This window comes from Streptomyces sp. NPDC055189 (assembly GCF_053606765.1).
Map to the genome: position 1 here is coordinate 1 of NZ_JBSGSG010000070.1, position 53,386 is coordinate 53,386.

General features: G+C 72.1%; 32 protein-coding genes. 17 read left to right on the forward strand and 15 right to left on the reverse strand.

The window, feature by feature from the left end; all coding sequences use genetic code 11:
* Window positions 1–295 precede the first annotated feature (295 nt).
* Window positions 296–1,531 carry a serine/threonine-protein kinase gene (locus ACWFR3_RS34605; RefSeq protein ID WP_453738646.1) on the reverse strand — a complete coding sequence of 412 codons (1,236 nt, stop codon included), beginning with the start codon at window positions 1,529–1,531 and terminating at the stop codon, window positions 296–298.
* 142 nt (window positions 1,532–1,673) lie between these two features.
* Window positions 1,674–3,326 (reverse strand): serine/threonine-protein kinase, encoded by a 1,653-nt coding sequence (locus ACWFR3_RS34610; RefSeq protein WP_453738647.1) that lies wholly within the window; start codon window positions 3,324–3,326, stop codon window positions 1,674–1,676.
* A 447-nt stretch (window positions 3,327–3,773) separates the two neighbouring features.
* Here ACWFR3_RS34610 and ACWFR3_RS34615 point away from each other — a divergent pair, with 447 nt between their 5' ends.
* The 6 genes from ACWFR3_RS34615 to ACWFR3_RS34640 all read left to right on the forward strand — a co-directional run bounded on the left by ACWFR3_RS34615 (window position 3,774) and on the right by ACWFR3_RS34640 (window position 14,332).
* Complete coding sequence (locus ACWFR3_RS34615; RefSeq protein ID WP_453738648.1) at window positions 3,774–6,998, forward strand: FHA domain-containing protein; 3,225 nt, start codon at window positions 3,774–3,776, stop codon at window positions 6,996–6,998.
* Window positions 6,999–7,323: 325 nt separating this feature from the next.
* Window positions 7,324–8,718, forward strand: a complete 1,395-nt coding sequence (locus ACWFR3_RS34620; protein ID WP_453738649.1) for an ABC transporter substrate-binding protein — start codon at window positions 7,324–7,326, stop codon at window positions 8,716–8,718.
* A gap of 70 nt (window positions 8,719–8,788) precedes the next feature.
* Window positions 8,789–10,069: a carbohydrate ABC transporter permease gene (locus tag ACWFR3_RS34625; protein ID WP_453738676.1), complete on the forward strand. Its 1,281-nt coding sequence runs from the start codon at window positions 8,789–8,791 to the stop codon at window positions 10,067–10,069.
* Entirely contained in the window at window positions 10,066–10,947 is an 882-nt protein-coding gene (locus ACWFR3_RS34630) for a carbohydrate ABC transporter permease (protein WP_453738650.1), read from the forward strand. The genes ACWFR3_RS34625 and ACWFR3_RS34630 overlap by 4 nt, the downstream gene beginning before the upstream one ends.
* 184 nt (window positions 10,948–11,131) lie before the next feature.
* On the forward strand, window positions 11,132–13,381 hold the full coding sequence (locus tag ACWFR3_RS34635) for a bifunctional glycosyltransferase/CDP-glycerol:glycerophosphate glycerophosphotransferase (RefSeq protein ID WP_453738651.1): 2,250 nt from the start codon (window positions 11,132–11,134) through the stop codon (window positions 13,379–13,381).
* Window positions 13,382–13,453: 72 nt separating this feature from the next.
* Window positions 13,454–14,332, forward strand: a complete 879-nt coding sequence (locus ACWFR3_RS34640; protein WP_453738652.1) for a class I SAM-dependent methyltransferase — start codon at window positions 13,454–13,456, stop codon at window positions 14,330–14,332.
* 137 nt (window positions 14,333–14,469) lie between these two features.
* On the opposite strand, the gene ACWFR3_RS34645 is transcribed toward ACWFR3_RS34640, so the two are convergent.
* The 7 genes from ACWFR3_RS34645 to ACWFR3_RS34675 all read right to left on the reverse strand — a co-directional run bounded on the left by ACWFR3_RS34645 (window position 14,470) and on the right by ACWFR3_RS34675 (window position 26,732).
* Window positions 14,470–15,651, reverse strand: coding sequence for a glycosyltransferase (locus ACWFR3_RS34645; RefSeq protein ID WP_453738653.1), 1,182 nt, complete (start codon window positions 15,649–15,651; stop codon window positions 14,470–14,472).
* Complete coding sequence (locus ACWFR3_RS34650) at window positions 15,648–18,461, reverse strand: bifunctional glycosyltransferase/CDP-glycerol:glycerophosphate glycerophosphotransferase (RefSeq protein WP_453738654.1); 2,814 nt, start codon at window positions 18,459–18,461, stop codon at window positions 15,648–15,650. Before ACWFR3_RS34650 ends, ACWFR3_RS34645 begins: the two co-directional genes overlap by 4 nt.
* Entirely contained in the window at window positions 18,458–21,952 is a 3,495-nt protein-coding gene (locus ACWFR3_RS34655) for a bifunctional glycosyltransferase/CDP-glycerol:glycerophosphate glycerophosphotransferase (protein WP_453738655.1), read from the reverse strand. Before ACWFR3_RS34655 ends, ACWFR3_RS34650 begins: the two co-directional genes overlap by 4 nt.
* A 205-nt stretch (window positions 21,953–22,157) precedes the next feature.
* The gene (locus ACWFR3_RS34660; RefSeq protein ID WP_453738656.1) at window positions 22,158–22,982 is read right to left on the reverse strand and encodes a TylF/MycF/NovP-related O-methyltransferase; all 825 of its coding nucleotides are present in this window, start codon (window positions 22,980–22,982) and stop codon (window positions 22,158–22,160) included.
* A 55-nt stretch (window positions 22,983–23,037) separates the two neighbouring features.
* Entirely contained in the window at window positions 23,038–23,781 is a 744-nt protein-coding gene (locus tag ACWFR3_RS34665) for a methyltransferase domain-containing protein (RefSeq protein WP_453738657.1), read from the reverse strand.
* A 51-nt stretch (window positions 23,782–23,832) separates the two neighbouring features.
* A complete protein-coding gene (locus ACWFR3_RS34670) occupies window positions 23,833–24,996 on the reverse strand; it encodes an acyltransferase family protein (protein ID WP_453738658.1) in 1,164 nt (387 codons plus the stop codon).
* A complete protein-coding gene (locus tag ACWFR3_RS34675; RefSeq protein WP_453738659.1) occupies window positions 24,993–26,732 on the reverse strand; it encodes a hypothetical protein in 1,740 nt (579 codons plus the stop codon). Before ACWFR3_RS34675 ends, ACWFR3_RS34670 begins: the two co-directional genes overlap by 4 nt.
* 133 nt (window positions 26,733–26,865) lie before the next feature.
* Here ACWFR3_RS34675 and ACWFR3_RS34680 point away from each other — a divergent pair, with 133 nt between their 5' ends.
* Both ACWFR3_RS34680 and ACWFR3_RS34685 read left to right on the forward strand, forming a co-directional pair.
* Window positions 26,866–27,846 (forward strand): hypothetical protein, encoded by a 981-nt coding sequence (locus ACWFR3_RS34680; protein WP_453738660.1) that lies wholly within the window; start codon window positions 26,866–26,868, stop codon window positions 27,844–27,846.
* Window positions 27,843–30,689, forward strand: coding sequence for a stealth conserved region 3 domain-containing protein (locus tag ACWFR3_RS34685; RefSeq protein ID WP_453738661.1), 2,847 nt, complete (start codon window positions 27,843–27,845; stop codon window positions 30,687–30,689). The genes ACWFR3_RS34680 and ACWFR3_RS34685 overlap by 4 nt, the downstream gene beginning before the upstream one ends.
* A gap of 1 nt (window position 30,690) precedes the next feature.
* On the opposite strand, the gene ACWFR3_RS34690 is transcribed toward ACWFR3_RS34685, so the two are convergent.
* The gene (locus ACWFR3_RS34690) at window positions 30,691–32,775 is read right to left on the reverse strand and encodes a bifunctional glycosyltransferase/CDP-glycerol:glycerophosphate glycerophosphotransferase (protein WP_453738662.1); all 2,085 of its coding nucleotides are present in this window, start codon (window positions 32,773–32,775) and stop codon (window positions 30,691–30,693) included.
* Between the two features lie 163 nt (window positions 32,776–32,938).
* On the opposite strand from ACWFR3_RS34690, the gene ACWFR3_RS34695 reads away from it, so the two are divergent.
* The 6 genes from ACWFR3_RS34695 to ACWFR3_RS34720 all read left to right on the forward strand — a co-directional run bounded on the left by ACWFR3_RS34695 (window position 32,939) and on the right by ACWFR3_RS34720 (window position 44,299).
* On the forward strand, window positions 32,939–36,427 hold the full coding sequence (locus ACWFR3_RS34695; protein ID WP_453738663.1) for a CDP-glycerol glycerophosphotransferase family protein: 3,489 nt from the start codon (window positions 32,939–32,941) through the stop codon (window positions 36,425–36,427).
* Complete coding sequence (locus tag ACWFR3_RS34700; protein WP_453738664.1) at window positions 36,424–37,977, forward strand: hypothetical protein; 1,554 nt, start codon at window positions 36,424–36,426, stop codon at window positions 37,975–37,977. The genes ACWFR3_RS34695 and ACWFR3_RS34700 overlap by 4 nt, the downstream gene beginning before the upstream one ends.
* 50 nt (window positions 37,978–38,027) lie before the next feature.
* On the forward strand, window positions 38,028–39,683 hold the full coding sequence (locus ACWFR3_RS34705; RefSeq protein WP_453738665.1) for a glycosyltransferase family 2 protein: 1,656 nt from the start codon (window positions 38,028–38,030) through the stop codon (window positions 39,681–39,683).
* Window positions 39,684–39,781: 98 nt separating this feature from the next.
* Complete coding sequence (gene galE, locus ACWFR3_RS34710; protein WP_453738666.1) at window positions 39,782–40,765, forward strand: UDP-glucose 4-epimerase GalE; 984 nt, start codon at window positions 39,782–39,784, stop codon at window positions 40,763–40,765.
* 226 nt (window positions 40,766–40,991) lie between these two features.
* Entirely contained in the window at window positions 40,992–41,771 is a 780-nt protein-coding gene (locus ACWFR3_RS34715) for an ABC transporter ATP-binding protein (RefSeq protein WP_453738667.1), read from the forward strand.
* A complete protein-coding gene (locus ACWFR3_RS34720; RefSeq protein ID WP_453738668.1) occupies window positions 41,768–44,299 on the forward strand; it encodes an FtsX-like permease family protein in 2,532 nt (843 codons plus the stop codon). Before ACWFR3_RS34715 ends, ACWFR3_RS34720 begins: the two co-directional genes overlap by 4 nt.
* 152 nt (window positions 44,300–44,451) lie before the next feature.
* On the opposite strand, the gene ACWFR3_RS34725 is transcribed toward ACWFR3_RS34720, so the two are convergent.
* Together ACWFR3_RS34725 and ACWFR3_RS34730 are read right to left on the reverse strand one after the other, a co-directional pair.
* Window positions 44,452–45,096 carry a response regulator transcription factor gene (locus ACWFR3_RS34725; protein WP_453738669.1) on the reverse strand — a complete coding sequence of 215 codons (645 nt, stop codon included), beginning with the start codon at window positions 45,094–45,096 and terminating at the stop codon, window positions 44,452–44,454.
* Window positions 45,084–46,250: a sensor histidine kinase gene (locus tag ACWFR3_RS34730; protein WP_453738677.1), complete on the reverse strand. Its 1,167-nt coding sequence runs from the start codon at window positions 46,248–46,250 to the stop codon at window positions 45,084–45,086. The genes ACWFR3_RS34725 and ACWFR3_RS34730 overlap by 13 nt, the downstream gene beginning before the upstream one ends.
* 191 nt (window positions 46,251–46,441) lie before the next feature.
* On the opposite strand from ACWFR3_RS34730, the gene ACWFR3_RS34735 reads away from it, so the two are divergent.
* Window positions 46,442–46,612: a hypothetical protein gene (locus ACWFR3_RS34735; RefSeq protein WP_453738670.1), complete on the forward strand. Its 171-nt coding sequence runs from the start codon at window positions 46,442–46,444 to the stop codon at window positions 46,610–46,612.
* A gap of 39 nt (window positions 46,613–46,651) precedes the next feature.
* Here the strand turns inward: ACWFR3_RS34735 and ACWFR3_RS34740 are convergent, their stop codons facing one another.
* The gene (locus tag ACWFR3_RS34740) at window positions 46,652–47,284 is read right to left on the reverse strand and encodes a TetR/AcrR family transcriptional regulator (RefSeq protein ID WP_453738671.1); all 633 of its coding nucleotides are present in this window, start codon (window positions 47,282–47,284) and stop codon (window positions 46,652–46,654) included.
* A gap of 129 nt (window positions 47,285–47,413) precedes the next feature.
* Here ACWFR3_RS34740 and ACWFR3_RS34745 point away from each other — a divergent pair, with 129 nt between their 5' ends.
* Both ACWFR3_RS34745 and ACWFR3_RS34750 read left to right on the forward strand, forming a co-directional pair.
* Complete coding sequence (locus tag ACWFR3_RS34745; RefSeq protein ID WP_453738672.1) at window positions 47,414–48,340, forward strand: ABC transporter permease; 927 nt, start codon at window positions 47,414–47,416, stop codon at window positions 48,338–48,340.
* Window positions 48,333–49,163 (forward strand): ABC transporter ATP-binding protein, encoded by an 831-nt coding sequence (locus tag ACWFR3_RS34750; RefSeq protein WP_453738673.1) that lies wholly within the window; start codon window positions 48,333–48,335, stop codon window positions 49,161–49,163. The genes ACWFR3_RS34745 and ACWFR3_RS34750 overlap by 8 nt, the downstream gene beginning before the upstream one ends.
* 25 nt (window positions 49,164–49,188) lie before the next feature.
* On the opposite strand, the gene ACWFR3_RS34755 is transcribed toward ACWFR3_RS34750, so the two are convergent.
* Window positions 49,189–50,373: a glycosyltransferase gene (locus ACWFR3_RS34755; RefSeq protein ID WP_453738674.1), complete on the reverse strand. Its 1,185-nt coding sequence runs from the start codon at window positions 50,371–50,373 to the stop codon at window positions 49,189–49,191.
* Complete coding sequence (locus ACWFR3_RS34760) at window positions 50,370–53,258, reverse strand: bifunctional glycosyltransferase/CDP-glycerol:glycerophosphate glycerophosphotransferase (RefSeq protein WP_453738675.1); 2,889 nt, start codon at window positions 53,256–53,258, stop codon at window positions 50,370–50,372. The genes ACWFR3_RS34755 and ACWFR3_RS34760 overlap by 4 nt, the downstream gene beginning before the upstream one ends.
* Window positions 53,259–53,386: the final 128 nt, after the last annotated feature.

A 53,386-nucleotide genomic window follows, 5' to 3' on the forward strand; every position in this document is an offset into this window, starting at 1 on the left:
CCCGCCCACCCACCCGATTACCCGGAGTATCGGGTGGGTGGGCGGGGAAAATCCGGCGCGAAGCGCCGGGACAGGCGGGCCGCGGCTAGGGACGCGAGCCCCGGACCGCCGAGGCCGCCGGTTAGGGGCGCGAACCCCGGACCGGCGAGGACGCGGGCTAGGGATGTGGGCCCCGGACCGGCGAGGACGCGGGCTAGGGGTGTGGGCCCCGGGCCGGCGGGGCCGGGAGGCCGGGGGCGAGGGGGGTTCGCTCGGGGCGGCGGCGCGTACGGGCAGGGTTCGCTGCGGCCGGAGGCTATGGCGTTGAGGGGGAGGAGTTGTTTGTGTCCTGGGGGCCCGCGTCTGTGTCGTCGCCGCTTGTGGCGGCCCACGTGCCGATGCCCGCCGCGGCGACGAGGACCGCTCCCGCCACGCCGAGCGTGATCCTGCGGCGGCGGGCCGAGGCACGGTGGCGGGCGGAGCCGGGCCGGGCGGCGCCGGACGCGCGGGGGGCCCGGGCCGTGCCACGGGCGCCCCCGGCGAGCTCGTCGGGTCCGGGGACCCGCATGGAGGTGTGGGTGTCGCGGTTCGAGTCGGGGGACGAACCGGGGACGAGGGGGACGGCCCCGCGGCGCGGGGCACCCGGCGTCGGCTCCGGCGCGGGCTCCTCCTCCGCCTCCTCCGCCGGCTGCTCCGCGTCCGGCTCGTCCACGTCGAGCGGCGGCATCCCGGCCACCAGCGGCTGAAGCTCCCGCAGCCGCGCCGCGAGCTCCGAGGCACGCAGCCGGGACGCAGGGGCCTTGGCCAGGCACTGGACCATCAGCTGCCAGAGCTCGTCCGGGATGCCGGGGAGCGGCACAACCGTTTCCGTGACGTGTCGGCGCAGGACCGCTCCGGGGTGGCCGCCCCCGAAGGGCGTGAACCCCGCGAGGAGCTCGTACAGGACGGTCGCGAGGGCGTAGATGTCGACGGCCGCGCGCGGCGGCAGGCCCTCGATGATCTCCGGGGCGAGGTAGTCCGGCGTACCGATGATCTTGGTCGCGCGGGTGCGGCGCGGGGAGTCGATCAGTTTGGCGACGCCGAAGTCCGTGAGGAGCGCCGGGTGCGAGCCGCCGGGGCCCAGCGGGCCCTGCATGTCGAGGAGGACGTTCTCCGGCTTCACGTCACGGTGCACGATCCCCGCCGCGTGCGCCGCCGCGAGGCCGTCCGCGACGTCCGCCACGATCGCCACCGCCGCCTCCGGGGCGAGGCGCCGCTCGCGGTCCAGGCGGGTACGCAGGTCCGTGCCCCGGACCAGGTCCATGACCAGGGCGAGGTCGTTCCCGTCGACCACCAGGTCGTGGACGCCCACCACGCGCGCGTGGTCGAGGCTGAGCAGAGCCGTGCGCTCCTGGACGAAGCGGCCGACGAGTTCCTGGTCGGACGCCAGGTCCTCGCGAAGGAGCTTGATGGCAACAGCTCCCTCAGGCCCCTCGCCGAGCCACACCGTGCCGGCGCTGCCCCGACCAAGGATCTGGTGGGCGGTGTACCGGCTGCCGATCTTGCGTGCCAAGACTGCTCCTACGGATGCGTGTTGGCGACAAAGCTACGCGGCCTCGACGCCAACCTTCACTCCAGGAGCAGAAATCACCCTGCAGGTGTCGACAAATCCCCAGAGTCGGCAGGGGATTCGTCCATCACTGACCGCAGAGCCGCTAATTGCCGTTCAGTTTGCCCATCCAGCCGGCGACCGTGTCGTACCAGTCCGTCAGCTGCTCCCAGTAGCCCTTCGTCGTGCCGATCCACTCCTGGAGCGGGCTCAGCTCCCAGACGAGCCAGCTCGCCACGAAGAGGATGATCAGCGTGAAGAGGCACCCCTTGAGACAGCCGAGACCCGGGATCTTCATCCGGTTCGGGTTCGAGGAGCGCTGCCTGGGCTCGCGCGGCGGCCGTCCGGCGGGTGGCTGCTGGGGCGGCGTCTGCTGCGGCGGGGCGTACTGCTGGGGCTGGTGCTGGGGCTGCTGCTGCGGCGCGTACTGCTGGCGCTGCGAGGGACGCTGCTGCTGCGGCGCGTACTGCTGCTGGCGCTGCTGCGGCTGCTGCGGGCGGGCCACCTGGCGCTGGGGGCGGCGGCGCAGCGGGTCCTGGTTCGGGTCGACGTACGACTGGACCTGCGTCTGTTCGTTGCGGTCGCGGGCCGCCCGCATCTGGTTCTGCCAGGGGTGCGGGTCGTTCGGGTCGCCGCCGGGCTGGTTCGGCGGTACCGGCGGCATGACGGCCGTCGGGTCCGCGTTGCGACCGCCGCTGGGGAGCACCGACGTCGGGTCGGCGTCGCCGTGGCCGCCGGTGTTCTGCATGACGCTCGTCGCCGCGTTCGGGTCGTACGAACCCGCGTTGTTCGGGAGGACCTGGGTGGGGTCGGCGGCGCCGGGCGATCCCGGCACCATGGCGGGATCCGGGTCGGGCATGAGGAGGGCGCCCACGCCCTCCGCCGCGGCGATCTGCGCGCTGGACGCGTGCACGCCCACGCCTTCCGCGACGGCCCGCAGGCCGCGCGCGAGGTTCTCGGCGCTGGGGCGGTGGTCGGGGTTCTTGCTGAGGCAGCGTTCTATGACCGTCCACAGCGGGTCCGGGACCGTCGAGGGGCGGCGCGGTTCGGCGCTCAGGTGCTGGTGGAGCACTTCGAGGGCCGAGCCGCCGCCGAAGGGCGGGCTGCCGGTGACGAGCTCGTAAAGGAGGATGCCCGCGCCGTAGATGTCGACGGCGCTGGTCTGCGGGCGGCCCTCGGCGGACTCGGGCGCCACGTACGCCGGGGTGCCGACGAATTCGTGGGTACGGGTCAGGCCCGGGGAGTCGGCGAGGCGCGCGATGCCGAAGTCGGTGAGCATCGGGTGCATCGAGCCGTCGGCGTCCTGCTTGAGCAGGACGTTCGCGGGCTTCAGGTCGCGGTGCACGACTCCGTCCGCATGGCTCGCGGCGAGGGCGTCGGCGATCTGGGCGGTCATGAGAGCCGCCCCGACCGGCGTGAACGGGCCGTTGTCGCGGAGGTAGCGGTGCAGGTCGGGGCCTTCGACCAGGTCCATGACGAGGGCGAGGAGCTCCCCCTCGACGACCAGGTCACGGGTCCGCACGATGTTCGGGTGCGTGAGCCTGAGCAGGACCGATCGCTCGCGCAGGAAGCGCATCACGATGTCCGCGTCGTTGGCCAGCTCCTCCTTGAGGACCTTGATCGCGACGGTCTCACCGGGCTGGCCGGGGACTGCCGCCTCCGCACCCGCGGTCTCGCGCTGGCGGGCTCGCCAGACGGTGCCCGTGGCGCCGCGCCCGAGCGGCTCCTCGAGCAGGTACTTGCTGCCTACCGGCCGCACGTCATGCTCCCTGCTGATCTGCTGATCTGGCTGGTCTGTCCGGACCCGGCTACCCGCCGGAAGATGTTCCGACCCACTCTAGTGCCGCCGAACGGGGCACCGGCCGGTCTCATTCCGATCTCATTCCGACCCGGTCGCCGGGTGACCGGACAGCTGTTCGGTGGAAAGACGCCCCAGTGTGGCCGTTGGTTGCCGACGGGCGTCGAATTGACCTTCGTCACGATGCACCGACCGGCGATCGCAACGGTCCAAGCAGGCACTTTTCCGAGCAGAGCCGACCAATCAAGATCACTTAATGGTGGCCGCCGGGCGTGTTGTCAGTGGCAGGTGCGAAGATGCCTTCTTGTTACTGGCCGACGTGGCCGTGTGCGGTGGGGGGAATCACAGCGCGAGTACAGCGCGCTTCCCCGCGCCCGGCGGCAAGGGCAGAAGGGACCGCTGACGGCGATGCAGATCCGGCTGACCGTCCTCGGGCCGCGCAGCGGCCAGACCGCCGAGTCCGAAGGCCGCCCTGCCGTGCCCCGCGGCGCCTGCGACGTCCTTGTCACCGCCCCTGCCGGAACCGCGCTCGCCACCGTCGCGTCGGGCCTCGCCGCGGCCGTCGCGGGCGGCGACGGACCCGTCGTCCTGTACGCGGAATCGGAGCGGCTCGACGCCCAGCGCTGCACCGTCGGGGAGCCCCCGCTGATCGACGGAGCGGTGCTCTCGCTCGGCTCCCCCGCCGAGCCCGGCCCCGAACTCGCCTCGGCCGCCGCCCAGTTGCACGTGATCGCGGGACCCGACGCGGGCGGCGTGCACCTCCTGCACGGCGGCCAGATCCGCGTGGGCCGCTCGGCGGACGCGGACGTCCCGCTGGACGACCCGGACGTCTCACGGCTGCACTGCGCGGTGACGCTCACCCCGGACGGCCAGGTCACCGTCACGGACCTGGGCTCCACGAACGGCACCACGGTGGACGGCCGCGACATCACCGACCGCCCGGTGCGCCTGCCCCCCGGCTCCCTGCTGCGGCTCGGCGAGTCCGCGCTGCGGCTCACCACCGGGGACGGGACGGGCGGCGCGCTGCCGACGGCCCCGGACGGCGAGGGGCACGTGCGCGTGCGGGTCACCGCGAGCGGCGACGCCCCCCGGATCACTCCCCCCGAAGAGGGCCACGCACCCTCCGACGGCACGCATCACGCGTTCGGCTCCGCCGCGTTTCCCGGCGCGGGCGAAGGCGGCCGGGGCGGGGTGTACGGAACAGAGGGGGCGCAGGGGGCGTACGGACAGACCTCCCTCACCGATGCTCCGACGGTGCCCCCGCAGGGCGGCGCCCCGGACGCCGAGAGCGCCCGCACCGGCACCCCCGCGCGCGGGACGACCGTCCCCCGCAACCTCCGCAAGCGCGGCGGCCTCTCCGCCTGGGCCCGGCGGCTCACTGGCGCCCGTGACGACGAGTACGGGCAGGGCGACCACGAAGACGATCCGTACGGGACGGGGAGCCACGCCGTGTCCCCGGAACCGGCGGATCCCTCTCCCGAGGACCTCGCGGTGGCCGCCGCCGCGCGAACCCCGGAGTCCTGGCCCGACCCCGCGGCCCTGCTGCTCACGGCGCTCGGTCCCGGCCCCCGGCTCTGGGAGCGCGGGCCCGGCCACCCCGAGGCGCTGGCCGTCCGGCTCGGCACGGTCGACCGCACGGCCCCGGACGAGCGGGGCCTGCTGCCCGCCGTCCCCGTGACGGTCAGCCTGCGCGAGGCGGGCGCGCTCGGCCTCGCGGGACCGCGCGAGAGGCTCACGGGGCTCGCCCGTGCCGTCGTCGCCCAGCTCGCGGCCATGCACTCCCCCGACGCCCTGGAGATCGTGCTGCTGAGCACGGACCGCGCGCGGACGGTGCAGGAACGCACCGCGGAGTGGTCCTGGCTCGGCTGGCTCCCGCATCTGCGGCCCACGCACGGCCAGGACTGCCGCCTCCTCCTCGCCTACGACCGCGAGCAGGCCGCCGCCCGTACGGGAGAGCTGCTGCGGCGCCTGGAGGACTACGCGGCGGACAAGGCGTCCGCCGCGGCGACCGACAGTACTTACAGCGGCTCCCCCGACACTTACGACAGCTCCCCGGACGCCGCTGACATCGGGCCCCGCACTGTCGTCGTGGTGGACGGCGATCCCGGGTCCGCCGGGCTGCGGGACTCCGTGACACGCCTCGCGCGGGAAGGCGCCGCCGCCGGTATCCATGTCGTCTGCCTGGCGGAGACGCCCGCCGCGTCACCCGCGTCGCCGGTCTCCGCCACGTACGAAGCCGCCTGCTCCGTGTCCCCGGCCTTCCGGGCCTGCGGTGCCGTCGCGCTGCTCAGCGGCGATGTGGCCACCGCGCTGCGGCTGCTGCGGACCGTGGACGGGCACCCCGCGGGGCACGGCACCGTCGCCGCGGTGGACGCGGTGTCGCAGGCCTGGGCCGAGCGGTTCGCCCGTGCTCTCGCCCCTTTCCGTACGGACGGGGCGCCCGGCGACGGGCACGCGCGCGTGTCCGCTCCGTTGCCCCAAATGGCCCGGCTTCTCGACGAGTTGGGGCTTGCCCGTGCCACCCCCGCGTCCCTGATGGCGCGGTGGGCGGCTGCCGCCGATGACGCGGAGGCGCTGGGCGGGCGGGCCTGGGCCGTGCTCGGGGCAGGGCCCCGCGGGCCCGTGGTCATGGATCTCGCCGCCGAGGGCCCGCATGTACTGGCCGAGGGCCCTTCCGGGAGCGGTCGTACGGAGCTGTTGCGGTCCATCGCCGCCTCGCTGGCCGCGGCGGAGCGGCCCGACCGGCTCGGCATGGTCCTGATCGACGGGCGGGACAGCACGGGGAGCGGGGGCAGCGGGACGAACGGGGCGAACATACGGCTGGTCGAAGGCCTCGCGGTCTGTATGGACCTGCCGCATGTCACCACGCATCTCGCTGCCAACGACCCCGTCCGGATGCGGGAGTTCGCCCAGTCCCTGACCGCCGAGCTGAAGCGGCGGGCCGAGCTTCTCGGGCGGCTCGGGTTCGCGGAGTGGCATACGCAGGTACCTCAGGCCGGTAGGGGGAGCGGGGTTCTCGGGGGCGGGGGGAGCGGCGCGGGGGATCTTGAGGCGCCGCCGAGTTCCACCATGCGGCTGCGGCCTGTCGCTGCCGCGCGCAAGGGGGTCGAGCCGGGGCCTCCGCTGCCTCGGCTCGTCGTACTCGTCGACGACTTCGACGCGCTGCTCTCGCCTGCGCTCGGGTCGCCGGGGCGGCCTGCCGCGGGGTCTGTCGTGCGGGCGCTTGAGGCTGTGGCCAGGGACGGGGAGCGGCTCGGGGTGCATCTGGTTGCCACCACCGCGCGTAGTGAGCGGACTCCTGAGACTGAGTTGGGGCGGCGGGCGGCTCTGCGGATCGCCCTGGATGCCGTTACTCCCGGGCCGGAGGAGCCTGCCCCCGGGCGGGGGGAGCTTCGTACCGCTGACGGGCGGGTGAGTCTCTTTCAGGCGGGGCGGGTTACTGGGCGGATTCCTCGTACTTCTACGTTGCGGCCTACGGTTGTTCCGTTGGAGTGGGAGCGGATGGGGGATCCGCCGGCGCGGCGGCCCGTCCGTGAACTCGGTAATGGGCCTACCGACTTGGCTCTGCTTGCCAGTGCGTTGGAGCGGGCCGCTCGGTCTGTTGCCGCGGATCAGGTGCCGTCTCTTTTGTAGCTCTGCGCTGCTGTTGGTACTGGGCGCCTCTCTCACTTAGTGCCCGGCACTGCAGTGTTGTGCCCACCCTTCCCCAAGCTCTCGGCTTCGCTCGAGCAGGGGAGGCCCCAATCGCCCTGCGGAACGCCTGCCCACAACAAGGAGCGGTCCTTCCGTCCACAACGGCAGCTGCACGATCACCCATAACTGGGACACCGCAGCTCATGACGGCACGTCACAACGCCATCACGATCAGCCAGTTGTCATGGTTGGCGCTCTTGCCGCTTCTCCCCGGGCGGGCGTAGACAGGCCGCACGGACTCGCCAGGGAAGAGAACGGGGCAGTGATGCGCAGCACTCTTCGTACACGCAGGGCACCGCACCACCGGCGTACCACCGCCAAATTCGCCGCGGCCGTCGTCGCGGGCGCGCTCGCGCTCACCGTCACCGCATGCGGCGGCGACAGCGACGACGACAAGGACGGCGGGGACAAGGGCGGCGGCAAGGAGAGCGCCGCCGCGGTCGAACTGCCCAAGCTGGACGGGCAGACCGTGTCCGTCGCCGCCGTATGGGGCGGCTCGGAACGGAAGGTCTTCCTCAAGGTTCTCGACGAGTTCGAGAAGCGGACCGGGGCCAAGGTCACCTTCGTACCCGCCCAGGACCCGATCATCAGCTTCCTGGAGTCGAAGGTCGCGGGCGGCGCGCCGCCGGACGTCGCGATGCTTCCGCAGGTCGGCGCCATCGAGCAGGCCGTGTCCAACAAGTGGGCCAAGCCCGTCGGACCCGAGGCGCAGAAGCAGCTCGACAAGAACTACGCGAAGGGCTGGCAGGATCTCGGCGCCGTCGACGGCAAGCAGTACGGCGTGTACTTCAAGGCCGCCAACAAGTCACTGGTCTGGTACAACACCCAGGTCTTCGAGAACGCGGGCGCCAAGGAAGCCAAGACCTGGGACGACTTCGTGAAGACGGCCCAGACCGTGTACGACTCCGGCGTACCGCCGATCTCGGTCGCGGGCGCGGACGGCTGGACCCTCACCGACTGGTTCGAGAACATCTACCTCTCGCAGGCGGGCCCGGAGAAGTACGACCAGCTCGCCAAGCACGAGATCAAGTGGACGGACCCCTCCGTAAAGGAGGCGCTGACCACGCTCGGCGAGGTCTTCGGCACGAAGGGCTTCGTCGCGGGCGGCGCCAAGAGCGCGTTGCAGACCGAGTTCCCCGCTTCGGTCAAGCAGACCTTCACCGGCGGCGACCAGCCCAAGGCGGGCATGGTCTTCGAGGGCGACATGGTCTCGCTGCCGATCTCGGAGACGAAGGCCGAGATAGGCACGGACGCCAAGGTGTTCCCGTTCCCCGCGGTCGGCGACGAGTCCCCCGCGGTCGTCGGCGGTGACGCCGCCGTGGCGCTGAAGGACAGCAAGGGCGCCCAGGCGCTTCTGACCTTCCTGGCCTCTCCCGACTCGGCCAAGATCTGGGCGGAGGCGGGCGGTTTCGTCTCGCCGAACAAGAGCCTCGACCTGGCGGCGTACCCGAACGACGTGCAGCGGAACATCGCCAAGGCGCTCATCGCGGCGGGCGACGACATCCGCTACGACATGTCCGACCAGGCCCCGCAGGCCTTCGGCGGCACGCCCGGCAAGGGTGAGTGGAAGGCGCTGCAGGACTTCCTGACGAACCCGAAGGACGTCGCCGGCACGCAGAAGGCGCTGGAGACGTCGGCCGCCGCGGCCTACAAGGACTGACACGGTGGCGTCCGCGAACGCCGGGGGCACGCCCGATGCGGCGCTGCCCCCGGCCCCCCGCCGCAAGAGCGTGACAGGTACACGTAAGAGCATGGCGGTGCTTTTCCTGCTGCCCGCCCTGGTGCTGCTCGGCGCTCTGGTCCTGTACCCCATCGGGTACTCCGTCTTCCGCAGCTTCTTCGACAAGTCGGGCGACTTCACGGCGTTCGGCAACTACAAGACCCTGTTCACGGACGACACCATCCTCACCGCGGTCAAGAACAACGCGATCTGGATCGTCGTCGCCCCGACCCTGGCGACCGGACTCGGCCTGGTCTTCGCCGTGCTCACGGAGCGGATCCGCTGGGGAACGGCGTTCAAGCTGGTCATCTTCATGCCGATGGCGATCTCCATGCTCGCGGCCGGCATCATCTTCCGGCTCGTGTACGAGTCGGACCCCGACCGGGGTGTCGCCAACGCCGTCATGGTGGGGGTGCACGACACGTTCGCCGAGTCGTCCGCCTTCCCGCAGGCGCATCCCAGTACGGAGTCACCGCTGAAGCCGGCGGGCGGCGGCGCCTTCATCACCCGTAAGCCGGTCAGCGCGGGCACTCCGGTGGCGTTGCCGCTGACCGGCGTCGCGCCGGACAACATGCCGGACAGCGCCAAGTCCGCCGCGGCAGCGAAGCCGGACCCCGACAAGGTCACCGGGACGGCCTGGCAGGACTTCACGCGCGGCAAGGGCAGGGGCGAGATCAACGCTCCGGACAAGGCCGAGTTCGGCTATCCCGGCATCAAGGTCGAGGCCGTCAAGGACGGCAAGGTGGTGGCCACCGCCGAGGCGGCGGACGACGGCACCTTCGCCCTCCCCAAGGAGGCGGACGGGGCCCAGCTCCGCTTCCCCGCGTCCAACTTCCGCGAGCCGTACAACGGAGTGGACTGGCTCGGCCCCTCGCTCATCACGCCCGCGGTCATCGGCTCGTACCTGTGGATCTGGGTGGGCTTCGCGATGGTCCTGATCGCGGCGGGCCTCGCGAGCGTGCCGCGTGAACTCCTGGAGGCGGCCCGCGTGGACGGTGCCAACGAGTGGCAGGTGTTCCGCCGGATCACCGTGCCGATCCTGGCGCCGGTGCTCGCGGTGGTGGCGGTCACGCTCATGATCAACGTACTGAAGATCTTCGACCTGATCTTCATCATCCCGCCCAACTCCTCGAAGGACGACGCGAACGTCCTGGCGCTCCAGCTCTACAACTCCGCGTTCCTCGACAAGGATTCGGGCGTGGCGAGCGCGATCGCCGTGCTGCTCTTCCTCCTCGTGATCCCGGTGATGCTCTTTAATGTCCGGCGACTTCGGCGGGAGGCTCGGCGATGACCACCCAAGTCGAAGCGGTGAAGGCCGAGCGGTCGCTCGGCGGGCGGATCGCGTCCGTCCTGAGCGGCACGGCCGTACGCGTCTTCCTCGTCGTCGTCGCGCTGTTCTGGCTGGTGCCGACGGTCGGGCTTCTTCTGGGCTCGTTGCGCACCTCGTCCGACATGGCCGAGAGCGGCTGGTGGAAGGTCTTCAGCACGCCATCCCAGATGACGTTCGAGAACTACTCGAACCTCCTCAAGGACGAGACGATCACCGACTCGATCCTGTCCAGCATCATGATCACGGTCCCCGCGACGCTGCTCGTCGTGATCATCGGGTCCCTCGCCGGATACGCCTTCGCGTGGATGGACTTCCCGGGCCGCGACTGGTGGTTCATCGGTGTCGTCGGACTGCTCGTGGTCCCCGTACAGGTGGCGCTGCTCCCCGTATCGAAGATCTTCGGCACGATCGGGATCTTCGAGACGACGATCGGCGTGGTCGTCTTCCACGTGGCCTTCGGCCTGCCGTTCGCGATCTTCCTCCTGCGGAACTTCTTCGCGGAGATCCCCCGCGAACTCCTGGAGGCGGCACGCCTGGACGGAGCCGGTGAACTGCGGCTGTTCTTCCGGGTCGTGATGCCGCTGGGCGCGCCCGCGATCGCCTCGCTCGGCATCTTCCAGTTCCTCTGGGTCTGGAACGACATGCTGATCGCGCTGATCTTCGCCGACTCCGACAGCCCGCCGATCACGGTCGCGCTCCAGCAGCAGGTGCGGTCCTTCGGCGACAACGTGCAGATCCTGGCGCCCGGCGCGTTCATCTCGATGGTGATCCCGCTGGCCGTGTTCTTCGCGTTCCAGCGGCAGTTCGTGTCCGGCGTGATGGCGGGCGCGGTCAAGTAACGCGGCCGGGAAACAGGCCCGCGACGGCGTCCGCCGCACGGGCTCATGCGTTCGACGGGTGAGGCGGCCTCCGACCGGGGGCCGCCTCACCCGCGTCCGTCCCCCGTATGCCTCGTTCGACGTAACCCGACCGGCCGCCGGGGCGTTTTCGGGCAGTATGCCCGCGTCGACCCATGGATGTGCCTTGCCCCGGTTCAGTGTCATCGTGCCCGTGTACAAGGTGCAGGCATATCTGCACGCATGCCTCGAATCGGTCCTGCGTCAGTCGTTCACGGATCTCGAACTGATCGTGGTCGACGACTGCTCGCCCGACGCGTGCGGTGCCCTCATCGACGAATGCGCGGCCCGCGACACCCGCGTGAAGGCCGTCCACCTCGATGAGAACGTCGGCCTGGGCCGGGCACGCAACGCGGGCATGGAGCACGCCACCGGCGACTACCTGATCTTCCTCGACAGCGACGACACTCTCGTCCCGGACTCCCTGCACGCGATCTCCGACCGCATCAAGGAGACCGACGAGCCGGACGTCCTGATCTACGACTACGCGCGCACGTTCTGGTCGGGCGAAGAGGTCCGCAACCAGTTCGCCGGCCTCCTGAAGGAAGACGGCTGCACCCCCTTCCGGCTGAGCGAGAGACCCGGCCTGCTCAGGCTCCTGATGGTCGCCTGGAACAAGGCCTACCGCCGCGACTTCATCGAGCGCGAGTCCTTCACCTTCCCGCCCGGCCTCTACGAGGACACCCCCTGGACCTACCCGGTCCTGATGAAGGCGGGCACGATCGCCACCCTCGACCGGGTCTGCGTGCACTACCTCCAGCGCCGCCGCGGCAGCATCCTGCGCACCACGACCCGCCGGCACTTCGACATCTTCGACCAGTACGAGCGGGTCTTCGCCTTCCTCGACCAGCACCCGGAGCTCTCGGCGGCCTGGCGCGCCCTGCTCTTCCGGCGGATGGTCGACCACCTCACCACCGTCTTCACCAAACGCGACCGCCTCCCGCGCGGCAGCCGCCCCGCGTTCCTGCGCAAGGCCCGCACCCACTACCGCCGCTACCGCGCCCCCGGCGCCCGCCTGCGCCCCCGCACCCGGCTGCGGCACGGCCTTGTGCGCCTGGGCACGCACCGCACCTACCGCACCCTGTGGACGGCACTGCGGCTGCGGACCAGGGCCGAGCGGTACGCGGCCACCGCCCGGCGCCGCACCAAGGGCGCCGCGCTCCAGCTGCACTACCGCATCCAGCTGCGCCTGCCGGTGCGCGCCGACCGCGCGGTCTTCTCCTCGTACTGGGGGCGCGGCTACGGCTGCAACCCCGGCGCCCTGGAAGCCGCCCTGCGCGAGCACGCCCCGCACATCCGCACCGCCTGGATCGCCGACCCCGTCCACCACCACACCCTGCCGACGGGAACCCGCAGACTCCGCCCCGGCACAGCCGCGTACTGGACGGCCCTCGCACGCTCCAAGTACCTCGTGAACAACGTGAACTTCGACCGCAGGCTCGTCAAACGCCGCGGGCAGGTCATGATCCAGACCCAGCACGGCACCCCCCTGAAGCTGATGGGCCTGGACCTCCAGGACCGCCCGGCCGCCGCCCGCGGCATGGACTTCGCGGCCCTCCTGCGCAACGCCGACAAGTGGGACTACGTCCTGTCCTCCAACCGCCACTCCACCCTCATCTGGGAGCGCGTCTTCCCCGCCTCCTTCACGACCCTGGAGTACGGCTACCCGCGCAACGACATCTACCAGCGGGCCAGCACCGCCGACGTGGCCCGCCTGCGCGAGTCCATCGGCATCCCCCGCGGCACCACCGCCATCCTCTACGCGCCCACCCACCGCGACTACCGCCACACCCAGCTGCGCTCCCTCGACCTGGAGCGACTGCTGTACAACCTCGGACCGCGCTTCGTCGTCCTGACCCGTGCCCATCACTCGTACGGGGCGCCGCTGGCCCCCTCGTCGGACCGCCTGATCGACGTCTCCGACCACCCCAGCGTCGAGTCCCTCTGCCTGGCATCCGACGCCCTGGTCACGGACTACTCGTCGCTCATGTTCGACTACGTCAACCTCGACCGCCCCGTCGTCCTGCACGCCGAGGACTGGCAGGCGTACGAGGCGGCCCGCGGCACCTATTTCGACGTGCGCGAGTTCCCGCCGGGCGCGGTCGCGCGCGACCAGGACGAACTCACCGACATCTTCGTCACCGGGCACTGGCGCGGCTCGCGCTCGGCGCAGCTGCGCGCGGCGTTCCGAGACCGCTTCTGCGTGTACGACGACGGTCGGGCCGCTGAACGGGTTGTGAGGCATGTGGTGCTCGGCGAACCAGGGGGTCTACCGTCGGTGGCGCCACTGGCGGACCGGCACCCGGTGCCGGCGGCGGGGGCGGCCTGCGAGCCGCTGCCGCGGGCCGATGCCTCCCGGCCCGCTCCGCGCCTCTAGCCGCACCGTGATCCCGACGCCCCCCACGCGTCCGCCGCACTGTCCTCCTCCCCCCCATCTCCGGGACCAGATATGCAGAACGCCTCAGCCACCGCGTCCGCGACCGACCAGCTGCCGCGGCCGCGCGGACTCTCCGACGTGAAGGGCTGGTTCCATCCGGTCGACCAGGTGCTCTTCGACTGGATCCTGGCCCGGCAGCTCGACCGCGCGCAGCGGGGTGACCTGCTCGAACTCGGCGCGTATCTGGGCAAGAGCGCCATCTTCATGGGCACGTACCTGCGCGCGGACGAGACCTTCACGGTCTGCGACCTCTTCGACTCGCCCGCCCCCGACGAGGCCAACTCCGCCGAGATGGGCCGCTCGTACGCCACGCTCACGCGCCGCGCCTTCGAGGCCAACTACCGCTCCTTCCACGAAGGACTGCCGCAGATCGTCCAGGAGCCGTCCTCCGGGATCACCAAGCACGTGGTGGCGGACAGCTGCCGCTTCGTGCACATCGACGCCTCGCACCTGTACGAGCACGTCCACGCGGACATCGCCGCCGCCCGTGAGCTGCTCGGCCCTGACGGGATCGTCGTGCTCGACGACTTCCGGGCCGAGCACTGTCCGGGGGTGGCCGCGGCGACGTGGGGCGCCGTGGCGAGCACGGGGCTCAAACCGCTCTGCATCACGGCCACGAAGTTCTACGGCACGTGGGGCGACTACGACGCGATCCACGCCGATCTCGCCGCGTTCCTGAAGGGGCGGGACGACATGTGGCACGGCGCCGAGGAGGTCGCGGGCTTCCCGATGATCCGCATCAGCGGCAAGAAGGCGAAGTCCCCGGAGCAGCCTGTCTCGCGCCACGCGAAGGAACCCGTCCCGCAACTCCCGGACGGGCCCGCTGCCGGGGCGGGAAGCCGGGCAAGGGGCTTGCTGTCATCACTACTGGCACGCTCGGGACGTTCTTGAGCACGATCTCCGACGGGGCCCGCCGGAGACGGGCCCCGTAAGGGGCGCGGGGCTGTGACATTTGCGGCTCCGCCGCGTGGGCGCGACAAGCCCCCACCGGGCCCGCAGACAAATCCCCCGCGCCCCCGCCCCCCTCCTCACCGCTCAAGCAGCTCGAACAACGCCTCCCACCGCTCAAGCACCCGCGCCTCGGAGAACCTCTGCACATTCACCCGGGCCCGCTCCCCCATGGCGTTCCGCAGCCGCGGATTGCCGGTGAGCCGGAGAAGCCGGTCAGCGAGAGCCCCCACGTCACCGGCGGGGGCAAGAAGGCCGTCCTCGCCATGGCGAACGATCTCGCGGACGCCCGGCGCGCAGTCGAACGCCGCACACGGCACCGCACTGGCCATCGCCTCCATCAGGGCCAGCGGAAAACCCTCGCCCCGCGAGGACTGCACGAAGAGAGAGCTCTCGGCAAGGGCCCCCGGCACATCACTCGTACGCCCCCGCCACTCCACGGAACCGTCGAGCCCGAGCCGCGTGCACTGCCGCTTGAGTTCGGCCTCGTCCGCCCCCGCCCCGTAGATCCGCAGCGTCCAGTCGGGCCGCTGCGGGGCCACAAGCGCCCAGGTGTCGACGAGCATGTCGACGCCCTTCTGGTCGGCGAGCCTGCCGATGCTGCAGACCACGTTCGCCTCGCGCCGCGAGGGCACCGCGGGAAGGTGTGCGAGGGCGTTGGGCATCGCGCCCACGTTGTGCATGCCGTCGGCGATCCAGTCGTCGGCATCCTCCTGGGTCAGCGCGAGCCAGCGGTCCACGGCGGGGTAGCTGCGCCTGACCGCGCGGTAGCGGTGGCAGGCGCGGGTGTAGGCGTACGACTCGTGGCTCATGCCGATGATGCGCAGGCCCGCGGTGTCCGCCTCCCTGATCCACTCCATCGGCCAGACCTGCGTGACGACGGCGACCGCGCCGGGGCGTGCGGCGCGGAAGATCTCCGAGAGCCGGTCCACGACGCGGCGCTTGGCGGCGATCCGCGCCGACTCGCGCCGCCATGCCACCACGTTCAGGCGGCCGAGGCCGCGTACCGGGCGCGGGGACTGCGGATGCTCGTCGTAGAGGCTGGTCACGGGATAGCCGCGATCGTCGGGGAGCGCCAGTTTCAGCTCGGCCTCGTGGACGCCGATGACGTGCACCCGGTGGCCGTTGCCCTGGAAGAGCCGGGCCATCTGGTGCGCCCAGGCGGTGACGCCGCCGAGTTCGTCGACGGTGTTCGCGACGAGGAAGACGTCGCGGCTCTTCGTCCCGGTCGCGATCCCCGTGGTGGCGATCGTCGTGGTCATGCGCCGTCCCCCTGCCTCTGCGTGTTCCGGGACCGCTCGCCGAAGAGCGTGTCCACCACTTCGGCCGCGGCCCGCCCCTGGTCGTACGCCCCGAACCGCAGGGCGAACGCCCGCCGTTCCTCCGCCCACGCGCCGTCGGTCTGCTTCAGCGTGGCGAGCACGCGCAGCAGTTCCTCCTGCGTCTCGACCACGGGCCCGCCCGCGTCGTCCCGCAGCGCGAAGTAGCTGCCCCGCTCGGTCTCGTACGCGTCGAGGTCGGGTGCGAAGTGCACCAGCGGCCGGTCCAGGAGGGCGAAGTCGAACATGATCGACGAGTAGTCGGTCACCAGGACGTCGGCGAGGCAGAGCAGCTCGCTCACGTCGTGACGGTCCGAGACGTCGACGACGGTGCCCGGCGGACACACCGGCAGGGCGGCCGCCTCCATGTAGTGGGCGCGCACCAGGAGTACGTGGGTGTCGCCGAAGCGGTCCGCGAACTTGCGCACGTCCAGGGGCAGCCGGACCGGCTTGTTGCTCTTGGGCGGGCCGCCGCGGAACGTCGGCGCGTACAGGACCACCGTCTTGTGGTCCGGGATGCCGAGATCGGCGGCCACGGACGGGCGCGGGAAGCGGCCCGATGCCTCGTCCCTGGCGCGCGCGGCGACCAGGCGGTCGTTGCGCGGGTAGCCGCAGCGCAGCAGCCGCTCGTCGGCGATGCCGTAGGCGCGGGCCAGGGTGTTCACGTCGTGCTCGGAGCGCACCAGGAAGTGGTCGAAGCGGTCGACGGCCTCCTTGAGCCACTGGCGCTGCGGGGCGTTCTGCGTCTTGACGCGCGCCTCGTCGAAGCCCATGCGCTTGTACGCGGAACCGTGCCAGGTCTGCAGATACGTGGTGTGGCGCGGCTTGGCCATGGCGTGCGGGAAGCCCTGGTTGTCGATCCAGAACTCGGCGCGGCCCAGGGCCCACAGGTAGCGCCAGGACCAACGGCGCACCAGGCGGGCCGATTCGGGGAACCCGTCGGTCGAATCGGCGTACGACCAGGTGCAGCGGAGCCTCAAGCCCCGGTCGAGGATCTCCTGGTGGACGGCGCGCGGGCTGTCGCCGTAGCACCTTCCCATGTGGCTCTCGAAGACGACCGAGCCCTTGCTGACGGGCAGCCGCCGCAGCATCCGCCGGTAGACGCGCAGCTTGACCGCCTTGCCGCCAAGCCTGTCGCACCTTCTGCGCAGGGCACGCAGCCGGAGCCGCACCTTGCGGGCGGGGCGGAAGTGCGTGACGTAGTGCAGTGCCGCGCGCAGGATGCGGGCGGCCCGGTGGCGGGGTGCCAGGCGCAGCTCCAGCCTGTTCGCGCCGGTGACGGTGAGCCCTCGGGCGGCGCCCACGGTCTCCTGCTCGGCGACGAGTTCGGTGGTCATGTCATGGCCGCCCGCGGCGAGTCGCAGCCGCGGCTCCCAGACGCGGTCGCGGATGCCGAGGTCCCGCAGCCTCGCGGTGAGGTCGACCGTGGCCCGCCAGACGACCGCGCCGCCGTCGTAGTGCGCCTCCTGCACGGGTGTGCTGAAGCCGCGCCGTGCCGTGCCGCGGGTGCGCACGTCGAGCCGGGCGGTGAGCGGCGGCCGGTCGGGCACCAGGCCGCCCGGCAGCACGACCTGCCCTTCGAGGACCGCCCTGGTGCCTTCGACGCTGCACCTGGTGAGGCGGTTCAGGAGCCGCACGCCGTCCAACAGCCGGTGCTGGTGGCCGAGTTCACTGACGTCGAGCACTTCCCGTACGCGGGGGTCGTCGAGTCCGTCGGCGCGCCAGTAGACCTTGCCCTCCCGCTCGGTCAGCTCCGAGACGACGGTCCCCGGCCGCCCGAGAGCGTAAGCGGCGGCGAGCACGCCTTCCGCGTCGCCCTCCGCGAGCAGCCGCACGCACACCCGCTCGACGGGGGCGAGAGCGCTCAGGGCGCGTGCGTCCACGCGGCCTTCGAGGTGCGGGACGATGCCGGCCGTGGCCCGGCGCCGCTCGTCGGCGGTGAGCTGGGGGAACGTACGGGCGCAGGGCAGCACGTGGTCGCTCAGGAAGGCGCGCTCGCGCCGGTCGCACAGGTCGAGGCGGCCCAGGCTCACCAGGAGACCCGCGACGCGGTCGTTGGCCTCGGCGACGGCGGGGGTCTCGCGTGCGGGGTCGGGTGCCGCGCGGCGGGTGATGATCAGGTTCGGTACGAGGGTGATGCCGCGGGCACCGAGTGCCGCCTCGACACCGAAGAGGATCTCGCTGTGGGCGAGGTCTTCCGCGTACCGCAGACGCGTGCCGTGGACGAAGTCCCTGCGGACGCAGAACCCGGCGACCAGGGAGTCCCTGGTGACGAGTTCGGGGACGTCGGAGAGATGCGCGACGCTCCTGGTCCGCGCGTGCAGCGGGGCCTGCCAGCCGGGGTGTGCCTCCTTCTTGCCGGTGGCCGTGAGCCGCGTCCAGCGCCCGGCCACCAGGTCGGCCCCGGTGGTGCGCGCGGCGTCGAAGAGGTTGCGGCAGGCGTGCCGCTCCAGGAGTTCGCCCTCGCCGAGCACGATGACGTACCGCCCGCGTGCCGCGGCGAGGCCGAGGTTGCGCGACGCGGCAACGGACAGCGGGCTTTCGGCGCGGACCAGGCGCACCCGGTGCGGATGGTCGGCGGCGAGTGCCTGCGCGGCGGCGCGGGCGGGGCCGTCCGCGCCGGGGTCGACGAGTACCGCCTCGACGTTGCCCATGGTCTGGGCGAGCACGGAGTCCACCGACTGCCGCAGCGCGTCGGCGTCCGCGCCCGCGACCACGACACAGCTGACGTCGTGCAGCTCCGGGGTGCTCATGCGCGGCCTCCTTCGAGCATGGCGTCCGCGACACCGGCCGCCGCGCTGCCGTCGTCCAGGTCGCAGAAGACCTCGCGGAATCTGTCGTACGCCTCGGTGTGGGCGGCGGTGGCCGCCCGCGGGTCGCGCAGTGCGGCGATCACCTCGTCGCTGGTGGCGAGCAGCGGTCCCGGCGCCTGCGCCTCGAAGTCGAAGCAGAAGCCGCGCAGGGTGTCGCGGTAGTGGTCCAGGTCGTAGGTGTGGAAGAGCATCGGGCGGCCGGTCTGCGCGAAGTCGAACATCAGGGACGAGTAGTCCGTGACCAGGACGTCGCTGATCAGGAGCAGTTCGCTGACGTCGGGGTGGCGCGTGACGTCGCGCACGAAGTCCGAGCCGGGGACGGTGCCGCCGACGAGGTAGTGCCTGCGGACCAGGAGCACGTGGTCGTCGCCGATGGCGCGTTCGGCGACTTCGAGGTCGAGCCGCAGGTCGAGGGCGTAACGGCCGCTCTGCTTGGGCTGGTTCTCGCGCCAGGTGGGCGCGTACAGGACGACGCGTTTGCCCTCGGGGATGCCGAGGCGCTCGCGCACGGAGGCGGCGACCTTCGCGCGGTCGGCGGCGTGCAGCAGGTCGTTGCGCGGGTAGCCGCGCTCCAGGACCTTGCCGGTGTAGCCGAAGGCGCTGCGCAGGACGGGCGTCGAGAAGCGGTTCGGCGATACGAGCACGCTCCACTGGGCGGCGCGGCCCGGCAGGGTCGCCATGTAGGCGCGGTCGCCGGAGGAGCGGCCCGCGAGGTCGAGGCCGATGCGCTTGAGCGGGGTTCCGTGCCAGGTCTGCACGACGTACTGGCCCTCCGTGCGCTCGAACCATTCGGGCAGCTGGGTGTTGGTGACGATGTAGCGGCAGCGGGCGAGGGCCTCGTGCCACTCGGCGCTCCACAGGGTGATGGGCGTGGCGCTGCCCGGCACCTGGACCTGCTGGTCGCGCACCACCCACAGGTGCTCCAACTCAGCGCCTCTGGACACGAGTTCCTCGTGCACGGCGCGCGGCGAGTCCGAGTACTGGCGCCCGTCGAAGCTGCAGTACAGGACGGCGTCCCGCAGCGGCTCGCCGCGCCGCGCCGCGTACGTCTCGCGCAGGCGGCGCTGGCGCGGGCCGCCCCGGTCGGCCATGGGCAGGGCGGAGCCGGAGCGCAGGTGGAGGCCGTCGTGGGCGTGGCGCTTCAGGGTGATGTCACGGCCGGATCTGGTGCGCACGAGCGGGAGTCCGCGATCCCCGCCGGGCGCCACGCACACCGGGGTGTACTGCTCGGGGTCGCCCTCGCCCGGCTCGCGCAGGAAGAGGTTCCAGCGGCCTTCGGCGAGCGGCAGGGTGCCCGCGGGGCCCGGCAGGGCTTCGGGACGCAGCGCCGCGGTGAACCGGCCGCCCTCGATCCGTACCGGCACCACCGACTCGTCGCCGTGGCCGCCGTGCACGAGGACGAGTTCCGCGGTGCGGGCGGCGGCGTCGGGGTGGCTGCCCTCGACGAGCAGTTCGTCGTCCCAGGTCACGGCGTCGACGAGCGGCCGTACGGTCTGGTCGCGCAGCTCCAGGTTCCCCGACATGTTGGCGAGGACGAGGAGTTCGCGTCCCGGCAGCAGGCCGTACCGCCCGGGCGCCACCTCGGGGCAGGCGGCCAGCGGTGTACGGCCGCCTCCTTCGCGGACGAGCGTGACGCCCCACGGATCGGCCTTGCGCGGCCGGCCTGTCTTCTCGTCCTCACCGGCGTGGAAGAAGGCGAGCGGCACGTCGGCGCTGAAGTCGCGGCCGTTCACCAGGGCGGGGACGTAGTGCGCCTCCTTGGTGTGCCAGTTCTCGATCCGCAGGGCGTCCAGTGCCTGCGACTCCCCCGGCGCGATCCTGCCGTGCAGCCGGACGACGCCCCCGCACCCCTCGTGTGCGACGAGCCGCGCCGCCACCCGCTCCGTGCGCAGCCTCAGCCGCCCCTTGCTGAGGGTGACGGCGACGCGCAGGAACTCCTCCAGGTACCGCACGGGAAGCCGCGGCGCCCCGCTCGTGCGTACCGGGCCCGTGCGCGGCAGGAGGCCGCTGACCACGCCCATCTCCACCTTCCAGGTGGTGCTGCCGCGCTTGGTGACGGTCCTGCGGGGGTCGATGACCGTCTCGAACCCCGACCGGTCGTAGTCGTGCAGCCCCTGCTTGGAGCGGTAGGTCGCCTCGCGCGCCCGCACCGTGCGCAGCTTCAGCACAAGCACGCGCCGCCGCCCGGCCCGCAGCCAGGCGACCCTGGCCCGCGCGCCGACGCGCCCCGCGGGCAGGTTGGGGATGTAGGCGTAGCCCTTGAGCCGCAGCCTGCCCTGCTCGTCCCAGGCGGCCTGCGTGAGCTGCGCGGTGAGCGGCAGGTCGGAACGTTTCAGGGCGACGGTCTCGCGGGGCAGGCTTCCGACGCCGGGGAAGCCGGCCCGGCGCCGGCGCAGGCCGCGGACCCGGAAGGCGCCGGGGTGGGACTTCTCGAACGCCATGAAGGCGAGCAGTTCGGTGATCCTGCGCCCGCGGATGAGCTGCCAGCGCACGCGCAGGGGCAGCGGCAGTGCGGCGAGGACCGCGGGGTCGACGGTGTCGGCGAAGGCGTTGGCCTGCTCCATGAAGGCGTCGTGATACGTGGCGTCGCCGTGCGGCAGGGCCTCCATGAACAGCCACAGATCCCCGGCGAGGACCGTCGCGTCGTAGCGCCGCTTGGCCTTGGCGAAGACCTCTCCCTGCGGCGTGCCCGCCGTGTCCGCGGCCTTCGAGGCGAGGAAGCCGCTGGCCGTGAGGACGGCGGCCGTGCGGTCGCGGACGGCGCGGGGTCTGGCGCGCCCGCTGGTGATGGAGCCGTCGCGGTCGCGCCAGAGGTAGACGGGCTCCTTCAGTACGTCGACGGACCCGGCGAGGAAGTGCGCGGGGATCGTGACGGGGGTGTCCTCGAAGAGGACGCCCTCCGGGAACGCGAGCGCGTGCCGGTCCCAGAAGTCCCTGCGGAACACCTTGTTGCAGGCGATGCGGTCGCCGAGCAGGTCCCAGTCGCGGGTGACGTGCGTGCCGCTGCGGTCGCTCTCCATCATCTTGCGGAACATCGGCGACTGTTCGCTCCGGCCCCCGGAGCGCAGCCGGTGGACGTTGCCGGTGACGAAGTCGGAGCCGGACTTCTCCAGTGCCGCAAGCATCCGCTCGTACGCGTCCCGCGGCACGACGTCGTCACTGTCGACGAACGTCAGGTACGTCCCCCGCGCCTCGCGCACTCCCGCGTTGCGGGCCGCCCCCAGCCCCGCGTTCTCCTGCTCGACGAGCCGGAATCTGCCGTCCCCGGCGGCGAACTCGCGGGCGATGCGCGCGCTCCCGTCGGTGGACCCGTCGTTGACCATGACGACTTCGATGTCCGGCATGCTCTGCCCGGCCAGTGACCGCAGGCAGGGACCGAGGAACTCCTCGACGTTGTAGACGGGGACGACGACGGCAAGTCGGGGTGTCATGCGCTGCGCACATTCCTTCCGGAGTACTGACGGGCACGGCTGCGCGTCCTGCAGGCCCCAGGGGCCACTCGGTTAACAACGACCGCCCTTGTGGGTCACCCGTGCAGAGCCATTCGGGTGATCACGTGAGAGGGCCCTGTGCGCGGCAGCTCGGGGCTGCCGGACACAGGGCCCGCTCACGTGCCGCATCCGGGACGGGCCGGGGTCAGGGCTTCACCGCGATGCGTCCCTCGTCCATGCGCAGGAGCAGCAGGCGTTCGCCCGTCTTGTCCAAGAACTCGTCGACCGCCTTGCGCGATCCCTGCCAGTAGCCGTAGTCGTCGATGAGCAGGATGCCGCCGCTGACCAATCGCGGGTACAGCTCTTCGAGTTCGTGCTTGGTCGATGCGTACCAGTCGGTGTCCAGGCGCAGGACGGAGATCTGCTCGGGCGCCTGACGCGGGACGGTCTCCTCGACCATGCCCTTGACGTAGTGCACGCGCTCCTTGGGGTAGGGCACCTTCTCGAAGCCCGACTTGACGTCGTCGAGGGAGGCGACGGCCCAGATGGGACGGTCCTTGCCCTGGAGCTTGAGCAGTTCCTCGGCGGACTTGCCGTCCAGGCGCAGGTCCTCCTCCGTGGGCGGGGTCATGCCCTCGAAGGTGTCGAAGAGGTACAGGTCGCGCTCGGTCACACCGGCGCCGAGCAGGGCCTTGGCGCAGGCCTGCATCGAACCGCCGCGCCACACGCCGCACTCGACGATGTCGCCGGGGATGTTGTGCCTGATGACGTGCCGGGTCGCCAGGATGAAGGCGTTCAGACGCTCGGGCGATGTCATCGTGTACGGCTTCACCGCACGGATGATGTCCTTCGCCTCGTCGTCGTAGTCGGCGGGGAGGTTCAGGGCCTTCGGCTTCGGCTTCGGCTTCGATGCGGGGGCGGGCTTCGGCGCCGGGGCCGCCGCCGAGCGCGGGGCCGGTACGGGTTTGCGCGTCAGCTGATATCCGGTCAGTTGCTTCAGTGCGCCATTCACAGCGCGTCGCCATGCCATGAAAGCGGACAGTACGCGCAACTCATCCTAGATGTCACGTTTCGTCAACATAGTTTCATGTGACGTCACTTGGTGCGGAAACGGGCTGCTCTTCCACCGAACGCGGGGCCACCACGACCTTCGGCCTGCCGCAGAGAGCGCGGCCCTCGATCGGCTCGGGCAGCGGGATTCCGTCGACGCCGCCGACCTTGTTCGCCCACCAGGTGGTGCCGGCCCGCACGAAGGCCATGGTGAGGCTCGGATAGCGCCGGGGCCGCTGGAAGACGCCCACGGAGTCGCCCCAGTAGGCGTGCTTGGCGTCGATGCCCGCATAGGCGTGCCGGATGCCCTTCATGGGCGGGAAGTCCGTGTAGGCCTCGCGGAGTTCGAGCCTGCTGTACGCGGCCATGGCGCGGAATCCGTCGGGGTAGTAGCGCCAGCAGTCCTGCGCGTCGTGCACGTGGCCGCGCGAGGGCGCCGTCACGAAGGCGATGCCCTCCGGCTTCAGGACGCGGGCGATCTCCAGCATCGTCGCCCAGAAGAAGGGGATGTGCTCGAACGCCTGCCCGGAGATGACGAAGTCGGCGCTGCGGGACTTCACGGGGATGCGGTACGGCTTCGTCATCACCGCGTCGACATTGCGGCCGTCGAGCACGTCGACGCCCACGTACTCCGTGTCACGCCCTTCGAGCAGGGTCTTGTGGGTGCGGGTCTGCCCGTCGGAGACCCGGGCGCCGAGATCGACGACCCGGTGGCGCTTCCCCCTGGGCATGTACTGCTCCACACAGAGTTCCATCTGTTCGTACGCGGACTGGTGCACGTCTCCTCCTGGGCAGGGCCTGGGTAGGCATCTTTCACGCATCAGCGGCATTTAAGGCGTACCGACACAGCGCCTCCACCGGCTCGGAGTGCGCCGCGCGCACCACTTCCGTGCCGGTTCCTCGACGTACGTGAACATCGCCCAGGACAGCGCGACCACGGTGAGCGCGACGCCCAGGAGGGTGAAGACCGCCGAATTGTCCGGCTGCGGGCGGCCCCAGGTGTCGAGGATCAGCCGGTTGACGGTCTGGTGCAGCAGATAGAAGGCGTACGACCAGAGCCCGAGAAGGACCATCGGACGCGAGCACAGCCAGCCGCGATGCCCCGCCAGCTCCCGCTGCACGCAGGCGGCGATGAAGAGCACGGAGAAGACGGCGGCGAACGGCCGCAGGGTCCAGGCGAGATGCTCGGCGGTGTGCGGGCCGAACCAGGTCGCGCGGTGGCAGTAGACGACGGCGTACCCGGCGAGGCAGCCGAGCAGCACCGGCGGGCTGAGGCGGAACCGGTGGCCCCGGCGCAGGGCGAGCGCGAAGGCCATGCCGACGCCGAACTCGGGGAGCCTGCTCACCGGGTTGCGCATGACCCATTCGCTGGCGAAGGGCGAGAGATGGACGGCCGTCCACCACTTGACCAGCCACATCGCGACGAGCCCGCCCCCTGCTAGCAGGCCAAGGGTGCGGGTGCGCAGGCGCAGGGCGCCACGGATCGCGAACGGGAAGAGGAGGTAGAAGAAGGCCTCGACGCTGAGCGTCCAGGCGACGCCGTTGCCGGGGAGCGTCGGCACGACACCGGGGAACCACGTCTGTACGAGGAAGAGCGAGGCGACGAAGCTGAAGTCGTCCGTCGGAACGCCGCCCCAGAGGTAGAAGACCCAGATGACGGGGATGGTCGCCACCAGGTGGGCGGGCAGGATGCGGCCCGCCCGGCGCCAGTAGAAGAGGCGGGCGAGCGTGCCGGGCCGGTATCCCCAGGTGAGCAGGAAGCCGGAGAGCACGAAGAAGAACCCCACACCGTTCGCGCCGAGCGTCGAGTACGGGAAGAGCAGCGGCGCGTGGGCGACGCCGCCGTGCTCGCTGAGGCCGGTGAAGTGGTGCACGAACACCGCGAGGGCGGCGAGGAAGCGCATGCCGGTCAGGGAGTCGACGCGGGGCGCGTCGCCGTCGGTGGCGGGGAGGCCGGGGCGGGGGCGGGTCTGGCGCGGGAGGGCCGTCGTCATGCGGGGAACTCCTTTCCGGCGCGCAGCGTCGGGGCGCAGCCCGCCGGGCGCATCTCGCGGACCATGTCGTCCAGGGCCGGACGCACGCGCTCGCGCACCGCGGCGATACGGGCCGGGTTCCGTACGGCGTCCGCTCTTACGAAGTCGCCGCCGTTGCCCTCGACGTAGAGGGGGACGTAACCCGCTGCCGCGAGGAGGGGCGGGGTCAGGCCCGTTCTGCGGGTCCAGGCGGCGTGCACGTGGAGCAGTTCGGGGCGCACGTCGTTCAGTACGTAGTCGCGCAGGGCGGCCGGGTCGGCGGCGGCGTAAGCGGCGGCCACCCGGCGGTCGGTGAGGCCCGCGATGTCTACGACGCGCAGCCGTGAGGTGAGCAGCGTGCCGCCCAGGTCGGGCATGGCGACGGTGGCGTCACGCAGGCCGAGGTGGGCGGCGTACGCGTTGAAGGTGTCGCCGTAGCGCTCGGCCACGTAGCACATGGACAGGGTCGGGCGGCGGCTGAACCTGCCGTCCTGCGCGGCCTGTCCGGTGACCGAGAGGAGCAGGGCGCCCGCGAGCGCGCAGCCGATGACGGCACGCGCGCGCAGGCTCTCCGTTCGCAAGACCGTGCCCGCGGCCAGGGCGAGCGCCGTCGCGGCGAGCACCCACACCGGGGTCGCGAAGCGGTACAGGGCCATCCAGTCCCGGCCGAGCACGCCGTACGCCAGGAGGGTCAGGGCCAGCGGGACGAGCAGCGCCGCCAGGGCTCTGCGGGCCGGGCCCGGACGGGCGAGCGCGGTGCCGACGCAGGCCGCGCCGATCAGGGCGAGCGCCCAGCCGCCGTACGCCAACAGCTCGCCCGCCGAGCCCAGTTGGGCGAGCTGCGGCGGCTTCTGGGCCTTGGCCACCGCCGTGTTCGGGATCCAGAGCCCGAAGGTCGCGCGGCGCCACAGCAGGAACACCGCGTACGGCAGCGCGAAGGTGCCGCAGCTCAGCGCCACCGCCCGCGCGGCCCGAGCGAGGCTCTCCCGGCGCAGGAACAGCAGCACGGCCAGCGGGTAGGCCGCGGCGAGCACCGCTCCGTCGGGGCGGGTCAGCGCGGCGAGCAGGGCGATGGCCCCCGCGCTCGCGGCGACGCCGGGCCGCAGCAGGGTGCCGCGCACGGCGCCCCGGACGAGCAGCGCCCCGGTCGCGGCGGCGGTCAGCGCGTACAGCGGGTTTTCGAGCCCCGAGAAGGACCACGCCACGTACGACAGGTTCGCGGCGAGGATGGCGCCGGCCAGGAGCGTCACCGCCCAGGAGCGTCCCGGCAGCAGGGCCCGCGCCGTCGCGGCCACGCAGGCGAGCACGCCCGCCGTGCAGAGCAGCGCGAGGGCCTTGGGGTAGAGCACCAGGTCGCTGACGCCGAGGAGCGTGCCGTGGTCGAAGAGGCCGAGCCTGCGGCCGGCGACGAGCAGGGCGAGCCAGGAGGAGTTGGAGTACCCCTCGACGGGGTCGGCGCCCGGTTGCTGCACGGGGCCGAGGCCCTCGTCGATGCTGCGGGCGTAGGCGAAGGTGATGGCCGCGTCGTCGACGATCCACTGGCCGAGGGCGCTCGCCCGCCAGGTGATCAGGAGCGTCGCGAAGGCCACGGCCGCGGGGTCGGCCCAGCGGCGGCAGAGGGCGAGGGCGGCGCCGGTCCCGGGTGCGGGTGCGGGTGCGGGTACTGCGAGAGCGGGTGGTTCCTTACGGCGGTGGAACTGCGCGAGGGAATGGATCATTAAGGGGTCTAACCCCGTAGCGCACTCCGGGACACACTTTCGTGGGCCGGCCGGGTGACCCGGACGCGGTCACACCCCGCATATGAGCTAACAAAGCGCAAAGTGGGGCAATGCACCACTTTGGGTTCACGCCATGACCCCGGCTCGGCCGCCCGTCGTCCGGCGGCTCGGCGCCGCCGCACGGACCACCCGCTTCCGCGCGGAACGCGCCACCGCGGGCCGGAACACAGGCGGGGCAGAAGGCCTCCTGGCGCCCGTGCATCTGTCGATCCGGGACAGCCGGACGCTCAACCTCGCCGTCCCCGTCCACCCCGACGAGCAGATCGAGCGGGCCCACCTGGTCCTCTCGCGCGGCCACCGCAGGTTCCGCATCCCGCTCGCCTTCGAGCGGCACGCCCACGGCGGCCTGCTCCTCGCCGCCACCGCCACGCTGCGCGACGCACGTGACGCCCCCGGCGAGGCGAACGACCCGGCCCGCCCCGGTCTGGGCGAGGGCGTCTGGCGGCTCACGGTCGTCACCACCGATGCCCGCGGACGCGTGCAGCGGCGCGGCATCGGTCCCGACGCGGACGCCGAACTGCCGCCCACGCCCACCCTCGCGCACGCCCCCGATCCCCGCACCGGCACGCTCATCCGCGCCGTCCGCTGCCGCAGCGGGCGCGCGGTGCTGCAGGTGACGCGGTCGCGGCCCCGCGCCGAGCTGCTTCGGTTCGTGCCCGGCAGCGAAGGCATCACCGTGCACGGGCGGCTCGTCAGGACGGGCCCGGGGCGGCGGTGGCGCGCGCAGGCCGTGCGGCGCCGTGACGGGGTCACCGTGCGCGTCGGGGCGATCTGGGAGGGCGCCGAGTTCAGCTTCGCGCTGCCGCTCGCGGAGATGGCGGGGGCGAGCCCCGGCCAGTGGGTGTGGGACTTCACCGTGGAGCCGGAGCCCCGCGGCACTTCGCTCCCCCTCGGCCGTTGGCTCTCCGACGTACGCGATCCCGCTGCCGCCTGTCCCACTCCCTTCCGTGTCTTCGCCCTGCCGGGCGGCGCCCTGGTCCGCGCCCACGCCCACTTCACCAAGTCCGGCGCCTTCGCCCTGACGTGCTGGGACATCTCGAAGGAGACCTCATGAAGATCACGTACCTGCTCGGCTGGGGCGACGAGATGGGCGGCACCGAGCTGGCCACCTACACCCAGGCCCAGCACCTCGCGGACCGGCACGACGTCGAGGTCATCTCCGTCTTCCGGACCCGCCCCGAGCCCTTCTTCCCCGAGGCCCGCAGCCTCCCCGTCCGCTATCTCGTGGACCGCACGGCGACCCCGGAGCGCCCGGTGCGCGCGTCCCGCCTGGACGAGTCCGCCTGCCGCACCCTGGCCGCGCTGCCCAGCGAACTGATCAAGCCCTCCTGGGAGTCCGCCTTCGACCGGCTCTCCGACATCGAGATGACCGCCGCCCTGACCACCCTGGACACCGACGTCCTGGTCACCACGACACCCGCCCTGATGGCCGCCGCCGTCGCGCTCGTCCCGGCCGGGGTCGTCACCGTGCACCAGGAGCACCGCCCCACCCAGCGCCGCGGCCCCTCCGGCGAACCCCTGCTCCTGCACGCCCCGCGCCTGGACGCCCTGGTCACCCTCACCGAGCGCACCCGCGACTGGATCGCGGAGTCCCTCGGCGCCACCGCCCCCGAGCTCGCGGTCATCCCGAACGCCGTGCCGGACGGCTTCCGGCCCCGCGCCGACGGCGAGAGCAAGGTCATCGTCATGGCCGCGCGCCTGACCGGCGAGAAACGCGTCGACCACGCCGTACGGGCCTTCGCCGAACTCGCCGACGCCTACCCGGACTGGACCCTGCGCGTCTTCGGCGGCGGCCACCGAGAGCAGCAGCTGCGCCGCCTGGTCGACGGCTTCGGCCTCCAGGACCGCGTCGAACTCCTCGGCCCCTGCCGGGACATGGCCGCCGAGTGGGCCAAGGCGGGACTCACCCTGATGACGGCGGGGCACAACGAGGCGTTCCCGCTCGTGCTGCTCGAAGCGCTCGCCGCGGGCGTCCCCGTCATCGCGTACGACGTCCTGACCGGGCCCGCCGAGATCGTCAGGCACCGCGTCGACGGACTGCTCGTACCGCCCGGCGAGATCCATGAACTGGCCGCCGCCATGAGCGAGTTGATGGGCGACCCGGAGACCCGCCGCAGCTATGCCCACGCCGCCCGCGAGGGCGTCTACGCCCGCTTCTCCTCCACCGATGTCACCGCGCGCTGGCAGGAGCTGTACTCCCGGCTCGTGGCCCGGCGCGACGCCCCCGAACGGCTCGACGGCCGGGCGGACCGGGTGGCGCTCGGCGTCGCGTCCGGCGGGAGCGGCTTCCGTCCCACCACGCCGTACACCCTGGACGCCGCGCCCGGCGCCGACGAGCGGGCCCGCGAGGACGAGATCATCGCCGCCGACACCAGCGGCCTGCTCATCCGCTCGGTGGGCAGGATCGCCGAGCGGCGCGACGACGTGCTCGCGCCCGACATGACCGACTGGAACCTCCAACTGGCCGCGACCGCGCTGGAGTCCGAGGACATTCCCTATGTCCTGGTCCGCACGTCGGACACCACGCACACCCTCGCCGTTGCCGACGACGAGCGCGACGGCGCGCTCAAGGCGATCGCCGAGTCACTGCACGGCCAGCCCGTCTACGCCGAGCTGATCCGCCCGCGGGACGCCGCGCCCGGAGTCGTGCTCGCCGAGCGCCTCGACGGCATCGGCGAGGTCGCGGGCATCAAGCTCTTCAAGCCGGTGACCACGACGACGCTCTCCCTGCGGCACGGTGCCGGGCAGGCCTGCACGGTGGCGTTCTGGCCGCGGGTCGCCGATGAGGAGGACGGGGCCGGGTCCGGGGGATCCGACACCCGGCGCGCCCCCTTCGGCACCACCCTCGCCGGGTCCGAGCTGCCCTCCCTCTCCCCCACCGCCACCCTCCGCGTCGCTGGCCGCACCTACCCGACCCTCGACGTCTTCGCCCGGCTCCTGATCGGGGACATCGACTTCCCCGTCGACGCCGTCTACACCTGGGTCGACGACTCCGACCCCGAGTGGCGCGCCAGACGTGACGCGGCCCTCGGCGGCCCCGGCGACGGGACGTCGCCGGACCACGGCGCCGTCCGCTTCCGCAACCGCGACGAGCTGCGCTACTCCCTGCGCTCCCTGGCGGCGAACGCGCCGTGGATCCGGCACGTCTACCTCGTCACGGCGGGCCAGGCCCCGGCCTGGCTCGACGCGGACCACCCGGACGTCACGGTCGTCGACCACCGCGACCTGTTCGCCGACCCGGACGCCGCGCTGCCCACCTTCAACTCCCACTCCATCGAGAGCCAGCTGCACCGCATCGAGGGCCTGTCGGAGCACTTCCTCTACCTCAACGACGACATGTTCCTCGGCCGCCCCACCACCCCGCACACCTTCTTCCACAGCTCGGGGCTCTCCAGATTCTTCTGGTCGTCGGCCTCCGTGCCCGCGCTCCCCGTCTCTCCGGACGACGAGGGCTATCTGGCCGCCGCGAAGAACAACCGCGCGCTGCTTGAGGAGGAGTTCGGCAGGACGACGACGCACAGCTTCTTCCACGCGCCCTACGCCCTGCACCGCAGCGTCCTCGCGGAGCTCACCGAGCGGTTCTCCGACGAGCTGGCAGCCACCGCGCGCAGCCGCTTCCGCTCGAACGGCGACATCGCCCTGGTGTCGTCCCTGCACCACCACTACGCCTACCTGACGGGCCGGGCGGTGCCGGCGGGCATCTCGTACGACTTCGTGGACATCGGGAAGCGTGCCGACCACGCGCGCCTGGGCCAGTTGCTCCAGGGCCGCAACAAGACGGCCTTCTGCATCGGCGAGTCCCCGGACAGCGAGCTGGCCGACGAGGAGATGGCGCTCGCCATGCGCTCGTTCCTGGCGGCGTACTTCCCGGTGCGCTCGCCCTACGAGCGGGTCTGACCTACTGCGACAGGAACAGCCGCCGGACCACGCGCTCGGCGGCGCTCCCGTCGTCGTACGGGCAGAACCGCGCCCGGAACGCCGCCCGCAGCTTCGTCGTGCGCACGGTGTCCCAGGCGTCGCCCGCGAAGAGTTCCGCGAGCTCCTGCTCGGTGGTGGCCACGGCCCCCGGCGTCTCGCCCTCTCGCCCCGACAGGAGGTCGAAGTAGGTGCCGCGGGCCAGGCGGTAGGCCTGCCAGTCGGGGGCGTACGTCACGATCGGGCGGTCCAGGCAGGCGTAGTCGAACATCAGCGACGAGTAGTCCGTGACGAGGGCGTCGGCGGCCAGGCAGAGGTCCTCCACGCGCGCGTGCCCGGTGACGTCGACAAGCTGCGGGTGGCCGCGCAGGCCCGCGTCGGCGCCGTAGAAATAGTGGGCGCGCACGAGCACGACGTATGAGGGGCCGAGTGAGCGCACGAAGCGCTCCAGGTCGAGGCCGGGCAGGAAGCCCTTCTGGTAGTCGCGGTGGGTGGGGGCGTAGAGCAGCACCGTCCGCCCGTGCGGGATCCCCAACTCGGCGCGGATACGGGCGATTTCGCTCTCCCCGGCCGTGAAGTAGATGTCGTTGCGCGGATAGCCCGCCTCCAGGGCCTGGTACGCCGTCGAGGGGTAGACCCGCTCCCAGACCTCCGTGGAGTGCGGGTTCGCGGAGAGGCTGAAGTCCCACTGGTCGGTGTGGTCGAGGATCTTCTGGAAGCTGATGCCGTGCGTGCCCGCGGGGTAGCGGCGCTGGTCGAGGCCCATCTTCTTGAGCGGCGTGCCGTGGTGGGTCTGGAGGTAGACCTGTCCGGGGCGTTTGGTGAAGCCGCCGGGGAAGCTGGAGTTGTTGATCAGGTACGACGCCGTGGCCATCGCCTGCCAGTAGCGCCGCGAGCCCTCGATGACGTACTCGACGCCGTCCGGCACGCGGTGCTTGTTCCGGGACGAGACCACCCATACGCCCCTGATGTGCGGGGCGAGTTCGCGGGCCTTGGCGTGGATGGCGGCCGGGTTGCAGGAGACGCCGCGGTTCCAGTAGGCGCCGTAGACCGCGAGGTGGGGGTCGAGGGGGCGGCGCAGGTCGGTGCGGTAGGCCATGCGCATGGCGCGGGCGCGGAGCTTCTTCTTCTGCTCCCTGAGCCTGCGGGTGACGCCCTTCCTGCGGGTGCGGCTCTTGCGCTGCGCTTCGTAGGCGCCGTACGAGGCGGTGGCGAGGGCCTTCACACCCGGCGTGGACGCGGCGTCCGCGGGGCCGTACGTCCGGTAGAGGCGGGCCGCCCCGCGGAAGAAGTCACGGCGGTCGCGCGGCGTGACGCGTCCGGGGTCGTCGAGCACGGCGAGCAGATGCGCCGCCGCGTGCGGGACGAGCCGGGCGCGGTCGGCCGAGTCGGCGGCGGCGAGCAGCTCCTCGTAGCGCCCGATGACCGCGAAGTGCTCCCGGCCCGGCGTCTTGGCGAAGCTGCCGCCGCGCCGCTCGCGCCAGCGGACGCAGGGCTTGTCGAGCACGGCGGTGCGTGCGCCCGCGGCCAGGGTCGCGCGCCGCACCGGCACCACGTCCTCGTACGCCCCGTCGCCGAACGCGAGCCGGCGCTCCTGCCAGAAGCCGCGCCTGAAGACGCGGTTCCAGGCGGCGACGGTGACGGAGAGGGGGTCGCCCGTCAGGTCGTCGCCGCCGGGGCGCACGTTCTCCCACCAGTCGACGCGGTCATGGCCGAAGAGCAGGACGTCCGGGTCGTCCGCCGCGTCCAGGGCTTCGGCGATCGCGTCGAGGGCGCCCGGCAGGAGCAGGTCGTCGCCGTCGAGGAAGAGGAGGTAGTCGCCGGTGGCGCGGTCCGCGCCGATGTTGCGGGCGGGGCCCGGTCCGGCGTGCGCGGGGACGCGGACGAGTTGCGCGCGCGAGTCGCGCTCCGCACACTCCGCGGCGATCGCGGCGGACGCGTCCGGCGACGCGTCGTCCACGACGATCAGCTCCAGATCGGCGCGGCTCTGGTCGAGCACGGAGTCCAGGCATTCCCTCAGGTAGCCCTGGACGCGATGGGCGGGGACGACAACCGAGAAGCGCGACATGAACACCGAAGGTAGTCACACGAACACGCCCTGTCGAAGACCGCTCCTCACTCATTGGGGTGAAGCGAGGCAAAAAAATTGACGAGAACGGGCAAAGGGGATGAATACGCCCGTGCTCCCATGATTACTCCCACGCCCGGGAGCGTACGAAAGGCCGGTCGCCGTGCAGCCCCGTCTCAGCGTCGTCGTGCCCATCTACAACGTCGAGGAGTTTCTGGAGGAGTGCCTGGAATCGATCGCCGGGCAGACCATGGCCGATCTGGAGGCCGTGCTCGTCGACGACGGTTCGACGGACGGCAGCCCCCTGATCGCGCGTGAGTTCGCGGCGAAGGATCCACGGTTCGTCTATGTGCGCCAGCCGAACGCGGGCCTCAGCGCCGCCCGCAACACCGGGGTGCGGCACGCCACGCCGACCGCCGAGTACCTGACGTTCGTCGACAGCGACGACGTCGTGCCGCACGACGCGTACGCCCGGATGACCGCGAGCCTCGACTCGACGGGATCCGACTTCGCGAGCGGCAACGTCTGGCGCCTGAACGAGCGCGGACGCCAGCAGGCCTGGCAGTACAAGTGGCTCACCGAGCCGCGCTCGCGCACGCACATCAGCCGTGACCTGGAGCTGCTCGCCGACCGCGTCGCCTGGAACAAGGTCTTCAGGCGCGCCTTCTGGGACCGGCACGGCTTCACCTTCCCCGAGGGCAAGCTCTACGAGGACACGCCCGTCATGATCCCCGCGCACTTCCTCGCGGGCTCCGTGGACGTGCTCAGCGACCACGTCTACTACTGGCGGGTGCGCGAGGGTTCGATCACCCGGCGGCGCACGGACGTCAAGGGCGTGCGCGACCGGATCGCGGCGTGCGCGCACGTCAGCGCGTTCCTCGCCGAGCACGCGCCCGAGATGCGGGGGACGTACGACACCTCCTGCCTGCGCGACGACTTCGTGTACTTCCTCCAGGGTCTGCCGATGGGCGGGCCCGAGTACCGCGCGACCTTCATGAAGGGCGCGTCGGCGTTCCTGCGCCGCGCGGATCCGGGAGTGATCGCGGGCCTTCCGGTGTCCCTGCGCGTGAAATGGCATCTCGTGCGCGAGGGCCGCACCGACGACCTGATCGATCTGCTCACCTTCGAGCAGCGCAACGGCAACGCGTTCCGGATCCGGGGCGTGGTGCGGCGCAGTGCCGCGTATCCGCGGAGCTCCGGCGGTCACATCAAGGTGCCGCAGGAGCTGGCCCGCCTGAGCCGCGGCGAACTGCCGGTCATCGCCAGGGTCCGGGAGGCCGGCTGGGGCGCGGACGGGCTGCTGCGGATCAGCGGGTACGCGTACGTGCGCAATCTGGAGGCCACGCGCCCCGGCCACTCCGTCAAGGCGGCCGTCCTCAAGTCGGCGCACAGCAGAGCGCAGTTGAGGAAGGTCGCCACCCGGACGGTCGCCGCCCCGCAGGCCACCGAGAACTCCAAGCAGCAGCTGCACTGCTACGACCTCTCCGGGTTCGAGCTCACCATCGACCCCGAACAGCTGAAGACGGGTGGCCGGTGGCGTCCCGGCAACTGGCTGCTCGGAGTGCTCGTCGCGGGCCACGGTGCGGTGCGGCGGGCCGCGGTCCGCCCCCTGGACGGTTCGTCCGCGCAGTCGGTCGTGCGCGAACTGGGCGACGGGCTCCGCCTGGTCCTCGGCTTCAGCAAGGGCCGCCTGGTGCTGCGGATCCAGGACTACGTGGCGCGCGTCGACGCCCATCACAGGGACGGCGACGACATGGTGCTCGGCGGCCACCTGCCGAGCCATCTGCGGCCGACGGCCCTGCGCCTGACGCACAAGCACTCATCGGCGGAGTTCGACTACCCCGTGACGCTGCCGGGCGACGACCGCTTCGACGTCCGGGTGCGCCTCGCGGACCTGGCGGACATCGCGCCCACCCCGCACCTCGCCCCCAAGGAGGTCGAGCCCCCGCACGGCGACCGCTGGCAGGCCAACCTGGTGCTCCCGGACGGCAAGCTGAAGTCCCTGGCGGCCACCCTCGACCTGCCCCCCGGCCGCTACGCCTCCCACGAGGGCGACCGTGAACTCTGCGCGTCGGCGAACGACCAGGGCCAACTCGTCGTCGAACTGACCCGCCAGCCGATCGCCGACCGGGTGGCGTGGAGCGGGGACGGCACCCTGACGATCGAGGGCTCGGTCTCCGACGCGAGCTGGGACGCGGCGGAACTGGTGCTGCGCCACAGCGGCAGGGACGAGGAAGTAACCGTGCCGGTGGAGCGCACGGCGGGCCGCTTCCGGGGAGTGGTGGCGCCGGGGGGCGGGGTGCTGCGGGAGGGGCGCTGGTACGCGTTCCTGCGGGAGGCGGGGGGAGACCGGTCAGGCCCCGCCTCGCCCGGCGTTTCGCAGGACGGCATGCCCGTGCGGCTGCTCGCCTCCGTGTCCGCCGCGCTGCCGCTCCACCAGGAGTTGGCCGGGCGGGAGTTCAGCGTCGACCGGCGGTTCGGGGACCGGCTGCTCGTCGAGGCCGGGTCCGTGCTCGCGCGCGGGGAGCGGGGGGCCTACCGGCGGCACCGGCTGCGCACCGCGCACTATCCGCGGCAGCGCGACCAGCCCCTGCGGGACGCGGTGCTCTACTTCGACGGGGACTCCCCGCGCGCGGTCCACGAGGAGTTGGTGCGGCGCGGCGCCGACGTCGAGCACCTGTGGGTGACGCAGGACCAGCAGACGCGGGTGCCCGCCGGGGCGACGGGCGTGGAGGAGCACAGCGCCGCCTGGTACGAGGCCCTCGCCCGCTGCCGGCGCATCGTCACCGCGGGCCATCTGCCCGACTTCTTCGAGCGGCGGGAGGGGCAGACCGTCGTACAGACCTGGAACGGCGCGCCCCTCAAGCGCATCGGCACCGACCTCACCGACACCCTCTACGCCGACCACGGCCACCTCGACGCCCTGCCGGGGCTCTCCCGGCAGTGGGACGTGCTCGTCTCCCCGAACCGCTTCTCCACCCCCCACCTGGGACGCGCGCTCGCCTACGGGGGCGAGGTCATGGAAGCGGGCTCGCCCCGCAACGACGTCCTCTTCTCCGAGGACCGCGGCAAGGTCGCCGAACGCGTCCGCCACGAACTCGGCATCACCCCCGGCAAGAAGATCGTCCTGTACGCACCGACCTACCGCGACCATCTCGCCTACTCCCCCGGCCGCTTCCGCTACGAACCCGCGCTCGACTTCGCCGCGGCCGAGCGCGTGCTCGGCGACGACCACGTCCTGCTCGTACGCAAGCACCCGCTGACGGCGGGCCGCCTGTCCGGGGCCCGCGCACCCTTCGTACGCGATGTGTCGTCCCACCCCCGCACGGCCGAACTCCTGCTGATCGCGGACGTCCTTGTCACCGACTACTCCTCCCTGATGTTCGACTTCGCGCACACCGGGCGGCCGATGCTCTTCCACGCCTACGACCTGGAGCACTACCGCGACACGGTCCGCGGCTTCTACCTCGACTTCGAGACCAGCGCGCCGGGACCGCTGCTCGCCTCCACCGGCGAGGTCGTCGAGGCGCTGCGCGACCTGGACTCGCTCACGGCCCGGCACGCGGACGCGTACGCGGCGTTCCGCGAGGCCTACTGCGACCTGGACGACGGACAGGCCGCGGCCCGGGTCGCGGAGAGGCTCATGCGATGACCATGGCCACGCGGAGGGCCGGTCTCCGCACACGCCGCGAGGCCCACGGCGCGACGGCCCTGCACCCACGCAGGCGGTGGCGGCCGAGCCCGTACGCCGTGTTCGGCGGGCTCTTCTGGATCGTCGTGTCCCTCGCCTTCTGGCGGGTGCCGATGTGCTGCGACTTCGGGCAGCACGCGGCGGTCGTCGAGCGGCTCAAGGACAACCTGCTGCACCCGCGCCACCCGATGGCGGACCTGCCGGGCGCGGGCAGCCCGTACTACTCGCCGTACGCGGTGGCGCAGGGCGTCTTCGCGCGGGTGACGGGGCTCGCGGGCTGGGAGGTCGTGAAGCTCGCGGGGCCGCTGAACCTGCTGGTGCTGCTCACGGGCCTCGGCCGCTTCGTACGCATCCTGACGGCACGTCAGTGGGCTCCTGTCCTCGCCCTGTTCGCCATGGTCGTGCTCTGGGGCACCCGGATGGCGTGGTGGAGCGGCTACCTCGGCCTGATGTCGATGACGGGGAACCTCGCGTATCCGTCGACGTTCGCGATCGGTCTGGCGTTCTGGGCGTGGGGGTGGGCCGGTTCGCTGGCGAAGACGCCTCGGAGCCCTCGGAGCCCTTGGGCGTACGCGGGTCTGGGCGCGCTCTGCGGGGTGATCCTGCTGGTCCACCCGATCTCGTCCGTGGCGGCGGTGATCGGCGTCGTGGCGTTCGCGGCCTCGGCCCGGCGGCCGCTCGCCGGAGTCTGGAAGTGGGGGCTGACCGCCGTGACGGCGGCGGTGATCGCGGCGAGCTGGCCGTACTACTCCGTGTTCTCCCTGGTCGGGGACGCGAGTGTCGACTGGATCCACCGGCAGCTCTACACCGAGATGCCGCAGAGATTCTGGCTCGCCCTGCTCGGCCTGCCCGCCCTCGCCCTGAGGTTCCGCAGGAACCGCCGCGACCCCCTGGTCCTGATGTTCGCCCTGGACTGCGCGGTCGTGGCGTACGGCTGGTTCAGCGGCCACTACACCTACGGGCGCATCCTGGGCCTGACCCTGGTCCCGCTCCAGTTCGCCCTCGCGATCGAGCTTGCGGCGCCGCGGCCCTGGCGCCGGTGGCGCATGGCCCTGGGGGGCGTCGCGGCCGCCGGAGCGGCCGTCGGGTTCTTCACGCTCCAGGCCGGGGCGGTCGTGCCGCGGGCCCTTGACCCGGTGGGCTTCGACCAGCCGCCGCGCTGGCCCGGCTACGGCTGGGCGGTGAGCCAGATGCACAGGGGGGACGTCGTCCTGACCGACGGCTACTACCCGACCCGCTCCGTCCCGGCGTACGGCGCCAACCTCGTCGCCCCCGCCTGGCCGGACCCCTCGCTGGCCGAGGACACGCGCAACCACCGCCTCCAGGAGGTGCGCGACTACCTCTCCGCCGACTCCGCCCGCGCCGAACGCACCCGGATCGTCCGCCGCTACGACGTGCGCTGGCTGCTCCTCTCGCCCGACCAGAAGGTGCCGAAGGAGGCGGTGGTGGTGGCGTGGGGCCCGCGGACCGGCGAAATCCTCGCGCGCGTGAACGGCAAGGACACGAACTAGCAGAAGACCCCCTAATCGGATAATTACTGGCAACCTCTAAAATTTCCCCCGTGGACCTCTCTCTGTCTCCCCCGCCCCCGTCGCCCCGGGTCTGCGTCGTCGTGATCGGCTACAACGACGCCGCGCACATCGCGGACGCCGTGCGCTCGGCCCTCGCCCAGGGCCCCGCCGTCCGCGAGGTGATCGCCGTCGACGACTGCTCCACGGACGGCAGCGGCGAGCTGCTCGCGGTCCTCGCGCAGGAGGACCCGCGCGTCAAGCCCGTCCGCCGCTCCGTCAACAGCGGCGGCTGCGGCACTCCCCGCAACGACGGCATCGAGGCCACGACGTCCCCGTACGTGATGTTCCTCGACAGCGACGACGTCCTGCCGCCCGGCGCGGTGGACGCCCTGCTCAAGGCCGCCGCGCGGCACGACGCCGAGGTGGTCACCGGTCTCTGCGTACGCCGCGAGCTGCCCTCGGGCCGCGAGAGCCCCTGGCAGCCCATGCTCTACACGAAGGACCGGCTCATCGCCCGTCCCGAGCTGCGCACCCGCCTGGTCCACGACACCCTCTGCGTCAACAAGCTCTACCGCACCGACTTCCTGCGAAAGCACGCGGTCCGCTTCCCCGAGGGCCGCTTCACGTACGAGGACTTCGTCTTCACGGCCCGCGTCCTGGCGGCGGGCCCGCGCATCGCGCTGATCACCGACCCCGTCTACGTGTGGAACGTGCGCCGCACGGCCGCCAAGCTGTCGATCTCCCTGGACCGCTCGGGCATCGGCAACTGGAAGGCCCGCATGGAGGCCCACCGCCTGTCGGTCGAGATCCTCCGGGAGGCGCGCAGCCCGACCGGCACGGCGGGCAAGCGGCTCGCGCAGGCCTCCCGCGCGAAGTTCGTCGACCACAGCCTGCGGATGTACGCGCGTGAACTCACCGCGCGCAGCAAGGAGTACCGCGAGGAGTGGTGGACGGTCACGCGCGCGTACCTCGAAACCTTCGACGCGGCCGACCTGGACGCGGCGCCCGCGCCCGGCAGGGTCATCGCCCGCGTGATCCTGGCGTCCCCCGGGCCGCGCGACCTGACCCGCCTCCAGGAAGTGGCCGCCCGCCCCGCCCGCCTCTCGCCCCCCTACGCCCTGGCGCCCGACGGCACCACGCCCGTCTGGTCCCCCGAACTGCCGCAGGTCACCCTGGAGCACCTCCTCGTACGCCCCATCCGCCTGCTCCCCCTCGCGGTCGACGCCGAACTGCGCCCCCGCGCGCACGGCAGCCGCCTGACGCTGCGGCTGCACGAGCTGTACGGGCGGGTGGCCGACGCGGGCCCCACCACGGTCGACGTGGAGCTCGCGCCGAGGAACGGCGACGGCCCGGTGCTGCGCCGCACGACGGCCCTCAACCCCGCCGATTCCGGGGACGCCGAGGAGACGGACAGCTGGGTGACCAGGGTCGTCCTCGACCTCGGCTCGCTCGGCGGCGGCGTGTGGGACCTGCGGCTGCGCCTCCACTTCCGCGACGGCACGGCGCGCGAGACGACGGCGCGGGCGGTCGCGGGCCCCGGACTGCTGCGGCGCACGGCACTCCCCTCACGCCGGGGCCTGCTCCTCGCCCAGCCGTACGCCACGCAGGCCGGGAACCTCGCGGTGCGGCTCGCGCCCGGGGTGCGGGGCGTGGCGGGGGTGGTGCGCAGGCGCCTCGCGCGGTGGGTGGGCAGCGGCGGACGCTGACGCGGCCCGTACAGAGGGCTCTGCGAGACTGCACGTCCGGACGCCGATGGCGGACACGACACAGCGGACACGACACGACACGGGAAGGCCCACTGACGATGACCTGGCTGATCACCGGCGGCGCCGGCTACATCGGGGCACACGTGGTCCGCGCCATGACGGAGGCGGGCGAGCGGGCCGTGGTCTACGACGACCTGTCCACGGGCCTCGCCGAGCGCGTCCCCGACGGCGTGCCGCTGGTCACCGGCTCGATCCTCGACGGGGACCTGCTGTCCCGCACGCTGACGGAGCACGCGATCACCGGTGTCGTGCACCTGGCGGGGAAGAAGCAGGTGGGCGAGTCGGTGGAGATGCCGCTGCACTACTACCACGAGAACGTGGAGGGCCTGCGGGTCCTGCTCTCGGCGGTGACGGAAGCCGGTGTCGCCTCCTTCGTCTTCTCCTCGTCGGCGGCGGTGTACGGCATGCACGACGTGGACCTGGTGACTGAGGAGACCCCCTGCCTCCCGATGAGCCCGTACGGCGAGACGAAGCTGGCCGGCGAGTGGCTGGTCCGCGCGACGGGCCGGGCACACGGCCTGTCGACGGCGTCCCTGCGCTACTTCAACGTGGCGGGCGCGGCGAGCCCGGGCCTTGCGGACACGGGCGTCTTCAATCTGATCCCGATGGTGTTCGAGAAGCTCACGGACGGCGAGGCGCCGCGCGTCTTCGGCGCGGACTACCCGACGCCGGACGGTACGTGCGTACGCGACTACATCCACGTCACCGACCTCGCCGAGGCCCACGTGGCGACGGCCCGGCGGCTGGCCACGGCCCCGCGCGGCACCGACCTGACGCTCAACATCGGCCGCGGCGAGGGCGTCTCCGTCCAGGAGATGACCACCCTGATCAACGAGGTGACGGGCCACGACATCCCGCCCACCGTCGCCCCGCGCCGCCCCGGCGACCCGGCCCGCGTCGTCGCGGCGGCGGACCGCGTCACCGCGGAGCTCGGCTGGTCCGCCAAGCGGGACGTGCGCGAGATGGTGGCGTCGGCCTGGGCGGGGTGGCTGCGGTCGCATCCGGGGGCGGGGCGGGGCTAGCCGTCCGGGGGCCGAGGTAGGCGGCCGGGCGGGGCCGGTTGCAAGAAAATCCCGCCCCAGCGTCCACCGCACCGGCGTGTCGTGGGACTTTCCCGCAATCCCCTTGGTGCACCCAGCTACACCCCCACTCCGGGACCGTGCTCCCTCGTCCCCCGACCCCCTGCTGCCTAGCGTTTCCGGTGGCAGTGCAGTGGCACTGGCGGTCGGCGCGAGGGAGTTCCCGGAGATGTTCAGACGGCAAGGTTCCGCGGCAGGGACCCTGGAGGACGACCCGTCGGGCGGGGTCGACGCGCTCCGGCTCGACGGGGTGACCCGGACCTACCGGCGCGGCGGTCCCGCCGCGCTGGCTCCCCTCCGACTCGCCCTCCCTCGCGGCAGGTTCCTCGCCGTGATGGGACCCTCCGGGTCCGGCAAGTCCACGCTGCTGCAGTGCGCCGCCGGGCTCGACCGGCCCAGCGCCGGGACCGTGCGCATCGGGGGCGTGGAGATCGGCTCGCTCACGGAGGCCGCCCTCACGCGGCTGCGGCGCGAGCGCGTCGGCTTCGTGTTCCAGGCGCACAATCTGGTGCCCTCGCTCAGCGTCGCCGAGAACGTCGCGCTGCCGCTGCTCCTCGGCGGTGAGGCCGACGACGGGCGCGTCTCGCTCGGCCTCGCCGAGGTCGGGCTCGGCGACCGTGGGGAGGACCGCCCCGCCGAGCTCTCCGGCGGCCAGCAGCAGCGCGTGGCCATCGCCCGCGCCCTCGTCACGCGTCCGGAGGTCGTCTTCGCCGACGAGCCCACCGGCGCACTCGACCCCGTGACCGCGCACGGCGTGCTCGCGCTGCTTCGCCGGGCCGTCGACCAGGACGGCCACACCGTGGTGATGGTGACCCACGACCCGGCAGCGGCGGCCTGGGCGGACGAGGCGCTGTTCCTCTCCGCCGGTCACGTGGCCACCCGCATCCTCCAGCCCGACAGCAGCCAAGTGCACGCGGTCATGCGCGACTTGGGGCGGTCGGCGGCATGAAGAAGGAACTGAAAGCCACCCGGCTCCTCGCCTCGCGCGCCGCCCGCATGCACCGCAAGGCGTGGGCCGCGGTCTTCGCCGCGCTTGCCCTCACCTCCCTCCTGCTCGGCTCCTTCGGCCTGGCGCTCGCGTCGGCAGGACTCGGGCACGCGCGCGTGGAGCGCTACGCCGCCGCCGACCTCGTCGTCACCGGCGACCAGAGCACCCGCTTCACGGCCAAGCCGTGGGGCAGCGACCCCGAGACGGCGACGGCGGGCCTGACCGAACGCGTGCGGGTTCCGCGGGCGGCGCTCGCGGCGGTGCGCGAGGTCTCCGGGGTCCGCTCGGCCGTCGCCGACGAGGTCTTCCCGGTGGGTGTGCGGGGCCGTTCGGCCACCGGGCGTCCGTGGCCGGCCGCCCGGCTGGCCCCCCATGTCCTACGGGACGGGGGCGGGCCGGAGCGCGTCGGCGAGGTCGTCGTGGGCGAGGGGGCGGCCCGCGTCGGCGACCGGATCACCGTACGCACGTCCGGCGCCGACGCCACGTACAAGGTGACCGGGGTGGCAGAAGGCCCCCGCGCCGCCGTCTACTTCACCTCCGCCGAGGCGCGCCGCCTCGCGGATCACCCCGGTTCGGTGGCGGCGATAGGCGTCACGGCGGATCCCGGCACCAGCACGTCCACGCTCCACGCGCGCGTGCGGCACGCGCTGGACGCGGCGCACCTGAAGAGCGTGGGGCACAGGGCGGACGGGGACGGCGCGGGGCTGCGGGTCCTGACGGGGAACGGGCGCGGCGGCGCCGAGTTCCTCCAGGCCGCTCCCGCCCGCGCGGGCATGCTCGCGCTGCTCGCCTCCGTGGCCGCCACCGTCGTACTCATCGCGCTGCTCGTCGTGTCGTCGACGATCGTGCAGGCGCTGCAGCAACGCTCGCGCGAGTCGGGCCTGTTGCGTGCGGTCGGCGCGACGCCGCGGCAGTTGCGCAGTGCGGTGGGCCGGGAGGTGGGCCGGGTCGCGGCGGTGGCGGCACTGGTCGGAGCTCTCGCGGCGATCCCCGCGTTCCTCGGCCTGCGCGCGCTGCTCGACGCTCGCGGTGCGCTGCCGCAGGGCCTGGAACTGCCGCTCCCGCCCTGGCTGTTGCCCGCCCCGCTCGTGACCGCGGGCCTGACGCTCCTCGCCGCCCGTCTCGCGGCGCTGATCGCGTGCGCGAGGACGGCGAAGGTGCGGCCCGCGGAGGCGTTGCGCGAGGCGGCGCCCGGTACGGCTCGCCGGGTCACCGGCCTGGTGCTGCTGTTCCTGGGCGTGAGCTCGGCGGGCACCGCCACGCTCCAGCGGGGGGAGACGGCGGCGGCCGCCGCCGGAGCCGCGGCGGTGGTCCTGGTCATCGGGTGCGCGCTGCTCGGTCCGTGGATCGCGGAGGGTGCGATGCGGGTACTCGGGGCGCCGATGCGCAGGTTCGGCGGCGCGGGAGGACACCTGGCGGCGGCCAACTGCACGGCTTCCGCGAGGCGCCTGGGGGCGGCGATCACCCCGGTCGTCCTGGTGACGGCGTTCGTCCTGGTCCAGCTCTCCGCCGGTACGACGATGACGCACGCGGCGGCTGACCAGGCGGGGGATGCGGCGCGGGCGGACTTCGCGGTGACCGCGGAGGGCGGCGGGCTGCCAGGGGGCACGCTGGAGCGGGTCCGGCGGGCACCCGGCGTGGACGCCGCGACCGCCGTCACACGGAGCACGGTGGTCCTGGCCCGCCGCGAGACGGGCTCGCCCCGCCTGGACCGCCTGCCGGTGCTCGGCGTCACGCCCGGCGGTCTGGCCCGCACGCTGGACCCAGGGGTCCGGGAAGGCGACATCGACAAGCTGCGCCCCGGCACGGTGGCGGTGGGCCGGGACCAGGCACGCGCCCTGGACGCGGGCCCCGGCTCGACGGTGACGGTGCGGTTCGGGGACGGGGTCGAGGCGCGGCTCAAGGTGGTGGCGACGTACGACCGCGAACTGGCGCTGGGCGGCTTCCTCTTCTCCCACGAACAACTGCTCCGCCATACGTCGTCACCGACCCGGCTCCTGGTCGCGGCGGACGGCACCGCTGCGGGGGCCCTGCGGGCGGCGGCTCCCGGAGCGAAGGTGGTGGCGGACCCCGCACCCGAGCGGCTCGCCCCGGAGGACCAGGCGCTGGGCGAGGTGGTGACCGTGGCGGCGGTCGGTGCGATCGGCGGCTTCACGGTCATCGCCGTCCTCAGCACGCTGTGCCTGATCACCATCGGGCGGCGCCCCGAACTCTCCCTTCTCCGGCTCGCGGGGGCGGGCCGGGGCCAACTCCGCCGCATGTTGGGCCTGGAGGCGGCGGCATCGGCCCTGACGGGCCTCGCCGTGGGCGCCGTGGTGGCCTCGGTCCCGCTCGTCGCCTTCAGTGCGGCGGTGGCTCGTACGGTGCCGTACGTTGCGGCGTCGCAGGCGGGGTTCGTAGCTCTGGTGGTCGCAGCCACCACGGCCGCGGGCACGTTTCCCCCTGCCCGGCGGGCGCTCCGGGGGCGGTATCCCTCGCAGGGCGTCTGACCGTACAAACAGGCCCGCCGCTCCGCGCCGGATTTTCCCCTCCCCCCACCCGATTGCCCCGCAACGACCCGCGAGCGACAAGAAGGCACCCAAGCCCCGACAGCCCCGCACCCACCGCCGAAGCGAAGCCGCACCGGCCCCGGGGACTCTGACTACCCCCGGTTCAGATAGGCAAGAACAGCCAGCACCCGCCGATGCCCGCTATCGCTAGGCGGCAGCCCCAGCTTCGCGAAGACGTTGCCGATGTGTTTGCTGACCGCGCGGTCGGACACCACCAGGGTCGACGCGATCGTCCCGTTGTCCCTGCCCTCCGCCATCAGCTGAAGCACCTCCCGCTCCCGGGGCGTCAGCGAGTCCAGAGGGTCGTCCCGCCGCCGGGTCAGGAGCTCTGTCACCACCTCCGGGTCCAGCGCGGTCCCGCCCCCCGCGACCCGCTCCAGCGCGTCCAGGAACTCGTCGACCCGCCCCACCCTGTCCTTCAGCAGGTAGCCGACACCGCTCGCGCCGCCGCCCAGCAACTCCGCCGCGTACGTCTCCTCCACGTACTGCGAAAGCACCAGCACCGGAAGCCCCGGAATCTCCTCGCGGGCCGCCAGCGCGGCCCGCAACCCCTCGTCCCGGAACCCCGGCGGCATCCGCACGTCTAGGACGGCGACATCCGGACGGTGTGCGACGAGCGCCGGCAACACCTCGGGCCCGCTCGCGGCCACCGCCACCACCTCGTGCCCGGCGGAGGACAGCAGCAGCACCATCCCCTCCCGCAGCAACGCATTGTCCTCGGCGATCACCACGCGCACGGCAGCTCCACTTCGATCACGGTCGGCCCCCCGACGGGGCTCACCACTTCCACGGTCCCGTCGAGCGCGGCGACCCGGCGCCGCATCCCCAGCAGCCCACTGCCGTCCGCGTCATCGGCCCCGCCCCGCCCCTCGTCACGTACCGAGATCCTCAACATCCCGCCCACCCGCGAAAGTTCCACCGCGGCCCGCTCCGACCCGCTGTGCTTGGCCGCGTTCGTCAGCGCCTCCGCGATCACGAAGTACGCCGCCGCCTCCACGGCGGCAGGAGCCCGCGGCCCCTCCTCGACCCCCTCCGCACGCACCGCCACATCGAGCCCGCTGCTCGCGGCGAGCGCCCGCACCGCCCCCGCCAGACCCCGGTCCGTCAGGATCGGCGGATGGATGCCGCGTACGACGTGCCGCAGCTCGGTCAGCGCCTCATCGGCCTGGTCCTGCGCGTCGGCGAGGAGTTTCCGCGCCGCCTCGGGGTCCTTGTCGAAGGCCCGCCGCGCGAGCCCCACCCGCATCGACATCGCGACGAGCCGCGCCTGCGTCCCGTCGTGCAGGTCCCGCTCGATGCGCCGCAGTTCGGCACCGTGCGCGGCGACCGCACCGGCCCGCGTGACGGTCAGCTCCTCCACCCGCTCGGACAGCCGCGCGGCCCGCTCCGCCTCCGGCGAGGCCCGCAGCAGCGCCCCCGACCAGGCGGCCTCCACATCGGCGATGCGCGCCACCAGCGGCAGCACCACCGCCCGGCGGCCGAGCAGCCCGCACCACACCCCGTCGACCAGCATCCCGACGATGAACACCGGCAGGGCGATGTACAGCAACAGCCACCCGTAGACGAAGTGCAGGCCCAGCCACCGCAGATCGCGATACGTCGCCGGGTCCGTCACCCCCGCCCGCACCCGCCGGCTGAGCGTGCCGGTCAGCGGCACGTACGCCTCGGGTATCTCCCTGCCCGTCCAGAGGGCCACGCGGCGGCGCTTGAAGCCGGCCATCCGCCGCAGCATGAGCACCGTCTCGGGCATGACACCCGCGCCGACGACGATGAGCGTGGTGACGAGGGTCAGGAGGATGACCCCGATGAAAAGGTACGAAGCCAGGGAGAGCAACGCCGCCGCACCCAGCTGCTCCAGGGCCCGTTCGGTCCGCCGCAGTGTCTCCCGCATGGTCATGAGTCATGAGGCTATGCGACCCCGCTCGCACACGCGGGCGAGGCGGCTCCCCGGCGGATGGTGTAGTGCGCTACACCCCCGGTCCGGGAGAGCACACCATCGCCAACCCGCCCCCGCTCCGGCAGAGTTGATCACACAGCACGCCCCCGCACACCGCACACCACACACCACGGAAAGGCCACGCCATGAAGGCCCTGCTCTGGCTCGTCCTCGCGATCGCCCTCGTCGCCAACGTCTCCACCAGCTTCGCCTTCGACGGCGTGCAGCAGGTCCTGATCAGCGTCTGCACCGGCATCGCGACGCTCGGCTCGGGCACGGCCCTGTTCCTGATGCGCGAGAGGCACCCCCAGAGCTGAGACACCCCAGAGGCTGAGACACCCCAGAACTGACGCGGCTCACAACGCCCGGAGCGCCGCCGCCGTAGCCGTGGCGAGACTGCCCAGGTAGCCCTTGGGCAGATCGGCCCGCACCACCACGGACCGCCAGTAGAGCGGCCCCGACACCAGGTCGAGGGCAAGGTCCTCGTCGACCCCGTCCCGTACCTCTCCCCGCGCCACCGCGGCCCGCACGATGCCGTTCGCCACTCCGTGCTGCCCCTCCCGCAGGGCCTTCTGCATGGCCTGCGCGATCTCCGGGTTGCGTGCCGCCTCCGCCTGCAGATCCGGGATCACCTGCGAGGCCACGGGATGCCGCAGGGCGCGCGACGTCACTTCGTAGAGCAGCCGCAGGTCCCCCTCCAGGGAGCCGCTGTCCGGCATCGGGAGGCCCTGGACCGCTATCGCCGACACCAGGTCGAGCACGAGATGCAGCTTCGAGCGCCAGCGCCGGTAGACGGCGGTCTTGCCGACGCCCGCGCGGCGTGCGATGCCCTCGATGGACATGCGCGCGTACCCGACCGCCGCCAGTTCCTCGAAGACGGCGGCCCTGATGGCCTCGGTCACGTCCTCGCGCAGCACCGCGGCCCCCGCGGGCGCTCTGCGGCGGGACTGCTCACGCGGCTGTTCATCTCCTGGCCTGCTCGTCGTCATACGGACAGCATAGAACGTGACGACGATACGGTTGCGTTCCGACGTCACATGGTCCTACTCTCGACGTTACGACGATACGGACCCGTCCCGACGTCGTAACCCCATGACTCCCGAGTGAAAGCAGCGGACGTGAGTCAGGTCCTCGACGCCCCACCCCACTCCGCGGCCGGCACGCCGGAGCCCGCCGCACCCGGCCCGGCCGAGCTCGCCGCCCTGCACGGCCTGACCGTCAGCGGCGCCCGCCCCACGCTGCCCGCGTACGTCCGGCAGCTGTGGCAGCGCCGCCACTTCATCACCGCCTTCGCGACCGCCAAGCTCACCGCCCAGTACAGCCAGGCGAAGCTCGGCCAGGTCTGGCAGGTGATGACGCCGCTCTTGAACGCGGCGGTCTACTACTTCATCTTCGGCGTGCTGATGAACACCAAGCACGACGTCCCGGACTACGTCCCGTTCCTGGTCACCGGCGTCTTCGTCTTCACGTTCACGCAGAGCTCGGTGATGGCGGGCACCCGCGCCATCGCGGGCAGCCTCGGCCTGGTCCGCGCCCTGCACTTCCCGCGGGCCGCGCTGCCGATCTCGTACTGCCTGCAACAGCTCCAGCAGCTGCTCTTCTCCATGGGCGCGCTGGTCGTGATCCTGCTCTGCTTCGGCGTGCCGCCGACCCTGTCCTGGCTCCTGGTGCCGCTGGTCCTTGCCCTTCAGTTCACGTTCAACATGGGCCTGGCCCTCGTGATGGCCCGCCTGGGCAGCAAGACGCCGGACATCGCCCAGCTCATGCCGTTCGTGCTGCGCACCTGGATGTACGTGTCCGGCGTGATGTGGAGCATCGACGCGGTCCTCAAGGACCAGCACCTGCCGCACGCGCTGCAGGTCCTCCTGGAGTGCAATCCGGCCGCCGTCTACATCGACCTGATGCGCTTCGCGCTCATCGACAGCTTCCGCGCGGACCAGCTCCCGCACCACGTATGGGCGTGGGCCGTCGGCTGGGCGCTGCTCGCCGGAGTCGGCGGGTTCATCTACTTCTGGAAGGCAGAGGAGACGTACGGCCGTGGCTGAGACGACAGCAATCCCCGCGAACACAGATCTCCGCATTCCCGCCCCCGCCGCCCCCACGGTCATCGTCGACGAGGTCGACATCGTCTACCGGGTGCACGGCGCCGGATCCCCCTCGGGCCGGGGCAGCGCGACCGCCGCCCTGGGCCGCATCCTCAAGCGGGGCAAGGGCGGCCAGGAGTCCGGCGTGCGCAAGGTGCACGCCGTCAAGAAGGTCTCCTTCACCGCCCACAAGGGCGAGGCCATCGGCCTGATCGGCACGAACGGCTCGGGCAAGTCGACCCTCCTGAAGGCGATCGCGGGCCTCCTGCCCGTCGAGAACGGCCGCATCTTCACCGACGGCCAGCCCTCGCTCCTCGGCGTGAACGCGGCCCTGATGAACGACCTGACCGGCGAGCGCAACGTCCGCCTCGGCGGCCTGGCGATGGGCATGTCCCCGCAGCAGGTACAGGAGCGCTACCAGGAGATCGTCGACTTCTCCGGCATCAACGAAAAGGGCGAGTTCATCACGCTCCCCATGCGTACGTACTCCTCCGGCATGGCGGCCCGCCTGCGCTTCTCCATCGGCTCCGCCAAGGACCACGACGTGCTCCTCATCGACGAGGCCCTGGCGACCGGCGACCGCTCCTTCCAGAAGCGCTCGGAGGCCCGCATCCGCGAGCTGCGCAAGCGCGCGGGCACGGTCTTCCTCGTCAGCCACAACAACAAGTCGATCCGCGACACCTGCGAGCGGGTGCTCTGGCTCGAACACGGCGAGCTGCGCATGGACGGCCCGACGGCGGACGTACTGAAGGAGTACGAGCAGTTCACCGGCGGCAAGAAGTAGCCGCCCCGCAGCCGAACCGCCCCGTCTACCGCTCCAGGAACCGGAACAACTCCTCCCAGCGCCGCACGACCGCCTCGGTCGTGTAGCGCTGGATGTTCACCCTGGCCAGCTCCCCCATCCGGTCCCGCAGCTCCTTGTCGGACATCAACGTGTCCAGCCTGCGCGCCAGTTCACCCGTGTTCCCGAGCCGCGCGAGCAGCCCGTCGACGCCGTCCTGGACGATCTCGTGCACGCCCGGCGCGCAGTCGAAGGCGGCGCACGGCACCGCGGTGGCCATCGCCTCCATCAGCGCGAGCGGGAAGCCCTCGCCCCGTGACGACTGCACGAACACCGACCCGCCCCGCAGCGCGCCCGGCACATCGCTCGTCCGGCCCATCCACTCCACGGAGCCGTCCAGGCCGAGCGCGGTGCACTGCTCCCAGAGCATCTCCTCGTCCTCGCCTGAGCCGTAGATCCGCAGCTTCCAGTCCGGGTGCAGCGGCGCGACCTCCGCCCAGGTGTCGAGGAGCATGTCGATGCCCTTCTGGTCGTGCAGCCTGCCGATGCTGGTGACGATCTTCTCGGTGCGCCGCGAGGGCACCTCGGGCATGAACGGCAGCGGGTTCGGCATGAAGGACGCGTTGTCCAGGCCCTGCCTGATCCACAGGTCGGCGTCCTCGCGGGTCAGCGCGAGCATCCGGTCGATGTCCTTGTAGTGCTTGCGCACCCGCGCGCCGCGCGAGGAGGCCCGTGAGTAGGCGAACGACTCATGGCTCATGCCGATGACCAACAAGTCGCTGGTGTCGGCCAGTTCGACCCACTCCATCGCCCACACCTGCGTGACGATGACGACGGCGCCGGGCCCGGCCTGCGCGAAGAGCGCGGTCAGCTTGGCGGCCTGCTCCAGCATGCCCTCCGCGCGCCGCGCCCGCAGCCGGTGCTCGGCCACGTTGAGCCGCCCCTTGATGCCGCGCGCGGGGCCGACGCGGGGCGGATGCTCGTCGTACAGCGTCGTGGTGGGGTAGGGCAGGTCCGTGCCGATGTCCTGCGGTTCGCCGGGCTCCGTGATGCCGATGACGTGCACGCGGTGGCCGCGCCCGACGAAGAGGCGGGCCATCTGGTGGGACCAACTGGTGATCCCGCCCAGCTCGTTGACGCTGTTGGAGACGAAGAAGATGTCCCGCGTCCGCTGCGCCGTCCCACTCTCCGCAAGGCTCACTGTCTGACTCACTTGCCGCTCCAGTGCGAGAAGAACTGATCGACGACGCTCCTGGCGGCATCACCCCGGTCGTACTCACCGAACCGGGCCACGAACCGCGCCCTCGCATCGGCGTACTCGAGGACCTGCTCGTCCAGCGCCTTCAACGCCGCGAACAGCTCGTCCTCGGTGTCGACCACCGGCCCCGGAGCCTGTTCCCGCAGCTCGAAGTACGTGCCTCGCCCCTCGTGGACGTACTCCTCGTAGTCGTACGTGAAGAACACCATCGGCCGGTCGAGGAGCGCGTAGTCGAACATCACGGACGAGTAGTCGGTGATCATCGCGTCGGCGAGCCGGTAGAGCGGTGTGACGTCGTGGTGCGCGGAGACGTCGATGACGCGGCCCCGCACGGACGGCGGGAGCACCACGTGGTTCAGATAGTGCGAGCGCACGAGCAGCACGTACCGGTCGCCGAACTCCTCGGCGAACCGCTCCACGTCGAAGGGCAGTTCAAAGCGCCCGTGCCGCCCGCCGTGCTTGCGGAAGGTCGGCGCGTAAAGGAGCACCTGCTTGTCCTCGGGTATGCCGAGCTCCGCTGCCAACGGCCCGCGTTCGCGCACACCGCTCGCGTCCTCGGCCCGCTTCGAGTGCACCAGCGCGTCGTTGCGCGGGTAGCCGACCCGCAGCAGCACCTTCTCCTTCAGGCGGAGGGCCTTCGCCAGGGTCCGCACGTCGTGCTCGGACCGGACCAGGAAGCGGTCGAAGCGGTCGAGCACCCGCTGCTGCTCGTCCTGGCGCGCCTTGCTGCGCAGCTTCCAGGCGGGCTCGTCGAAGCCCATGCGCTTGAGCGCCGAGCCGTGCCAGGTCTGGATGTACGTCGTCCCCGGGCGCTTGGTGAGCTTGAGCGGATAGCTCTGGTTGTCGACCCAGAACTCGGCCTGCGCGAGCGCCCTGAGGTAGGGCAGGGACCAGCGCCGCACCAGCGTGGCATCCTCGGGGAAGCCGTCGGGCTTCCCGGCGTAGGACCACACGGCGTCGAATTCGAGACCCTGGCGCCGCATCTCCTCGTAGATCGCCCGTGGACTGTCGCTGTACTGCTTCCCGAGATGGCTCTCGAAGACGACCGTGCCCTTCTTCACCGGCAGCCGGCTGAACACCTCGTCGTAGACGCGCAGTTTGTTCCGCCCGGACGTCAGGTCCCCCCGCAGCTTCTTCGCCCTGCGGAAACCGGACTTGGCGAGCCGTCCCGGCACGCCCTGCGTGCCGCGCGCCACCAGGTCCTGGACGCGGCCGCCGGTCGCGTCCCGGGTGACGAGGCGGAACGCGAGGTGCCCGCGCTGCGAGACCTCCGGCTCCAGATGATCGGCGACGAGGCGGGTCAGTCTCGGCCGCACCGGCAGCATCCCCTCGGCGAGCCCCGGGGTGCCCGCGCTGAGCCGCGTTCTGGTGCGCACTCCGTCGGCGATGAGGTGCAGGCGCACGTCCCACACCGCGTCGACTATGCCGAGCGGGCGCAGCCGCCGGGCGAGGTCGACGGAAGCCGACCAGTCCACGCTCTCCCCGTCGTAGCGCACGGCGGCGACCGGGAAGCGGAAGGACTGCAGGCTGCGGCGGCGCGCGGTGAACTCAAGCTCGGCGGTGAGCACGGCGTCCGGGCCCACGATGCCGAGCGGGTTGGTGACGCGGCCCGCCATGCCCACCACGCCCGCTGACTCCTCGTACCGCGTGAGCACGTTGCGCAGGAACATCTGGTCGAAGCGCTTGCTGTGATAGCCGAGCTCGGTCACGTCCAGGACCCTGCGGCCGAACGGGTCGTCGAGATGGTCGGCGCACCAGTACACGCGGCCGTCCCGCTCGGCGAGCGGCGAGGAGATCTTGTCGCGGTTGGTGAGGGTGTCGACGGCGGGAAGCAGGTTCTCCCAGTCGCCCCGCTCCAGGAGGTAGGCGCAGATGGCCTGGGCGGGCAGCACCTCGTCGTACGCGGCGCGGTTGAGCCCCGCGAGATAGTCGCGGGCGAGTCCCGCGAACTCCTGGCGGTAGGAGTCGTCGCGGAACGGCAGGTCGCGCAGGTGGAGCACGAGGTCGTGCTTGAGGAACTTGATGTCCTTGAAGAGCCGCAGTTCGTCGAGGCCGCGCTCCGCGAGCAGCGCGTCGATCCGGCGGTGGATCTCAAGACGGTGCTGGAAGTTGGTCATCTCGTGCCGCCGGTTGGTGACCGACTTGGCGGCGGCGCGCTCGTGCACGTGCCAGAAGTAGACCTGGTTGGGGATGAGCGTGATGCGCTCGGCCGCGAGGTAGGCCTCGGCTATGAACATCAGGTCCTCGTAGAACATGCCCTTGGGGAAGCGGAGGGCGTTCTCGACGAGGAAGTCGCGGCGGTAGAGCTTGTTCGTGGAGAGGGTGTCCCAGACGAACAGGTCGGGCAGCTCGGTGACGGACTCCAGGGTCCGGGTGGTGGCGTAGAGCCAGGGGTACCACTGGTCGCGCTTCTTGTTGCGGGTGTCCATCGAAAGCCGCACGCAGAGCCCGGAGACGATGTCGGAGCCGTCGCGCTCGGCCGCTTCGAGGAGGTTGCGGCAGGCGTTGCGCTCAAGGACGTCGTCGCTGTCGAGGAACATCACATGCGTGCCGACGGTGTGGCCGATGCCGACGTTGCGGGGTTCGCCGCCCGCGCCGCTGTTCTCCGGCAGCTGGTAGGCCCGCACGCGCTCGGGGTGCTCGGCGGCCAGGCGCTGCGCCGTCGCGTACGAGTCGTCGGTGCTGCAGTCGTCGACGATGACTATCTCTACGCCGTGCAGCGTCTGGTCGAGCACCGATTGCACGGCGGTCGGCAGCCGCTCGGCGTCGTTGTAGACGATCACCACTACGGACACATCGGGTCGCTCCTGCGGCGCCCCCCGCTCACCTATCGCTCCCATGCGTCCCTCCAGTCGTATACCGGCTCATCCTACTAATTATCGCTATTGCCCGATTAGCGCCCTTCAGGGGGGTGTGATTGGCCCAGTCCGGTTACACGAAAGGGCGCCCCGGGCCTGCTGGCCCGGGG

What these genes read in the sequence shown, in the direction of transcription:
- ACWFR3_RS34640 (WP_453738652.1), top strand. Translation starts at nt 13,454, where the DNA reads ATGCAGAACGCCTCAGCCACCGCGTCCGCGACCGACCAGCTGCCGCGG.
- ACWFR3_RS34735 (WP_453738670.1), top strand. Translation starts at nt 46,442, where the DNA reads ATGAAGGCCCTGCTCTGGCTCGTCCTCGCGATCGCCCTCGTCGCCAAC.
- ACWFR3_RS34690 (WP_453738662.1), bottom strand. Translation starts at nt 32,775, where the DNA reads ATGTCGCGCTTCTCGGTTGTCGTCCCCGCCCATCGCGTCCAGGGCTAC.
- ACWFR3_RS34650 (WP_453738654.1), bottom strand. Translation starts at nt 18,461, where the DNA reads ATGAGCACCCCGGAGCTGCACGACGTCAGCTGTGTCGTGGTCGCGGGC.
- galE (WP_453738666.1), top strand. Translation starts at nt 39,782, where the DNA reads ATGACCTGGCTGATCACCGGCGGCGCCGGCTACATCGGGGCACACGTG.
- ACWFR3_RS34730 (WP_453738677.1), bottom strand. Translation starts at nt 46,250, where the DNA reads ATGCGGGAGACACTGCGGCGGACCGAACGGGCCCTGGAGCAGCTGGGT.
- ACWFR3_RS34630 (WP_453738650.1), top strand. Translation starts at nt 10,066, where the DNA reads ATGACCACCCAAGTCGAAGCGGTGAAGGCCGAGCGGTCGCTCGGCGGG.
- ACWFR3_RS34700 (WP_453738664.1), top strand. Translation starts at nt 36,424, where the DNA reads ATGACCATGGCCACGCGGAGGGCCGGTCTCCGCACACGCCGCGAGGCC.
- ACWFR3_RS34680 (WP_453738660.1), top strand. Translation starts at nt 26,866, where the DNA reads ATGACCCCGGCTCGGCCGCCCGTCGTCCGGCGGCTCGGCGCCGCCGCA.
- ACWFR3_RS34615 (WP_453738648.1), top strand. Translation starts at nt 3,774, where the DNA reads ATGCAGATCCGGCTGACCGTCCTCGGGCCGCGCAGCGGCCAGACCGCC.
- ACWFR3_RS34645 (WP_453738653.1), bottom strand. Translation starts at nt 15,651, where the DNA reads ATGACCACGACGATCGCCACCACGGGGATCGCGACCGGGACGAAGAGC.
- ACWFR3_RS34675 (WP_453738659.1), bottom strand. Translation starts at nt 26,732, where the DNA reads ATGATCCATTCCCTCGCGCAGTTCCACCGCCGTAAGGAACCACCCGCT.
- ACWFR3_RS34720 (WP_453738668.1), top strand. Translation starts at nt 41,768, where the DNA reads ATGAAGAAGGAACTGAAAGCCACCCGGCTCCTCGCCTCGCGCGCCGCC.
- ACWFR3_RS34715 (WP_453738667.1), top strand. Translation starts at nt 40,992, where the DNA reads ATGTTCAGACGGCAAGGTTCCGCGGCAGGGACCCTGGAGGACGACCCG.
- ACWFR3_RS34670 (WP_453738658.1), bottom strand. Translation starts at nt 24,996, where the DNA reads ATGACGACGGCCCTCCCGCGCCAGACCCGCCCCCGCCCCGGCCTCCCC.
- ACWFR3_RS34760 (WP_453738675.1), bottom strand. Translation starts at nt 53,258, where the DNA reads ATGGGAGCGATAGGTGAGCGGGGGGCGCCGCAGGAGCGACCCGATGTG.
- ACWFR3_RS34740 (WP_453738671.1), bottom strand. Translation starts at nt 47,284, where the DNA reads ATGACGACGAGCAGGCCAGGAGATGAACAGCCGCGTGAGCAGTCCCGC.
- ACWFR3_RS34620 (WP_453738649.1), top strand. Translation starts at nt 7,324, where the DNA reads ATGCGCAGCACTCTTCGTACACGCAGGGCACCGCACCACCGGCGTACC.
- ACWFR3_RS34660 (WP_453738656.1), bottom strand. Translation starts at nt 22,982, where the DNA reads ATGGCATGGCGACGCGCTGTGAATGGCGCACTGAAGCAACTGACCGGA.
- ACWFR3_RS34685 (WP_453738661.1), top strand. Translation starts at nt 27,843, where the DNA reads ATGAAGATCACGTACCTGCTCGGCTGGGGCGACGAGATGGGCGGCACC.
- ACWFR3_RS34655 (WP_453738655.1), bottom strand. Translation starts at nt 21,952, where the DNA reads ATGACACCCCGACTTGCCGTCGTCGTCCCCGTCTACAACGTCGAGGAG.